Here is a 53918-nt window from a genome sequence, read left to right on the forward strand (position 1 = left end):
TCAAGGAGCTGCAGGCCCTGCTGGCAGCCTGGACAGGCCGATGCCCGACCTGCCGCAGACGGCCGCCCTAACCACCTAACAAAGCACTACTAGCCCGGTTGGCGCCGTATCTGACGACGAATCCGCGTGATCATGAGCTTTGGCGACGCTCCGCGATGCCAGACTTACTGGACCGGTACCGGCGGAGCGCCTCCTGCCCGTCCGGAATGAACCGATGCCACCTCACGGCTTCGCTCAACTCGGCGGTCGTCAGTCAGCCTGCCCAACTCACCGCATGGGGATCGGGAGAGACGTCGCCGGTGATGACCGCTTCGTGCACCCCGAGCCAGTACGAGGCGATCTCGCCATGGCACAGGAACCTGACCACTTCACGCACCGGTACGTCGACGCCTAATTCCTCCGCGATCTCGCGCGCGGCCGCCGCCTGATAAGACTCCCCCACCCCGACGGCTCCGCCGAAGGTTACTTCGTAGTAGCCGGGATATCTGGACAATCCCTCAGCCCGCCGGCACACCAGGAACCTTCCCGGCTCATCACGGCAGACAGTGGTGGCGATGCGGTGCAGCCAGCCATGACGGACCGCATCATCCCGGCTGACGACGCCCAGCACACGGTCCTGATCGTCGACATGTTCCACCGGTTCGGTCACAGCGGCATGATCTCAGCTCCGGACCGAAGCCCGGAGCCCCCGGGCAGCCTGTAGCCGCGCCGGGATGAGGCCCATCGCCATGTCGGCTGAAGGGCCGGCCGACCTGTCGCCGCCGGGCGGGCCGGTCCTCGTCGTCGGTTCGACCGTTGAGGTCGAGGCGGAGCGGTACCCGCTCGGAAGAAGAAGTGGCGAGTTCGCGGCAATGGTCGCAGGGCAGAAAGCCCGCAGTCCGGTAGCGGCGACCGATCTCGGCCAGCCGCTCTTCAACGGCCGGCCGAGATCGACGGCCTACCCTCGACCGCGCCGATGCACGACCTGGATCGGTATCGTCGCCATGTGCCCGAGCTGATCGCGCCCACCACCCGGCTCCACGCCGCCTGGCTTGAGGCGCATACCGAATGGGGCCCCGGCGTCCACGAGGACGGTTTCGGACTTCTGCCGGCCGACGAGGTCGGTTCCCCGGCCGGGTTCGCGGCCTGGGTGGCGCGGCTGACCGGTGAGTCGGACCAGGCGGATGCCGGCGGGGTGGCCTGCGCGTACCGGTGGATCATCGAAGGCGACCGGGTGCTCGGCGGGATCGCGTTGCGGCACGGGGACGGCGAGGTGGTGCGACGGCTCGGCCACATCGGCTACGGCATCCGCCCGTCGGCGCGCCGGCGCGGGCTGGCCACCTGGGCGCTGGGCAGGATGCTCGATGAGGCGCGAACGCTCGGCATAGGCGAGGTGCTCATCGTCTGCGCGGCCGGCAACGCCGCCTCGGCGAGGACGATCGAGCGCTGCGGCGGCGTCCTCGAAGGCGTCCGGGACACCGAACTCGGCGCCGTGCGGCGTTACCGGATCGACCTCCAGCGGTCCCCCGGGGCGCCTTCCCCCACGGAGGCCTGAGTCGTCCCGAGCAAAGACGCCCCGAGAGCGGTCTTCACGTACAGGCGCGGGCGACCAGTCCGCGACCAGTGCGGAGCAATGAGCCGATCGTGTGCCGTACGTAGTTCTGCCGAGTGAACCGGGCCGCCCGCCGGCACGTCTACTGATCATGAGGGTGCTTGCGGCCGCGGTGCTTGTCCTGCTCGCGACGGCCTGTGGGGCCGCGCGGGCACCGGTCACCGCCGAGGAGTTCACCGACCGCGCCCGTGAGGTCGCCGACCACTGGCGGCGTTCGGCGGAGCGCGGGCCCTGGACCGCGGGGTTCGTCCCGCTGCGGAACCTGACCCTGGAGCCCGACTGGGAGCACACGCCCCGCTGGGTCGGGCGGAGCGCTATCAACAGCGCCTGGAGGCTGGAGACCGTGCTCCCGGTCGAGGCGCCCGCCCCGGCCGAGCTGCGCTGGGCCGACGGGGGCACGCTGAGCGTGCCGGTCCTGACGGCCGCGGTCGCCTACGCCGGGCTCAGCAAGCCCAAGTCCTTCGCCGACGAGAAGTGCCCGGCCGAAGGCTGCCGGCCATTGCGCGTGGTCGCGGTGGCGCGGGGTGAGGCCACCATGCCCAGCAGCCGGGGAGACGTACGGGTGCCGACGTGGGACTTCACCGTGCGGGGTGTGCCGGAGCCGTTCCGGCGGGTGGCGGTGGACCCGGCCGCGATGGGCGGACCGCCCCGGCCGCTGGACGGCGGAGTCCAGGAGGTGAGCGCCTACGAGGTCCGCACACCGACCGAGCTCCGGCTGAGCTACCTGCACGGCGTCTGCGACACGACGTACGGTGCGCGCGTCCACGAGACGCCCGAGGTGGTGGTCGTGGACGTCGACGTCCGGCCCGACGACGTGGAGATCTGTCCCGCGGTGGGGAAGACCGACCTGATCGGCGTGACGCTGCGCGAGCCCCTGGGCCACCGGGTGGTGCTGGACTCCGGCAGCGGGATTCCCCTGCTGCCGCGCAGCGGCGTCCGCCTGGCCGAGTTCCGGAACCACGACCCGCGCCGCTCCTGACCTTCGGCACTCCCGGCTGCGGTGTGGGACCGCTGTCAGCAGCTGAGGGTGACAGCGGCCTGTGCGCCACGAACCCGTCGGCCGAAGACTCTACGATCTTGAGTGTGGCACCTTCGGTTTCGCGGCCCCCGGAAGCGGTCCTCGCGGCATTCGGCATCCGCGCTGATCCAGCGGTGTTGCCAGGCGGCAAGGGGAACAGCTGGCGAGCCGATCAGGTGGTCCTCAAGCCCGTGGAGTTCCTGGCGGAGACCCTCTGGCGATCGGAGGTGCTCACCGCCCTGCCCGGCTCGGCCGACTTCAGAGTCGCCCGCCCCGTTCGAGCCCTGGACGGGGCATGGGTGGTCGACGGCTGGGAGGCGTCCCGGCTCATCGAGGGCGTCCCGGATGTCGGGCGTCAGGATGATGTGCTGCGCGCCGGCATCGCCTTTCACACGGCCATCGCGAGCCTGCCCCGTCCTGGATTCCTGGACCTCCGCGACGATCCCTGGTCCATCGGTGACCGTGTCGCATGGGAGGAACTGCCCATCCGGGCATGCCCGCCGGCCCTGAGCCTGCTGGAGCCGCTGGTGGGCGCTCGCCGCCCGGTCGATCTCGTCTCGCAAGCGGTTCACGGGGATCTGCCCGGCAACGTGCTGTTCGCGGACGGCCGACCACCGGCGATCATCGACTGGTCCGTCTACTGGCGTCCCGCATCCTGGGCGGCAGCGGTCGCGGTGGCCGATGCATTGTGCTGGTACGGCGCTTCACCCGCATTGGCCGCCCGTTGGTCGCATCTGCCGGCCTGGGGCCAGATGCTGATCCGTGCTCTGATCTACCGGATCGTCACCCACGAGACGGCATTCGGCTCCCGCGGGTGGACACCCGACCAGGTCGCGGCACACCTGCCCACCATCGATCTCGCTGTCACCTATGCCGGCCACGGTGCCGGCCAGGCGCATCCCCGCAGTCCGTGACCGATACCCGGCACGCCCGAAACGATGAGACCACCGTCTCCTTCCGGCGCGCCGCGTGACGATGTCACGGGGACAGGGGGCGGGTCTCAGTGCTCGCAGGGGCCGGAGCGCTTCAGCGAGGAGTCGAGCAGGCCGGTGGGGGCGGGGCCGGGGAGCGGGTCGGCCGAGGGCAGCGTGCCGGCCAGCAGCAGGGCGAGGTAGCGGCGGGGGTCGGCGTGGCCGGCGTCGTCGGCGTGCACGGTGGCCAGCACCATCACCACCATCGCCGCGAGGTCGCGGACCATCAGGTCGGAGCGGACCAGGTCGCGCCGCTGGGCGTCGGCCAGCACGTCGCCGAGGGGGCCCATGAACCGCTCGGCGATGCCGACGGAGAACGCGCCGGTCTCGTGGGCCGCGGCGAGCAGGGGCCGGTGGGCGGCCAGGGTGTCCACCGTGGCGGCCAGGGCGTCGGCCAGCCCCCGCCGGGGGTCGGCGGCCCGGCGGGCGGCCAGCGCGAGCGGTTCGACCTCTTCGGCGAAGTAGGTGTGGAACGCGGCCCGTATCACGCCCTCGCGGTCGCCGAAGCGGCGGTAGACGGTCGCGATCCCGACCCCGGCCCGCCGGGCGATCTCCTCCAGCGGCGCCGCGGAGCCGGTCTCGCACAGCGCCGCGATCGCGGCGCGGACGATCCTGTCGGAGTTGCGGAGCGCATCGGCCCGGCGTCCCTGCCCTCGCACATCCTGAACGCTAGCAGTGTTCATGTTGTCGCCGGCAGTACGGCCGGGCGGTGGCCGGAGCGCGGGCCCCGGCCACCGCCTGGAAAAGCGGTCAGTCCTCCACCAGGGACAACGCGCCGGAGGGGCAGGCGCGCACCGCCCGGCGGGCGAGGTCGGCGTACTGCGCCGGTGGCTCCGGCTCCAGCAGCACCACCACGCCGTCGTCGTCCTGGTCGAAGAGCTTCTCGGCGGTCATGACGCACATGCCGGCTCCGATGCACACCTCGCGGTCGGCCCGGATGCGGACGGGCTTGTTTTCTTCGCTCACCAGGCCACCTTAAAAGAGCTGAGGCCGTAGACGACGTTGAAGGACCGGAAGGCGGGCTCGGGGTCGGCCTCCCGCAGGCCGGGGAAGCGTTCCAGCAGGGCGGGGAAGGCGATGCGCATCTCCATCCGCGCCAGCGGCGCCCCCAGGCAGTGGTGCACGCCGTGGCCGAAGGCGACGTGCCCCAGGCTGTCGCGGCCGATGTCGAGCCGGTCGGGGTCGGCGGCCAGGGCGGGGTCGCGGTTGGCGGCGGGCAGGGCGCAGATCACGATCTCACCCGCGGGGATGCGCTGCCCGGCCACCTCGACGTCGGTGGTGGTCACCTTGGTCATGCCGGAGTGCACGATGCTGAGCCAGCGCAGCAGTTCCTCCACCGCGGCGTCGATCCGCTCGGGCTCCTTGCGCAGCAGCTCCAGCTGGGCGGGGTGGCGCAGCAGGGCCAGCGTGCCGAGGGAGAGCATGTTGGAGGTGGTCTCATGGCCGGCGAGCAGCAGCAGGCTGCCGATGCCGGCGAGCTCGGAGTCCGTCAGGTCGTCGCCGTGCTCGCGTATCAGCATGCCGATCAGGTCGTCGCCGGGGTCGGCCTTGGCCCGGGAGACGAGCTCGCCGATGTAGGCCCGTGACTCCAGCGACGCCGCCGCCCGCTCCTGCGGGGACAGCGACAGGTCCAGCATCCGGCCGCTGCGCCGCTGGAAGTCGGACCGGTCGCCGTACGGCACGCCCAGCAGCTCGCAGATGACCAGCGACGGGATCGGCAGCGCGAAGTCGGTGACCAGGTCCGCGGGCGGGCCGGTGCGCTCCATGGCGTCCAGGTGCTCGGTGACGATCTCGTGGATGCGCGGCTCCAGCCTGCGCATCCGGCGGACGGTGAACTCCGGCGTCAGCATGCGCCGCAGCCGGGTGTGCTCGGGCGGGTCGAAGGCCAGCAGGTTGCCCGCCCGCAGCTCGGCGATCTCCTCGTCGGTGCGCTGCGGCATGCCGGGCATGCGGAAGACCACCTGCTGGGCGTTGCTGAACCGCTCGGCGTCACCCAGCACCGCGCGCACGTCGGCGAAGCGGGTGATGAGCCAGCCGTCGACGCCGAAGATCGTCTTGATCTTCCGCACGCCCTCCTCGTCGCGGATCGCCGCCAGCTCGGGGGCGGGGTCGAACTCCGCCCGCCGCATGTGCAGCGGCAACGTCATGGACTCGCTCATGCCATCTCCCGGGACTCGTCGCGAGTGATCATCCGCCGAAAACGATAGCAACCTATCGTTTACTACTCCAGGATACGGCCCTCGGGAAGGATCGGAACGGGAATCGGCGGCAGGAGACCGATCTTCGTTCCGGTTCGGGGACGGGTCTCGTTTTTCCTGTTCAGCGAGCCGCACGGCCCTCGGCATGCCTGTCGGGCATCCGCCTGCTGAGCCCTGTCCCCGACCCCCGGCCACTATCGGAACAGGCGGAAGAAGGCGCGGACGTCGTCGACGAACAGGTCTGGTTCCTCCATCGCGGCGAAATGTCCGCCTCGATCGAACTCCGACCAGTGGACGATGTTGTCGTTCCGTTCGGCGAGTCGCCGGACAGGACGGGCCAGGTCGGCGGCGAAGACCGCCACGCCGGTGGGTGTCGTCAGGGGCCCGGTGCGGGGCGGACGGGTGGAGTGGGCGTGCTCCCAGTAGTGGCGGGCGGATGACCCGGCCGTCGCGGTGAGCCAGTAGAGCATCACGTTGGTCAGGAGCCGGTCGCGAGAGATCGCCTCTTCGGGCGCCTCGGAGCAGTCCGTCCACTCTTTGAACTTCTCCACGATCCAGGCGAGTTGCCCGGCCGGGGAGTCGGTGAGCCCGTAGGCCAGTGTCTGCGGACGGGTGCCCTGGATCTTCGCGTAGCCCGACATCTCCGGTTCGGCTCGTATCAGCCGGTCAAGCCGTTCTCTGTCGTCGTCGGTGAGCTCCGCGGCTTCGGCCGGGTCGCTGGGAGGGAGCGTCACAAGGGTGTTGAGGTGGATCGCGGCGACGTGGCCGGCGTCGATGACGGCCAGTTCCCGTGTGATCGCGTGCCCCCAATCGCCGCCCTGGGCGCCGTAGCGATGGTAACCCAGGCGCCTCATCAGCTCTGCCCAGGCGCCGGCCACGCGCGGTATGTCCCAGCCGCCTTCCCGGGTGGGGCCGGACAGCCCGTATCCCGGGATGGACGGGATGACCAGGTGGAAGGCGTCGGCCGGGTCGCCGCGGTGGGCCCCGGGATCGGTCAGGGGCTCGATGACGTCGAGGAACTCGACGATGGATCCGGGCCAGCCGTGGGTGATCAGCAGGGGAAGGGCATCGGCCTGCGAGGAGCGGATGTGCAGGAAATGCACGTTGGCGTCGTCGATCGTGGTGGTGAACTGCGGGAAGCGGTTGAGATGTGCCTCCTGCGCCCGCCAGTCGTAGGTGGTTCGCCAGTACTCGGTCAGCTCCCTGAGGTAGGCCGCCGGCACTCCCTGGGACCAGTCGCCGACGGGATCGTCGGGCCACCTGGTCGCGGCGAGGCGAGCGGCCAGGTCCTCCAACTCCTCCTGGGGGACGTCCAGGACGAAGGGCCGGATTCCTCCCTCGTCGTGTCCGCTCATTCGGCGGTCTCCTGCGATTCGGTCCCGCCGACGAGCGCGCGTGCAGCCGCCGCCTCGGCGCCGTCCCGTTCCCGGTGACCTCCGCCCCGGTGCCGGACCTGTTCGTTTGCCGGCGGGGCGAGGATCTCACGAGTTCGTAGCGCGTCATGGCGCGCAGCCGCGGTCGGCAACGTGAGCCGACATTCAAGATCGTCAGGAGTGAACATGATCCGAGTATTGCGTCAAGACAGCTTGACGTCAAGCCAGCTTGACAAATGAATGGCGCGCCTGCCACTCCCGCGGACGAGAAGCGTCCGGCATCGAGAAAAGACGGCTCCTGAACAAGATCGATGAGCGGCGGCTCGCGGCCGGAACGGCGCCGGATCATGCGCGTCTTCGCCGCACTCGCGGGGTTCATCCGCGAGCTCATCGTTCAGGGCGCTGCGGGACCCGCGCGCCGGAGCGGAATCCGGCGCGCGGGTCCATCCCGGATCCGCGCGGATCCGCGCGGATCCGGGCTCAGGCGGGGAGGGCGCCGATGACGGCGGTGGCGTCGAGGTCGTCGCAGTGGGCCACCCGGGCGGCCAGCCCGGCGGCGGTGACGGCCTCGGCGGCGGACGCGGCCTGCCGCTCACCGGTCTCGATCAGCAGGCATCCGCCCGGGGCCAGCCACCCCGGCGCGGCGGCGGCCACCCGCCGCGCGACGTCGAGCCCGTCGGCGCCGCCGTCCAGCGCCACCGCCGGCTCGTGCAGCCGGGCCTCCGGCGGCAGCAGCCCGATCGAGGCGGTGGGCACGTACGGCGGGCTGGCGATCACCACGTCGACGCGGCCGCGCAGATCGTCCGGCAGCGGCCCGTACAGGTCGCCCTCGTGGACCCGGCCGCCGAGCGGGGCGAGGTTACGGCGGGCGCAGCGCACCGCGGCGGGCTCGACGTCGACGGCGTGCAGCTCGGCCCGGCCCAGCGCCGCGGCCAGCGCGGCCCCCAGCGCACCGGAGCCGCAGCACAGGTCCACCACGACCGCCCCGGGACGGGTCAGGGCGGCGGCCTGGCGGATGAGGAACTCCGAGCGCGGACGCGGCACGAAGACCCCCGGCTCCACGGCGAGACGCAGGCCGCAGAACTCCGCCCAGCCCAGGACGTGTTCCAGCGGCAGTCCTGAGACGCGCCGCTCCACCATGGCGGCCAGATCGTCCGGGGTGCGGGCGGCGGAGATGAGCAGGTCCGCCTCGTCCTCGGCGAAGACGCAGCCGGCCGAGCGGAGCCTGCCGGCGACGGCGGAACGGGACGGCGAGGAAGAAGAGAAGGATGAAGGGGAAACCGACACGGGACAGCCTTTCGGAACGCCGATGGGCGCTCCCGCCGTCACCTCTGTTCGGAGGGGCCGTACGGCGTGCGGAGGGAGCACCCGGCCTGTAACAGCGGAATGGGGCTCACCTCCTTCGGTCGATCATCACCTGGGACGGTCACCGTACCAGACGCCGCCCGCGCGGAGGCCGGACGGCCCTTGACGACTCTGCGGCGCGGCTACAACTACAACCGGGGTGTGGACAAGGTCGGCAACCTCGACATGGGGCTGGTGTTCCGCTGCTACCAGCAGGACGTGGAGCGGCAGTTCGAGGCCACCCAGGAACGCCTCGTCGGCGAGCCGCTGGTCGACTACATCTCCCCCACCGGCGGCGGCTACTTCTTCGCCCTGCCCGGGGTCAAGGACCCCTCCGACTGGCTGGGCCGCTCCCTGTTGCAGGGCTGAGCCGTACGGCGGCACGCCCTCCGGACGATCGCGGAAGCTGTTCTTCCGCGATCGTCCCTAGCGTCGGCCGCATGACATCCACCGGCGGCCTCCGCCCGTTCCGCATGCACATCCCCCAGGCCGACCTGGACGACCTCCGCTCCCGGCTGACCCGTACCCGCTGGCCCGGCCGCCGCCCGGCCTCCGACGGCTGGAGCCGCGGCGTCCCGGCCGGCTACCTCGAAGAGCTCGCCGACTACTGGGCCACCGAGTTCGACTGGCGGGCGCAGGAGGCGGCGCTGAACGAGATCCCGCAGTTCACCACCGTGATCGGCGGGCAGACGATCCACCTCCTGCACGCCCGCTCCCCCGAGCCGGACGCGCTGCCACTCATCCTCACCCACGGCTGGCCCAGCTCGCCGGTGGAGTTCCTCCGGTTGATCGGCCCGCTCACCGACCCCCGCGCCCACGGCGGCGACCCCGCCGACGCCTTCCACGTCGTCGCGCCGTCGCTGCCCGGCTACGGCTTCTCCAACCCCGTCGGCGAGGACGGTTTCGACCTGTTCGGCGTCGCCCGCCGCTGGGCGGAGCTGATGAGCCTCCTGGGATACGAGCGCTACGGCGCGCAGGGCACCGACGTCGGCTCGGGGGTGGCGGGCATGCTGCCCATGGTCGCCCCCGGGCGGGTGACCGGCGTCCACCTCAGCGGCACCGGCGCCGCGCCGCCGTTCGGCCCGGCGCTGGACCCGGAGACGCTGCCGGAGGCCGACCGGGCCCGCGCGCAGCGGTTCAACCGGTACCGCGCCGAGGGCCTGGGCTACCTGACGTTGCAGTCGACCCGCCCGCAGACCCTGGCCTACGCGCTCAGCGACTCCCCCGCCGGCCAGCTCGCCTGGATCGTGGAGAAGTTCCACGAGTGGACCGACCCCGCCGCCGAGCTGCCCGACGAGGCCGTCGACCGCGACCAGCTGCTCACCAACGTCAGCCTGTTCTGGTTCACCGGCTCCGGCGCCTCCTCCGCCCACGCGGTGTACGAGGGGATGCGCGCCTGGCGGGCCTTCGACGCCGAGCAGGAGGCCCGGCGCGAGGCGGGCCAGGAGCCGCGGCAGGAGGGGCCGGCGGGACCGCCGACCGGGGTCGCGGTGTTCGCCGCCGACAGCACCATCCGGAGCCTGATGGACCCGCACGGGCGGATCCGGCACTGGTCGGAGTACGGCCGGGGCGGCCACTTCGCCGCGATGGAGGTCCCCGGCCTGCTCACCGACGACATCCGGGACTTCTTCCGGCCGCTGCGCTGACCCGCGGCCCGCGTCGTCCCCGGGCGGAAGCCGTCCCTCGGCGGGCCATCCGCCCGCGGGGCGGTTCCCGCCCGCTCCGGGATCGAGTCCGGCACGCCCGGTCCGGGGCGGGCGGGTCCGGGGTGATGTCGTGGCCGTGGCGGCGGAGTTGTTAGGGTGTGCGGCGGAGTGCCGGGAAGTCTGGTCGGCGTGCCTGCACCCTGTCCGCCACCCCTGGAAGACACCTCATGGTCCTGCTTCTCGCGTTCGCCGCGCTCCTGCTTCTCGCGGTCCTGATCTCCAGCCTGGCCAACCGGACGATCCTGTCGACGGCCGCGCTGTTCCTGGTCGCCGGGTTCGTCCTCGGCGACGGAGTGCTGGGCGTGGTGCCCCTGGCCGCCGGCGACGAGGTGGTGTCCACCCTCGCGGAGCTGGCGCTGTTCGCGGTGCTCTTCACCGACGGCATGCGCGTGGGCTGGCAGGATCTGCGCGGCGCCTGGCGGCTGCCCGGCCGGGCGCTGGGCTGGGGCCTGCCGCTCACCCTGATCGTCACCGCGCTGGCCGCCCACTACGTGGTGGGCCTGGGCTGGATCGAGTCACTGCTCCTCGGCGCGATCCTGGCGCCCACCGACCCGGTGTTCGCCGCCGCCCTCGTCGGCAACGAGAAGGTGCCGCCCCGGCTGCGCCAGCTGCTCAACGTCGAGTCCGGCGTCAACGACGGTCTGGCGCTGCCGTTCGTCATGGTGTTCCTGGCCGTGGCGGTGGGCTCCGGCGACCTGCACCTGGGCCCTCTGGCCCTGGAGCTGGGCGTCGGCGTGCTGATCGGCGTCGCCGTGCCGTGGCTGGCGATCAAGCTGGAAAGCAGCCGCTGGTTCGCCGCCTCCCACCACTACGAGCCGCTCAACGCCGTGGCGATCGGGCTGCTGGTGCTGGCGCTGGGCAAGGTCACGCACGGCAACCTGTTCCTGGCGGCGTTCTGCGCCGGCATCACCGTGGCCACCTTCGGCGAGCGTCAGCGCGAGTCCTTCGAGCAGTTCGGCGAGCTGATCGCCGAGCTGCTCAAGCTGGCGGCGCTGCTGGTCTTCGGCGCGCTCATCTCCCCCGCCCTGCTGGGATCGGTCGGCTGGCAGGGCTGGCTGTTCGCCGTCCTGGCCCTGGTGCTGGCCCGCCCCCTGGCCATCTGGGTCTCCTTCATCGGCTCCCGGCTCACCACCCGGGAGGTCGCGGCGGTGATGTGGTTCGGGCCCAAGGGCTTCGCCTCGGTCGTCTACGGCCTGATCGTGCTGGCCTCCGGCATCGCCGCCGCCCAGGAGGTCTTCCAGCTGGTGGCGGTGACGATCGTGCTGTCGATCCTGCTGCACTCCTCCACCGACGTCGTCGTGGCCCGCTCGTTCGACGACGAGCACGACGCACCCGCCTGGTACGGCACGGCCCGCCGGATCCGCTCCCGTTTCTCCGGAGCGAAGAGCCCATGACGCGCTCCAGCCTCACCCGGGCCGTCCTGGCCGGCTTCCGGCATCCGGCGCAGGTCGTCGCCGCCGCCTTCGCCGCCGCCGTCGCGACCGGCACCGCGCTGCTGTCGGCGCCGTTCGCCACCACCGACGGCAGACCCGCCGATCTTCTGGACGCGTTCTTCACCGCGACCTCCGCCGTCTGCGTCACCGGGCTCGCCACCGTCGACACCGCTCAACACTGGTCGCCCATGGGCGAGGTCGTCATCCTGGTGCTCGTGCAGGCCGGCGGGCTGGGCATCATGACCCTGGCGACCCTGCTGGCCGTTCTGGTCACCGGGCGGCTGGGCCTGCGCGCCCGGATGCTGGCCCAGGCCGAGACCAAGACCATGCAGCTGACCGGGCTGCGCCGCCTGATCGGCCAGGTGGTGGCGTTCAGCCTGACGGCCGAGGTGATCACCGCCGTGGTGCTGGCGGCGCGTTTCTCCGCCGGTTACGGCGAGCCGTTCGGCCGCGCGGCGTACCTGGGCGTCTTCCACGCGGTGTCGGCTTTCAACAACGCCGGGTTCGCCCTGTGGCCCGACAGCCTCGTCCGTTTCGCCGCCGACCCGTGGATCTGCCTGCCGGTCGCGGCGGCCGTCATCGTCGGCGGGCTGGGTTTCCCGGTCGTGTTCGAACTGGTGCGCTCCTGGCGGCGGCCGCGGACCTGGTCGGTGCTGACCCGCCTGACCGTGACGATCACCGTGCTGCTGCTGGTCTTCGGCACGCTGACGATCACCGCCGCCGAGTGGTCCAACCCCGCCACCCTCGGCGCGCTGGACCGCGACGACCGGCTCCTGGCCGGCTTCTTCACCGGGACGATGCCGCGCAGCGCCGGGTTCAACAGCCTCGACATCACCCAGCTGCACCCCTCCAGCCTGCTGATCATCGACGTGCTGATGTTCATCGGCGGCGGCAGCGCCGGCACCGCCGGCGGCATCAAGGTGACCACCTTCGGGGTGCTGGCCTTCGTCGTGTGGACCGAGCTGCGCGGCGAGAGCCGGGTCAACGTCGGCCGCCGCCGGCTGGGCGAGGGCGTGCAGCGCCAGGCGCTGGCGGTGGCGCTGCTGGGGCTGGCGCTGGCGGCGGGAGCGACGTATCTTCTGATGCTGCTCACCCCCCACCGCCTGGAGCTCGTACTGTTCGAGGCGATCTCGGCGTTCGCCACGGCCGGCCTGTCCGCCGGCGTCACCGCGGAGCTGGCCTCGCCCGGCCAGGTGCTGATCGCGCTGCTGATGTTCATCGGCAGGGTGGGGCCGCTGACCTTGTTCTCCGCGCTCGCGCTGCGCGAGCGTACCCGCCGCTACGAGCTGCCCGAGGAGAGGACCATCGTTGGCTGACAGCAGGAACGACGCGGTGGTGGTGATCGGCCTGGGCCGCTTCGGCGGCTCGCTGGCCCTGGAGCTGGCCCGCGGAGGCACCGAGGTGCTGGCCATCGACAGCCGCGCCAAGATCGTGCAGTCCATGGCCGGCCGCCTCACCCACGTGGTGGCGGCCGACTCCACCGACCTGGAGGCATTGCGCCAGCTCGGCGTCGCCGACTTCCACCGGGCGGTGGTGGCCATCGGCACCCACCTGGAGTCGAGCATCCTGACCACCTCCCTGCTGGCCGAGCTGGAGGTCGACGACATCTGGGCCAAGGCCGTCAGCCGCGAGCACGGGCGCATCCTGCAGCGCGTCGGCGCCCACCACGTGATCCTGCCCGAGCACGACATGGGCGAGCGGGTGGCCCACCTGCTCAACGGGCGGATGCTCGACTTCATGGAGGTCGACGACGACTTCGCGCTGGCCAAGACCCGCCCGCCGCGCCAGTACGTCGGCGTCCCGCTGGGGCAGACCAACCTGCGCCGCAAGCACGGGGTGACGGTGGTGTGCGTCAAGAGCCCGGGTGAGGAGTTCACCTACGCCGGCGCCGACACGGTGCTGACCTACGGCGACGTCATCGTCATCGCGGGCCGGACCGGCCAGGTCGAGCGGTTCGCCGACCTGCCCTAGTTCGGGGCGGCACGGATTCCGGCGTCGAGGGCGTCGGCGCGGGTTCACCGGCGGAATCCCGCGAATCCTTGCCGACGAGAACCAGGAAGGTGTACACCCTGGACACCCCGTGCAGGATGTACATCTTGTATATGGTGGGGCCATGACGAACGACGCACTGGGCATCGTCGAGGCCCGCAACAACCTCGGTGTCCTGGTGGCCCGCGCCGCCCATCGCCGCGAGGCCACCCGCATCCGCCGCTCCGCCAGCGAACGCGCCGTCCTCATCTCCGAAGAGGACTACGAAGAACTGCTGCGCCTGCGCCGGGAGCAGGAAGTCGCCGGCGTCGCCGCGGCGATCGCCGCCCACGGCCGCGGCGAGACGGACATGGCGGCCTACGACAGCGCGGCCGACCTGTACGCCGACCTCGGTCTGCCCGCCCCGGGCGAGCACGCTTGAAGCGCCGTCTCCTGCTCGCCCCCGCCGTGCGGGAGCTGCTGCGCGATGCCTCGCCGGGCCTGCGCGCCACGATCGCCGACACCCTCCTCGACCTCACCGCCGACCCCGAGCCCATCGGGGCCCGGCAGTACGGCGGCATCCCGGACGCCTTCGAGCTCCGCGCCGAGACGTTCCGCCTGATCTACACCCGGGGCGGCGACCACGTGTCGGTGTGGGTCCTGCAGATCAACACCTGACTCGCGCGAATCCGCCGCTCCCGGCGCCTGGGCCCGCCCACGCCGATGCGAGCCGGGGCGCGGTAGCATCCGCCGTGGTCACCTCCGGCCCGCCGGGCCGGGTGGGCCGCGGGGGCTGTCGGGGTTTCGTTGGGATTCGCATTCACGGGGCGGGACGGCTGCATGGCTCGGGAGCATCGAGGCGACGATGACGGCGCGGACACGACCGGCGCGGCGGACGGGCCGGTCCTGGACGGCGTCGCCCTGCCGGCGAGCCCTGCGCCCGGCGGGCCCACCCCGGGCGGGCTCGTCCCGCAGGGGCCCGCCCCGCGGGGGTCCGTCCCGGCGGAGCGTGGGCCGTTCACACCGGAGGGTCTCGGGAACCCCGCCGACGACGTCCTGACCGAGGAGGCGGCGCGGCTCGTGGCGGCCGCCCCGGCGGCCAACACCAGGCGCGCCTACGACCGCGCCTGGAAGACCTACCTCACCTGGTGCGCCGGCGGCGGCCGTACCCCGCTGCCGGCCAGCGCCGCCACCCTGGCCAGCTTCGTGGCGCACCTGGCCGGGCGCGGCATGGCCCCGGCCAGCGTGGAGCAGGCGCTGGCGTGCGTGCTGTCGGCGCACGGCCGGGCCGGGCTGGCCAGGCCGCACACCACCGCCGCCCGCGACGTGCTGCGCGCCCACCGCCGCGCCTGGGCGGGGGCGGGCAACACGGTCCGCCAGGCCCCGCCGATCACCGTGGAGATCCTGCGCGACCTCGTCCACCACACTCCCGCCGACACGGCGGTGGGGCTGCGGGACCGGGCGGCGCTGGTCCTGGGTTTCGCGCTGATGGGCCGCCGCTCGGAGCTGTCGGCACTGGACCAGGAGCACCTGACGTTCGGCGCTCGCGGCGTGGAGGTGTTCATCCCCATGTCCAAGACCGACCAGGACGCCGCCGGCGCGACCGTCTCGGTCCCCTACGGCTCGCACCCGCAGACCTGCCCGGTGCGGGCCGTGCAGGCGTGGCTGGGCGAGCTGCACGCGCGCGGCCTCACCGGAGGACCGCTGCTGCGGCCGGTCGACCGGTTCGGCCGGATCGCCGGCACGCCGGGCTGGGCCGGCCGCGGCGGGCCGAGGCTGTCGGGCACCACGCTCAACCAGATCGTCAAGGACGCCGCCCGCCGCGCCGGCCTGGCCGACGCCGAACGCTACAGCGCCCACAGCCTGCGCGCGGGCGGGGCGACCACACTGGCCGAGGCGGGCGTGCCGGCCGCGCGCATCGCCCTGCAGGGGCGCTGGCGGCCGACCTCGCCGACCGTGCACGGCTACATCCGCGCCGTCGACCGCTGGCGTGACAACCCGATGGGCCGCGCCGGGCTGTGACGGCCCGGTGCAGGGTCTCAACGATCTCGGTACCGATCCGGCACATATGTCAGATCGGTGAGACAGCCTTTCTGCGAGAGGGTGTCTCTGATCCCTCTGACGTCAATCCTTTCGCGCATGAGCCGGGATGCCACGATCCAGTCCTCGGTCTTGCCGAGATGGCCTGGCTTCCAGCGCCGCCCCCGCGGGAGCGGCCGAACCTCGCCGGCGACCATCCGGCCGGCCGGTCGCCGGACGACGTGCCGGCCATGTCAATCGGCCGTGCCGGCGTGCACGGCGATGATTCGCCAGCCGTGCGTCTCGCCGTACAGCCAAGTACGGGTGTAGCGCATCCTGGCCGCGAACGGCGCTCCCGAGACGGTTCCTTCGACGGTGCCGAGAAACCACGTCACCCCGGTGCGCCCATCGGCGAGCACGGTCAGCTCCTCCTCGTCCACCCTCGTCATCACCTGCGTCCGGGTGCGGTGCAGCTCCAGGTCGTCCGCCTTGGTCGCAATGTTCGCACCGAAGGTGAAGATCAGCCGATCATCCAGCAGCCGATCCAGCGCCTCGACGTCTCCAGCGAGCTGCGCGGCCTGGAGTCGGCGCTCGGCATCCCGCAAGTCCTCCATCATGAGGGTCACCCTCCCAGCCGGCGCCGTATCCGCGCCAGGACGTTCACGCTCGGCTGATCTTTGCGGTCCGATCCAGGGACTCCGATCGCCGGTGAGTGGGTGTCGGGTTCAGAAGGCTTCTCGTCGCGGAGCCGTACGAACTCCGCCGCGCCGGGCGGGACAGGATGGTTCCGGCGCGGACGAAGGACCCGGCCTTTAGGGACCTCCGGCCTTTGCGCGCACCGGACGCGGCGGCGTGCAATTGGGATGAGAGAAATCCCGATCAGTCACGGAGGACCAGATGAGCATGCTGATGCGTCAGGAGCGGGGTCTCTTCCCCGAGCTGCTCGACTGGCTGGACGCCCCGTTCGCCACCATGCGCACGCAGGGACAGGGCATACGTTTCGAGGACTACCTGCACGGCGACCGCTACGTGCTGCGGGCCGAGCTGCCGGGCATCGAGCCGGACGACATCGAGATAGACGTGAACAACGGGGTGCTGACGATCCACGCCGAACGCCGGGTCGAGGAGAAGGAGCGGCACCGGACGGAGTTCCGCTACGGCTCCTTCACCCGGTCCATCGTCCTGCCGCCCACGGCCGACGAGAAGGACGTCGAGGCGACCTACGACAAGGGCGTCCTCGAGGTCAGCCTGAAGCTCGGCGCGCCGGAGGAGAAGAGCAGGCGCATCCCGGTCCACGCCAAGAAGGCGGTCCAGGCCAAGGCCCAGACCGGCAGGCAGTCCGGCAAGCAGTAACGACCCGGGGAAGGCGGCTCCCGGAGCCGGGACGTCCCGTGCGGCCGCCCACCCCGCGGGCGCATCCGGTGCGTGCGGCCGCTTCGGGGTGGGATATCCACCTCCAGCGGGGTATGCCGCCTGCGGCAGGCAGACCGGCGGGAGCGGGGCCGGCCGGAACCGGGCGCCGGTGCGGACGCCCGTCCGCACCGGCGCCGTCTGCTGCCGGATGCGGGAGGACCTCAGTTGGGAGGATGTACATGAGTGAACGCCAAGCCGCCCCCGGCGACCTGGGCCGGCGGGTGGCGCAGCGCCGCGGTGAGCTCGGTCTGGACCGCCGGCAGCTGGCCGACCGGGCGGGGATCGACCCCGGATACCTCGACTACCTGGAGGCGAGTGCGGCGTCGGCGTCCACCGAGACGGTGAACAAGCTGGCCGCGGCGCTGGAGACAAGCAGTGACGAGCTGCTCGGCGGGACGATGGACCTGCCGCCCGGCCGCGGCCGCCCCGCCCCCCGCCCGGTGCTGGAGAAGCTGGAGCCGGCCGAGTGCCTGCGGCTGATCGCGCCTGGCGGCGTGGGGCGGGTGGCCTTCGCCCAGCCCGACGGCCCGACGATCCTGCCGGTGAACTACGTGGTCCACGACGGCTCGGTGGTCTTCCGGACCGCCTCCGGCGGCCCGCTGGACGACGATCTGCGCACCGGAGTGCGGGGCGTGGAGTTCAAGGTCGCCTTCGAGATCGACCGGCTCGACGAGGCCGGCCGGGAGGGCTGGAGCGTGCTGGTGCGCGGCGGCGCCCACCACGTCTCCGACGAGGAGCGGGCGGCGGTCGCCGCGGTGGACGTCCGGCCGTGGGCGGGCGGCGAGCGCGAGCTGTTCGTCAGGATCTCCCCCACCGAGATCAGCGGGCGGCGCATCCGGCACGCCTCCTGAGGCGCCGCGCCGCGTGGACGACCCACGTGCCCGCGGACGCGGGCCGCGCCGGGGAGGCCGGGGCGCGTCCGCCCGCGCGCCCCGCCGGCGGCCCCGATCCCCGCACCGGTATTAGTATCCCGGCGTGGCCGGGATTAGTATCGCAGGCATGGTGAGAACCCCATTGACCCCGTGGGAGCGGCAGCGCGGGGAACGCTTCGGCGCGATACTGCGCCGCGCCCGCGGCGGCCGCAGCATGGTGGAGGTCGCCGCGGCCGCCGGGGTGTCGGCGGAGACGCTGCGCAAGATCGAGACCGGCCGGGCGCCGACCCCGGCCTTCTTCACCGTCGCGGCGCTGGCCGCGGCCCTGGGGATGTCCCTGGACGAGCTGGCCGCCGCCTGCGCGTCCGGCACCGGGGAGGAGGGACGGGCCCTGTCGGCCTGACCCCGCCACCGGGCGCACGCCTCGGACACGGGAGGACGGGCGCGCCCGGGGCCGGGCCGTCCCTACCGGGCCGCGCCTGCTGAGCGGCGGCGGAGAGCGGCGGCGGCTCAGCCGGCGCCGGGCAGCTGCCGGCCCCGCCGCAGGAACCGCACCTCGGCGGCGTTGCCGCACCGGGCGATCGCCGCCTCGTACGCCGTCGCGGCCTCCTCCCCCCGCTCCAGCCGCTCCAGCAGGGCGGCCCGTACGGCGTGCCACAGGTGGTAGCCGTCCAGGCCCAGGCCGTCCACCAGCGTCAGCGCCGCCCGCGGCCCTTCGACCTCGGCGACGGCGACCGCCCGGTTGAGCGCCACCACCGGCGTCGGCGCCACCGCCAGGAGCTGGTCGTACAGGGCGAGGATCTGGCGCCAGTCGGTGTCCTCCGCCTTCCGGGCGTCACCGTGGACCGCCTGGATGGCCGCCTGGATCTGGTACGGGCCGGGCCGGCCCAGCCGCAGGCACCGGCGGACGATGTCCTGTCCCTCGGCGATCAGGGTGCGGTCCCATCGGGTGCGGTCCTGTTCGGCCAGCACCACCAGGTCGCCGCCGGGCGTGGTGCGCGCCTCGCGCCGCGACTCGGCCAGCAGCATCAGCGCCAGCAGCCCCGCCGCCTCCGGCTCGTGCGGCATCAGGCCGGTCAGCAGCCGGCCCAGCCGTACCGCCTCGGCGCAGAGCCCGGAGCGGACGAGCAGATCGCCGCCGCTGGCGGCGTAGCCCTCGTTGAAGATCAGGTAGATCACCGCCAGCACCGCCCGCAGCCGGCCGGGCAGCTCGGCGGCGGGCGGGACGCGGTAGGCGATCCCGGCGTGGCGGATCTTGGCCTTGGCCCGTACCAGCCGCTGGGCCATGGTCTGCTCCGACACCAGGAAGGCGCGGGCGATCTCGGCGGTGGTCAGCCCGCCCAGCAGCCGCAGCGTCAGCGCCACCTGCGCGCCGGTGGCCAGCGCCGGATGGCAGCAGGTGAAGATCAGCCGCAGCCGGTCGTCGGGCACCCCGTCCTCGTCCCAGGGCGCCTCCTGCCGGGGCCCGCGGGCGTGCAGCAGGGCCGCCTGGGCGTGCCGATCGGCGCGCAGGGCCTCCCGGCGCAGCCGGTCGATCGCCCGGTTGCGGGCCGTGGTGATGATCCACCCGGCGGGGCTGGGCGGCACCCCGGCCGACGGCCAGCGCCGCGCCGCGGCGGTGAACGCCTCCTGCACGGCCTCCTCGGCGACGTCCAGGTCACCGAACAGGCCGGTCAGCACGGCCACCGCGCGGCCGTGCTCGGCGCGGAAGGTCCGCTCCAGCTCACTGAGGACGGGGCCGGTCACGGGCGGTCAGCCGGCGGGCTCGTCGAGCAGCGGCCGTACCTCCACCGGCAGGGTGGTGGCCCGGGCGTAGCGGCGGCCCCACTCCAGGGCGGTGTCCAGGTCGGGGGCCCGGATGACGGTGAACCCGCCGAAGTGCTCCTTGGCCTCGGCGAAGGGGCCGTCGCTGAGCAGGGTCTCACCGTCGGTGACGCGCACCACGGTGGCGGTGGCCGGGGGGTGCAGGCCGGCGGCGAACACCCAGGCCCCGGCGGCCCGCAGCTCCTCGCCCAGCGCGTCCACCTCCCGCATGACCGGCTCCAGCACCTCCGGCGGCGGGGTGCCCTCCGGCTGGTACATGCTGATCAGGTATCGCCTCATCCGGTCTTCCTCCTCGGGGGTCCGGGGCCGGCCCCTTTCCGGGCCGGCCCCTCATCCTCTACACGAACCGGCCGCGCCGGAATCGACAGATGCGGCCGCCGGAATCGGGATCAGGTTCCGCGCCGGTGGAGGCGCTCCAGTACGGCCAGCTCCTCCCGCGACAGGCGCAGCGCCCCGGCGGCCACGTTCTCGGCGAGATGGCCGGGATCACCGGTGCCGGGGATGGCCAGCACGTGTGGCCCGCGGTGCAGCGTCCAGGCCAGCCGGACCTGCGCCGGGCTCACCCCCCGTGCCCGTGCCACGGCCAGCAGCTCGGCGTCGTCGCCGCCGCGCGCACCCGCTTCGCGGCCGGTGCCGGCGATCGAGTAGAACGGCACGAACGCCACCTTCCGCTCGCCGCAGAGGCGCAGGAACTCGTCCTGCCAGGACGCGGCGCCGATGCCGTACAGGTTCTGCACGCACACCACCGGCGCGATGGCCTGGGCCTCGGCCAGGTGCTCGGGCCGGACGTTGGACAGGCCCAGGTGGCGGATGAGCCCGGCGTCGCGCAGTTCGGCCAGCGCGCCGAACCGCTCGGCGATCGAGTCGGTTCCCACGATGCGCAGGTTCACCACGTCCAGGTGGTCGCGGCCCAGCTGGCGCAGGTTCTCCTCCACCTGGCCGCGCAACAGCCCGGGCCCGGCGTGCGGCAGCCACTCCCCCGACGGGCCGCGGCCCGGCCCGACCTTGGTGGTGATGACCAGGTCGTCCGGGTACGGGGCCAGCGCCCGGTTGATCAGCTCGTTGGCCGAGCGCAGCGAGGAGAAGTAGAACGCGGCGGTGTCGATGTGGTTCACGCCCAGCTCGACCGCCCGGCGCAGCACCGCGACCGCCTCCTCGCGGTCGCGCGGCGGGGAGCCGGGCGCGAACGCCGCGCCGCGCTGGGGCAGGCGCATCGCGCCGAATCCGATCCGGTTGACCGTCAGGTCGCCGAGCGTCCAGGTGCCCGACGCCGCGGCGGTGATCGTCTGTGAGGTCGAAGTCATATCCGGATGATCCGCGCCCGGTAGGCTGGCCGCGATCGATTCACACATGCTGCAATCCTGGGGGTGGCCGCCCTGGCTGAGCTGGCGTTCTCGGCCGATGATCTGGCGCAGATGCGTTTCGCCGTCTCGCCGATGTGGGAGGTGGGGACCAGCTTCAAGCTGCTGGTCTCACACCTGGATCATCCGGTGCACCGCCGCTGGATGCACCAGGTACGGCCGCGCGTCGCGGCGGCCAGGCTGGAGCGGGGCTGGCTCGCCGAACTGATCGGGCCCGGTGGTTACGTCCCCGACTTCCTCAACCCGGCGCCGGCCGGACCGGCCCCCGATCTGGCCGGGGAGCTGACCGCGATCCTGGCCACCCCCGCGGGGCGGGTGCGTTGCGACCTCGATCGCCTCGCGCAGCGCCGGGGAGCCCTGGGTCCCCGGCTGCGGGCCCTGTACGCCGACCCGCGGGCCCACCTGCCCGCGCTCGCCGAGGAGGTCGAAACCTACTGGGAGACGGCACTGGCCCCCTACTGGGCGCGGATCCGGGCGGTGCTCGACGCCGACGTCTTCCACCGGGCCCGGCAGTTCGCCGAGCACGGCGCGGGCCGCCTCCTCAACGAGCTGCACCTCTCGATGAGCTGGGACGACAGCACACTGCGGCTGACGCGCAGGCGGGCCCTGCCCCGCGAGACGGCCGGAGCCGGGCTGCTGCTGGTCCCCTCGGCGTTCACCGGGCCGGGCCCGCTCACCCGGGTGACGCCGCCGGAGCCGCCGCAGCTGGCCTATCCGGCGCGGGGCGTCGGCACGCTGTGGCGGCCCCGCCCCGCCGCCAGGTCCGGCGCCGTCGCCGCCGTGCTCGGCCGCTCACGGACCCTGCTGCTGACCGAACTGGAGGCACCGGCCTCCACCACCGAGCTGGCCCGCCGTACCGGGCTGTCGCCCTCGGGGGTGTCGCGGTACCTGACCGCGTTGCGCGACGCGGGCCTGGTCAGCGCGCACCGGGCCGGCCGCTCGGTGCTCTACGCCCGCACCGCCGTCGCCGAGTCCCTCCTCGGCGCCCGTCCCTGACCCGTCCCCGACCCGCCGCGAGCCCGTCCGGAGAACGCCGGAGCCCCGGGGTCATCAGTGCTCACTGATGACCCCGGGGCTCCGGCGGCCCTTCCCCCGCCGCCCTCACCCGGCCGCGGGCTGGGGCACGGCCGTCCCCTCGGCCGTCGTGCCGGCGGGGTCCGGGTCCGGGGCTCCGCCGCGGCGGAAGGCCAGCGCGGAGACGACCGCCAGGACGGTGAAGACGGCGGCCCCGAGCCAGGCGACGGTGGTCAGCCCACCGGCGAAGGCGGTGCGGGCGCCCTCCAGCAGCTCGGCGCCCGCCGCGGCGGGCAGCCGGCCGGCCGCGGCCACCGCGCCGGCGACGCTCTCGCCCGCGGCGCCGGCGGGGACGCCGCCCGGCAGGGCCTCGGCCAGCCGGTCGCGGTAGACGAACGCCGCCAGGCTGCCCAGGGTGGCGACCCCCAGGGCCACGCCGAGCTCGCCGCTGGCCTCCGACAGCGCGGCCGCCGCACCGGCCTTCTGCGGCGGGGCCGAGCCCAGCATCAGGTTCATCGTCATCGGCATGGGCAGCGCGACGCCGCCGGAGGCCAGGATGAGGCCCGCCACCAGCAGGTACAGCCCGCCGGTGCCGGAGATCTGGGTGTGCAGCACCAGCCCGCACGCCGCCGTGGCCAGCCCGGCCGACATCACGTACGCCGGGCGGATCCTGCGGGCCAGCAGCGGCGCCAGCAGGGAGCCGGCGATCATCGCGATGTTCTGCGGCACCAGCCACAGCCCCGCTTCCAGCGGCGACAGCCCCTCGACGGCCTGCAGGTAGGTGGTGGACATCAGCGTCACCCCGGCCATGACGATCCCGGCCAGCAGCATGACGCCCAGCGCCGTGCTGAAGGAGCGGCTGGACAGCAGGCGCAGGTCCAGCAGCGGGTCGGCCAGGCGCCGCTGGCGGCGGACGAACAACACGGTGAAGACCGCCCCGGTGGCGACGGCCGCGGCGGGCAGCGGCTGCCAGCCGCCGCGGGCCGCCTCCTTGAGGCCGTAGATGACCGGCAGGATCGCCGCCAGTGACAGCGCGACGCTCGTCAGGTCCACCCGGCCGGCGCCGGGGGCGCGGTACTCGGGCAGCAGGCGGGGGCCCGCGGCCAGCAGCAGCGCCATCACCGGGACGGCCGGCAGGAACACCGAGCCCCACCAGAAGTGCTGCAGCATCAGCCCGCCGACCAGCGGGCCCAGGGCCATGCCGCCCATGAAGCAGCTGAACCACACGCTGACCGCCAGCTGCATCTGGCGCGGGTCGGTGAACATGTTCCGGATCAGGGCCATGGTGGAGGGCATCATCGTCGCCCCGGACACGCCCAGCAGGGCGCGGGCGGCGATCAGCATCGCCGGGGTGGTGGAGAAGGCGGCCAGCACCGCGGCGGCCGCGAAGACGACCGCGCCGATCAGGAGCAGCCTGCGGCGGCCGATCCGGTCGCCGAGCGTGCCCATCGTGACCAGGAACCCGGCGAGCATGAACGAGTAGATGTCCAGGATCCACAGCTGCTGGGTGGCGTCGGCCCCCAGCCCGGCGCTCAGGTGCGGCAGGGCCAGGTACAGGATGCTGACGTCCAGCGACAGCAGCAGCGTGGGCAGGGCCAGTACGGCCAGCGCGGTCCACTCCCGGCGCGTGGCCCGCGCTCCGGGCGCGGGGAGGGCGGTGGCGGTCATCGTCCGGTCTCCTGGCCGGCCGGGTGCCCGGCCAGGAGCTCGGCCAGCCGGTCGAAGAACAGCAGCCAGCCGTCGCGGGCGGCGCGGGCGTGCGCGGGGTCGGTGTTGACGCCGGCCTGGTGCATGCTCATCCGGGTGCCACCGGTGACATCGGCGACGCCGCCGAGTTCGACGGTCACCACCGAGGCCGGCGCGCCGTCGCGGTTTCCGGGGTCTCCGGTGGTGAACACCAGCCGGCCGGGGGCGCAGACCTCCAGGTAGCGGCCGCCCAGGGGGTGCTCGCCGCCCTCGGGGGAGAGCAGGCGCACCTGCCAGGCCCCGCCCGGCTCGGCGTGCATCGTGATCTGCTCGGGGACGACGGTGAACTCGCGCGGGCCGAACCATCGGGCGAAGCGCTCCGGCTCGGTCCAGGCGGCGAAGACCGCCTCACGCGGCGCGTCGAAGACACGGGTGATGGTGTACTCGCACCGGCCGTCGGCGCCGGCGTCCGGTGCGGTCGAAGTGGTGGTCATCGCCTCGTCCTTGGTCGGTGTGTCGTGGAGGGGAAGGCCCGCGCGGCCGGGGCGGGCCCGCGGATGTCCCCGGCCGCCCCGTTCTTCCGGGGTGCCTTCACCCTCTCACCGAAAATTTTTCTTGTCAAGAACGTCTCAGTTGTCGGATCTCCCTGTGTCTCCGGGAGCGGCAACGGGGCGCGCCGCACCCTTACGGAAGGACCACCCGCCCTGGTCATCGGCGCGGAGGGCGGATCCGCGGGGCGGCGCGGATGTCGGCCGAAAGCCGGTCGGGGTCGACGGGGGCGGGCTGCGGGGTGCCTGGCCGCCACGGCCGGCCAGGTCCGCAGGTTGCGTCCACGGAGGTGGTGTACGAGTTTCCCCTCGGCGGGAGAACCGTCCACCGGACGCCCCGCCGTTTATCGATCAATGACACTTTCTTTTGAGGACGGGCAGGTCACGACCGCGGGTGCCACCTCACACCGCTTCCGCGACGCGCGGGAGGCCGGGCACGAATCACCCCGATCGCCATGAACGGCGATCCTCGGCGGTCAAAGGGAGATCAGATGACATGCGGTGTTTCCGAACCAGATGACGTCTTCCCGCTTGGCCCCGTAGAGGTGGTTGCCGATGAACGGTTCCACGGCCCACGCCCCCCGCATCACGCTCGTGTTCCATGCATCGATGTAACCGTCGCCGTACGAGGTGCCGACGCCGAGCGAGTGGCCGATGTTCGACAGCCGATCCAGCAGGAGATAAGGCGTCTCGGCGAGCTCATGCCGGAACACCTCGAAGAGGTCGCAGGCGCGCATGCCCGGTGTGGCGGCGGCCAGCACCGTCCGGTGGATCTTCTCTACCGCTTGGAGCGCTGATCGCTGGGCGGGGTTCGCGCCGTGCTGGAATGTGCGGGTGCAGTCTCCCCACCCGCCGCTTGATGTGACCGGGTGGACGTCGACGATACCGATGTCGAGGTTCCAAAGAACCCGGTCGCCAGGAGTGTCGGTGGGAAAGCAGCTCAGTGTTCCGGCGCCGAAGCCGACGGTCGTGGGGCTCCAGACACCTGTGGCGCCCAGATCCCGGAGGATCTCCCCCGCGCGGGTGTGCACCACCGCTTCCGACTCGCCCGGCCGCGCGGACGCGGCGATGGCCTGGGCCGCGCGGATGGCCAGAAGCTGGGCTTCGACCAGCTCATCAGGAGGGAGGTCGGGGAGCCCTCGTCCTCCGGCGCCGCTGGAAGTCTTTGCTCGGCCGATGCGGTCAGGCATCGTTCGCCACCCGCGTCAGCGAACGCCGGGGGCGCACATCCCGGATCGCACGGACGAACTCGCGGACATGGCCGCGGTCGACGTGGCCTGTGTCGGTGTACGTGTCCTTGAGATAGCTCCCGACGATGACCGCGTCCGCGTGGACGAGCTGAGCCCTGCAGTTCATCGGTGTGACGCCGGCCCCGACGACGAGAGGGAAGCCGTGGCCGAGACGATGGCGGAACTCCTCGATCTTGTCCGGCGGGGTTTCCATCCCGGTGCCGTCGCCGGTCACGACGACTGCGTCACATCGCGACGCGGCCAGAGCGAGGTCCTCCTCGAGGGACCGGCCCGACAGGTACGGCTGGTACTTGAAACGGACGCCGCCGAGCACGTGACTTGTCGTCTTCGCCCGCTCGTCGTCGAGGCGCGACGCGAAGGCTGAGTCGTCGCCCGGGGCCAGGTGCCCGGCCACCGAGTCCATCTGGATGAAGAGCGCGTGGAAGTCACGCGCCATCTCGAACGCCGTCCAGTCCTGGCCCAGGATGTTGATGCCGAAGCGAATCTCGGGCGCGGTGTCGGTGAGGTAGCCGCACACGCCGGCCACGTCATCGACGCTGCCGAAGTAGTTCTCGACGATCACCGCGTCCACGCCTTCGGACCACAGGACGTCGATCTCTCGTTTGGCGATCTCGAGCTTCCGTGCCGGGGTGTCGCCCGTCAGGTGGAGCATGGCGAAGATAGGGGTCTGGGTGGTGAACTCGTCGAGGAAGGTGCGCTGTCGCATCCGGGAGATCTCCTAGGGGTGTGCCGTCTGGTGGTCATGGGTGGTCAGGGGATCAGGGGAAGCACGTCGGCGATCCGGGTGGCCCGGTCGGTCAGATTGAGGTTGCGGGCGAGTTGAGCCACTTCCAGGCGCTGAAGCCGCGCACGAGCCAGCACGTCGTCGTCGGCGAACACGTCGTCGGCGGACCCATCGGCGATGACGGTCCCGTTGGCCATGGCCACGACGCGGGGGAAGGCATCGGCGACGAAGCGCATGTCGTGTGTGATGGTCACGACTGCGATGCCCTCGCTCTGCAGCCGATCCATCATCGCCAGTAGCTGTCGTGTCCCCGGCCGGTCGAGTCCCGCCGTCGGTTCGTCGAGGATCACGTAGTCGCACGTCCCCACCAAGATGGCCGCGATGGCGACGAACTTCTTGATAGGGAAGGGCAGATCATTGGGATTGCTGCCGAAATAGCGATCGATCCCCGCGATCTCGGACGCTCGCGTCACCCGCTCCGCGGTGAAGGCGGCGTCCCAGCGCAGGTAGCGCGGCATCAACGTGAGTTCGGCCTCGACATCGCTGGCGAAGACCTGGTCGTTGGGGTTCTGGAAGACATAGCCGACATGCCTGGCGATCTGAGCCGTCGTCCTCGTCGCGGTCGGCAGCCCGTCCACGGTGATGGTCCCGCGGGTCGGTTTGAGCAAGCCGTTCATGAGTTTGACCGTGGTGGTCTTTCCGGCGCCGTTCTGGCCGACGATCGCCAGACGTTCACCTCGGTCGACGGTGAGGTTGACGCTCTTCACCGCCGGGGTGCCGTCGGGGTAGGCGTAGTGGACGTCATGCAGTGTGATGGGCATGGATCTGGGCGTCTCTCATCCTCGCGGCGACTGCGGCCTCCGCTTCCCGGCGTGTGATCGGTGTACTCCCAAGGCCTCTGCCTGCCGCCTCCAAGGCGAAGGCGAGGTCGGTCACCTCGGGGCGCGGGACATCCGCGGCATCCATCGCGGACGAGGCGAGCACCTGTGGTGTGGGGCCTTCGGCGAGAACCCTCCCGGAGCGCATGACGACGAGCCTGTCGGCGAACTGAGCCATCAGGTCCATCTTGTGCTCGACGAGCACGACCGACTTCCCGCGGGCTTTGAGGTCGGCGATGATCTCGAAGACCGCATGCGATGACTGCGGGTCCAGCTGGGACGTCGGCTCGTCGATGACGAGCACGTCGGGGTCCATGGCGATGATCGATGCGAAGGCGACCTTTTGACGCTGCCCGCCCGACAGCTCATTAGGGTTCTTCCGGAAGAGGGCGGTGATGCCCATCTGCTCACCGACGGATGTGACGCGGTCGAGCATGTCGCTGCGGCTGATGCCCAGGTTCTCGAGTCCGAAGGCGATCTCCTCGAAGACCGTGTCCTTGATGCCGCTGATCTGTGTGAAGGGGTTGTCGAAGACGCACCCGATGGCGGTGGCGAGTTCGGTGGAGTTCCAGTCGCTCAGGTCCTTGCCGAGGATCTCCACCTTTCCCTCAAGCCTGCCCTGGTGGAAGTACGGGATGATGCCGCGCAACAGGCCGCACAGGGTGCTCTTCCCGCTGCCGTTGACTCCGACGACTCCGTAGAGCTGACCGCGCTCGAGTTTCAGTGTGATGCCCTCAAGAGCCGGCTTGTCGGCGTACGCGTATGTGAACGTGACGTCTTGGAGGTTGGCTAGGTCCACAGGAGTCGCGCTCCGATCACTGCTAGACACGTGGCGGCCATGAGCGCCGTCGCGGCCCGCTCCCAAGCAGAGACCGGCCTCAGCTGAAGGACACGGGTGTGCGGAATGCCTGAGTTGAAGGCGCGTGCGTCGAGCGCGATGGCCCGTTCCTCCGTCTGGCTGAGGGCGGTGATGAACACCGGTGCCAGGACGGGAACGAATGCCTTGGCGCGCACCCAGAGGTTGCCTTCCGTCTCGATGCCCCGGGATTTCTGCGCGTCCATCACCACGCGAGCGCTGCGACCTAGATCGGTGATGGCCTGGAAGGATGCGAGCAGGATGTAGGTCGCCTGTGGCGGCATTCCTCTCGACTCCAGGGCCAGCATGAACGTCTTCATCGAGACGAGGACGAAGTACAGGGTCAACGCCCCGCACACCGTCATCACGGCCAGGGCGAAGTTCGTGCCCTCGCGGACTCCCTCCCAGGTCGGGGCCAGCGGTCCCAGCTCGAAGAGCACCCGGTCGCCGTCAGCGAATGCCGCACGGAGCACGAAGAGCACCAGGCCCACCCCCACCATGAGTTTCGCGTAGAGCTTGGTGAAGGGGCCGCCCATCCCTGCGACCACGGCGATACCGAGAAACGCCGCGCACCCGGACACCAGGCCGAAGGGACGGGGTGTCGCCAGGGCCAGAAGGCCGATGGACGCGAGCACCACGGCCAGGTTCAACGGGTGCATGTCCCGTACCCGGTTTCCGTGTGAGACCACGAAGTCGAAGGTCTCGACCGAAGTGGTGTTGGTGCCTGCCGGCGATGGGGTGCTCACATCCGTCCGCCGCCAGTCGGCCGCGAGGCGGCGAAGACCGGTGCCGATGTGACGCCCTTGGCTCGCAGGTACACCCCGCCAAGGGGCAGCTTCGCGAAGATGCGCTGGGGGATGCCCCTGATGATCATGTAGACCACCAGCATCGTGGGCACCTTGTCGAGGAAGTCCATGGGCACTTGGGCCACGAAGTTCGCCGTCGTGACGTCCAGCCCGGCGGTCATGAGCACCCCGACCACGAGGGCTCCGCCGCCCACGGCAAGGCCGCCGAAGGCCCACAGGGTGAGCAGTGCCCCGAGGAAGCCTCCGATGAGCGCGAAGGGGATCGCGCTCGCCAGAGCCTTCCACAGCACGGTGAAGACGCCTCGTCGCCCAAGCCATCCGGCCAGCAGACCGAACATGACGCTGAGGACGCCGAAGGCCAGTGTGGGTGGCGAGGTGATGGAGTTGATTCCGTTGGAGACGAGACCGACGAAGGCTCCGGGGATGCCTCCGCACAGCGCCCCTACCAGGACCGTACCGATGCTGTCGAGGTACACGGGCAGCTTCAACAGGAGCGCGAGCTGGCCGCCCACGAAGTTGATGGCGATCCCGATGGGAATCATGAAGATGGTCAGCCGCCCGTAACGGGAGAAGAAGGAAGTTCTCGACATTAAATTCCTCTGTCATGTGTTCGAGGGTTGGTGGACCGTTGAGAGGCGGCCGCTGCGTGCCATGAAGTCGCGGACCGTCGCTTCGTCGAGCATTCCTCCGCGAGCCCCGACCTTTCCGACGGACAGGGCTGCAGCGGCGTTGGCGAACTCCGCTGCGTACCGGAGGTCGTCCGAAACGAGGTAGGAGTAAAGGAAGGAACTGGTGAAGGTGTCTCCGGCACCGGTCACATCGACGACATCGACCTTGTGGCCGGCGACGTTGAACTGTCCGTGCCCGCCGAAGACCCTGCACCCCTCGCTGTCGTCGGTGACGACGACGGCGAGGGCGCCACGGTCGAGCAGGGCATGAATGCTTTGACCGCACTCCGCGAATCGCCGGTAGCCGATCGCGTTCATGAATACGATGTCGCAGTGGTCGATCAGGGGCGACGGATGGTTCTCGAGGTTGTAGACGTCGAGGTCCATGACGATCTTCGTTCCGCCCGCCCGGACGGCGGCGAGGACTTCGCTTGCCCCTCGCTCCCCCATCCGGAAAGGCGTCGCATCGGTCACCGTCGTGACCAAGTAGGCGGCCCCGGCCATGTGTTCGAACGCTGCCGGCGTGATCTCGGTGCGCGTAATGCCGAGGGTGGGGATCAGAACTATGTGCTGGTCGTCCGCCAGCAGAATGATGCACCGCGAGTCGGGCACCTCATCGTCGAGGATGACATGGCGGGTGTCCAGCCCCACCGCCTCCAGCTGAGCGAGCAACCGCCGGGTCAGTTCGCCTGGGTTCAGCTGGGACATGAAGGAGGTGCGCACGCCATAGTTGGCGAAGATCGCCGCGGAGTTGGCGACCATGCCGCCGAACTGTGGTTCCAGAGGGCGGACTATGACCTTGTCGCCAGCGACCGGGAAATGTGGTGTCCGATAGTACTCGTCCATGGCGACGTCACCGAAGAACACCGCATAGCGCGCATCCTCATAAGAATGTCCGGGCCGTTCATCCGTTCCGATCTGCGGTGCGCGGCGGCCTCGCCCGTCCTGGTCGGGCGTACTCATCGCCGACCCGCTTTCACCGGGCCGGTCGAGTCCCGCACCACGAGTTCGACGGGCAGCTTGAGCTGTTGGCCGTCGAGTTCCTCCAGGCCTTCCAGGGCGTCGATCAAAGCATCTGTGGAGACCTGCCCGAGGGCCGGGACGTCCTGGCGCACCGTCGTCAAAGACGGGAAGCAGTACTCCGCCGCCATGACGTCGTCGAAGCCGACGACTGAAACGTCCTCCGGCACCCGTATGCCGGCCCGCCTCAGCTCGTGCAACGCGCCTATCGCCATCAAGTCGTTGACCGCGAACAGTGCAGTGATGTCACCGCTTCGCAGCGAGCGGGCGTAGGGTGCCACGGCAAGCGCGCCGCTGGCCTCCGTGAACTGCCCCCATGCCGTGGCGGCAACCGTGCCCCCGCCCTCCTCCCAGCACCGTTGATACGCGGCGACACGGCGCGTGCTCGAAAACGGCTCTCCCTCGGCGCCCAAGATCAGGACCCTGCGGTGTCCCAGCTCCAGAAGGTGCTCGGCCACCAGACGGCCGCCTGCCTCGTTGTCCGAGATCACGGACTTGAGCCTGGTTCCCTCGATCTCCTCGTCAACGAAGACCAGCGGCATCGCTCCGAGTAGATCCGACAGTTCCTGGTCCGTCGGAGGGGCGCCCGCCGCGTACACGATCCCGTCGACGGCGCGCGAGTGGACCATCTGGAGGTAGGTCAGCTCGCGCTTCGAGTCGAACCCTGTGGTGCACAGGATGACGTTGTAACCGCGCCGCACCGCCGCCGCCTCGACACCATGGGCCAACTCGGCGAAGTAGCCGATAGAGATGTCCGGAACCACCAGGGCGATCACTCGTGTCACACCCATGGCAAGGCTCTGCGCCGAGCGACTCGGCACATAGCCGAGTTCGGCCATGGCTGCGGCGACGCGTTCCTTGACGGCGAGACTGACCTTCCGCTTGCCGCTCAGCGCATGCGACACCGTCGTGGGGCTGACCCCTGCGCGTGCCGCAACCTCTGCGATCGAAGCCAACTCACGGTCCTTTCAGTCAGGCACAAGGTTTGCAAAGCGCTTTGGCAAAGCGTTTTGGCAGACGGTAGTCGTCTCGGGCGACTCTTGGCAAGAGCCCTCGGCCGGAAGATGCCGGGGGGTGCCAGCGCCCTGTTCAGGCAGTTCATCGGCGGAGAGGGCGGTCTGCGGGTTTCCGGCGGCTTGCCGTCGCCAAGACCGTCCGGACCCGTGTTGCGCCTCGCACGCCGGGTGGATCATCCGCACCGGGCCGCTGAACGACGAGGCTCGTCCGCGCGAGGCCGTCCGGGACGCCCAGCTTCCGGTCTCGCAGGTGTCGCCGGCGCTCGGCGCCTACGGGGCCGGATCGGTCCCGGTCGCGGTCGTGCTGCCGCGTGTGCTGTCCCGCGTCCCGCACCGGGCGGCGATGGTCGCCGGCGCGTTCGCACTCGTGCCGGTCTTCGTCCCGCTGGCCGCGGGGGCGGGGATGACGGTGACCGCGACGGTGACGGGCGGGCCGGCGCCGGCGGCCGCGATCACCGCGCTGCGGGGTGCGGGTCCCGGTCCGGCGGCCCGCCGGACCGGGAGACGCCGCGCACCGAACCCGGCTCGCCGGGTGTCAAGGCCCAGGACGGATCAGGACGCCTGACCGGCGGCCGTCGCGCCGACGGCTTCGGGGGCGGCAGGCCGCCCGGCGGCGGACGGCGTGCGGTAGGCCCGCAGGGGGGCGTTGGCCGCGGCCACGGCGGCGACCGCCAGGAAGGCGGACAGTCCGCCGAAGACCAGGGAGAAGGGGGCGGAGGTGACCGACGCCAGCAGGCCGCCGCGGAAGTTGCCGAGCTCGGGGCCCGCGACACCGATGACGTGTTCCACCGAGGAGACCCGCCCCCGGTACGCGTCCGGGGTCTCCATCTGGACCAGGGCGCCACGGGTGACGACGGACACGGTGTCGGCGGCGCCCGCCACGGCCAGGCAGCCGAGCGCCAGCCACAACGGCCCCGCCAGGCCGAAGCAGGCCAGCGCCAGGCCCCAGACGCCGGCCGCGGACAGCTGCACCAGGCCGCCACGGCGCCAGCGCGTCACCGTGCCGGAGAGCAGACCGGCCGTGATCCCCCCGACCGCGACGGCCGAGAGGAACAGGCCGAGGGTCCGCGGGTTGCCCCCGAAGCGGATCTCGTTGACCAGCGGGAAGAGCGCGACGGGCATGGCGAGCAGTGTCGCGGCCAGGTCGGTGGCCATCGAGCCCCACAGCGTCGGGCGGCGCAGGACGATCCGCCGGCCGCCGCGCTCGGGCCGGCGCCTGCCGCCTGCCGCGCCGGCGCCTTCGGGCCGCATGGCGGGCAGGCGGATCACCGCGAGCATCGAGACCGCCGTGGCCACGGCCTGGGCGGCGTACGCGGCGGGGAGGTCCCAGCGGGCGATGATCAGCCCGGCCGTCGCGGGCCCGGCCAGCATCGCCGCCTGGAAGGAGACGTTGGTCAGCGCGAGACCGCCCGCCACCTGGTCGTCCGGCAGCAGCCGGACCGGGAGGGCGCGCCGGGCGGGAGCGCCGAGGGCGCTGCAGCCCGTCCCCACGGCGACCAGGGCGAGCAGCAGCACCACGTTCCGGTTGCCCGCCAGGGCCTGGGCGCACAGCCCGGCGGCGGCCAGCAGCTGGCCCGCGGTGGTGGCCCGCACCACCGCACGGCGGTCGACGGCGTCGGCCAGCGTGCCGCCGAGCAGCCCGAACAGCACCATCGGCAGGCCGGTGGCCAGCCCGATGGCGCCGGTGCCCACCGGGCTGCCGGTCAGGTCCCAGACCTGCGCCAGCACCGCCACGGTGGCCATCTGCCCGCCGAGCTGGGATGCCGCGGTGCCGATCCACAGGTCGCGGAACGGCCGGCTGCCGCGCAGGGGGCGGGTGTCGAGGAACCGGAGACGGATCCGCCCCCTCATCGCGGCGGCTCGACGAGATGGTGGAGGATCCGCCGCCGCATCGGCCGTCGCTCCAGCGCCCGCCGTACCTCCTCGACGACGGCGGTCATCGGGTACGGGATCTCGCGGTCCAGTTCGGCGACCGTCGCGTGGGTGGCGCGCCACTCCGCCTCCAGGAACGGCACCAGCGATCGGCCTCGCTCGGTCAGGTCGATCCGCCGGGTGCGGGCGTCGGGGCCCGGCTCGGAGGTGACCAGCCCCTCCTTGCGCATGGCGGCGACGGTCTGGCTGATCGCGGAGTGCGAGCGGTTCAGGGACTGCGCGAGCTCGCGGATGGTCAGGGGCCCGGTGTGGGCGAGCCTGATCAGCGGATAGGCGAACCGGGGCCGTACCCCCTCGATGCCACGCTCGACGTAGACCTGCTCGATCTCGGCGTCCATGGCCGCCAGAAGCTCGTGCAGTGCGTGCCAGGGATCGGGGAGCGCCGTGGGGTCCAAAGATGTCACAGCGCTAATATAACAGCGCTGCGATAAATTGGGCCCGCGATCGGCCGCGAGCCGGCCGGGCCCTACTCCGCGACGAGCCTCCGCAGGAGGTCGCGCAGGGATTCCTGCGAGGGCTCGCAGGCCATCCTGCCGGCCAGCTCGCGCGGTGATCGGGTCGGACGGCTCCCGGAGCGCGACGACCTGGGTGGCGGTGAGGCCCAGCTCCTCGGCGACACGGCGCGCGTGACCGTCGAACCTCCGCGCGAACCGGCGGGCCGGAGGTCGCACTCATCGGGGGACGACCTCGCCCCGCCCTCCCCGATGGCCTGGGCGCCTGGGACGCGGCGGGGACTTTGGCCCCTGCCGCCGCACCCGTAAGGCCCCTACCGCCGCCGTCCCGCCGGTCGGCACAATCGGCGCAGACCACCGAATCCGGGGGGATGGCCACATGCTCGTGCAGGCGACCGGGTCCGCGGAGCAGGCCGCGGCGGACGGGCTGGACGTCGCCGACGCCGCGGCCCTGCCGGTGCGGCGGGTGCGCGACCTGCTGCGCACCGGCGACGACGGCCTCGGCGCCGCCGAGGCCCGCGACCGCCTGGCCCGGGCCGGGCCGAACGCGGTGCGCACCCACCGGGCCCGCCGCACGGCCGTCCTGCTGCGTCAGCTGCGCTCACCGCTGCTGATCCTGCTCGCCCTGACCGCGGCCGCGTCGTTCTTCCTCGGCGAACCCGCCGACGCCCTCATCATCGGGGTGATCCTGACCGCGTCGGTGGGGCTGGGCTTCGCCAACGAGTACCGCGCCGAGAAGGCCGCCGAGACGCTGCACGCGCAGATCCGCCACCGCTGCACCGTCTGGCGCGACGGCCACCCCCGCCTCGCCGAGGTGACCGAACTGGTCCCGGGCGACCTGGTGGAGATCCGGCTGGGCGAGGTGGTCCCGGCCGACCTGCGGCTGGTCACCGTCACCGGCCTGGAGTGCGAGGAGTCGGCCCTGACCGGCGAGTCGCTGCCGGTGGCCAAGTCCACCGGCCCCCTCCCGCCCGGAACGGCGCCGGCCGAGCTGACCTGCTGCGCGCTGATGGGCACCGTGGTGCACGCCGGCTCGGGCACCGGCCTGGTCGTGGCCACCGGCGGCCGGACCCGCTTCGGCCGCATCGCCCTGGAACTGGGCCACGCCCACCCCGAGACCGCCTTCCAGGCGGGGCTGCGCCGGTTCTCCATGCTGCTGGTCCGCGTCGCCGCCGCGCTCACCGCGGTGATCTTCATCGTGAACGTGGCGCTGCACCGGCCCGTCATCGACGCCCTGCTGTTCTCCCTGGCGATCGCGGTCGGCATCTCCCCGCAGCTGCTGCCGGCCGTCGTCACCACCGGCCTGGCCGCCGGCGCCTCCCGGCTGGCCCGCTGCAAGGTCCTGGTCAAACGCCTGGTGTGCATCGAGGACCTGGGTGACATCGAGGTGCTGTTCACCGACAAGACCGGCACCCTCACCGAGGGCCGTCTCAGCTTCATGCGCGCCCTGGGCCCCGACGGCCGCCCCGCCACCGGTCCGCTGGAGCTGGGCCTGCTGTGCAACGAGGCCGTCGTCGACTCGCCGGACTCCCCCGCCTCCCCCGGCTCCTCCTCGGCCCCTCCGGCCCCCGCCGGGCTCGCCGGCTCCGGCGGTACGGCAGGCCCCGCCGGGCCCGGCGCGGACGTCGCGGGCGGCAACCCCCTGGACGCCGCGCTGTGGCGCTCCCCGGCCGCCGCGCCCGCCCGCGCCCGCCTGGCCGGCCACCGCCGCCTGGCCACCCTGCCGTTCGACCACCGGCGCCGCACCGCCTCGGTCCTGATCGAACACGACGGCCACCGTACGGTCATCACCAAGGGGGCGCCGGAGGCGGTGCTGCGCCGCTGCGCCCCCATCGGCGAGCAGGCCCGCGCCGCACTGGAGGCGGAGTTCACCGCCGGCAACCGCGTCGTCGCGGTCGCCGTCCGCGACGCGCCCGCCGCCACCGCCCTGACCCCCGCCGACGAACGCGACCTGACCTTCGCCGGGCTGCTGGTGTTCCTCGACCCGCCCAAGGCCGACGCCGGCCAGGCCCTGCGGCGCCTGGCCGGCCTCGGCGTCACCGTCAAGGTCCTCACCGGCGACAACCCCGTCGTGGCCGCCAAGGTCTGCGCCGACCTGGGCCTCGCGGCCGGGCCGGTGCTGACCGGCGCCGACGTCGACGCCGCCGGCGACGCCCGCCTGGCCGCCCTGATCACGCAGACGACCGTCTTCGCCCGCGTCAGCCCCGAGCACAAGTCCCGCATCGTGCGCCTGGCCCGCGGCGGCGGCCTGGACGTGGCCTTCCTCGGCGACGGCGTCAACGACGCCGCCGCCCTGCACGCCGCCGACGTCGGCATCTCCGTCGACTCCGCCACCGACGTCGCCAAAGACGCCGCCGACGTGCTGCTCCTGGAAAAAGACCTGGGAATCCTGGCCGACGGCGTGCTGCAGGGCCGCCGCATCTTCGCCAACACCATGAAGTACGTCCTGATGGGCACCTCCAGCAACTTCGGCAACATGTTCAGCGCCGCCGCCGCCTCGCTGCTGCTGGGCTTCCTGCCGATGCTGCCCTCGCAGATCCTGCTCAACAACCTGCTGTACGACACCAGCCAGCTGGCCATCCCCACCGACGACGTCGACGCCGAGCAGCTGGAGCGGCCCGCCCGCTGGGACGTGCCGCTGATCCGGCGTTTCATGCTGTTCTTCGGCCCGATCAGCTCGATCTTCGACGCCGTCACCTTCACCGTGATGCTGGGCCTCTTCCACGCCGGCCCCCCGCTGTTCCGCACCGGCTGGTTCGTGGAGTCCCTCGCCACCCAGACTTTGGTGATCTTCGCCGTCCGGACCCGCCGCGTCCCGTTCTTCCGCAGCCACCCCAGCGTGCCGCTGCTGCTGGCCGCCCTGGGCGTGGTGACCGCCGGGGCGCTGCTGCCGGCGACCCCGCTGGCCGCCTTCCTGGGATTCCAGCCGTTGCCGGGGCCGTTCTTCCTGGCCCTGGCCCTAATGACGGCCGCCTACCTGACGCTCATCGAGCTGGCCAAACGCCGCTTCTACCGCACGGCGCCGGCGGCGCCCGCCGGGCGCCGCCGCGTCCCCGGCCACCGCGTCCACCGCCGTGCCAGCCGCTTCAGCACCGCCGCCCTCCCGCCCCGCCGCGTCCCTCCACGGGCCACCCCGGCCGCTTCGGCCCCGCCGGATCCCTCACCGAGGCCGGCGGCCTGAGGCGTCACGGCCGACCGGCCCGGACCGGCCGATCACTCACCGTCCGCCCGGCGTGCGGCCTGCGCGGTGACGCGTTCGACGGCCTGGACGGCGACATCGGGCCGGTCGAGGTAGATGTGGTGGCCGCTGCCGGTGGCCGTGCTCAGCGTGGCGGCGCCCGACAGCGCGAGCCACCCGCGCTGGCCCGCGGCCCACGCCTTCTCCAGGCGCGGCCCGTATCCGGGAACGGCCGCGAGGTACCGCTTCCCGTGCTGGATCACCTCCACCGGGATGTTCCCGGCGGAACGGACCTTCCCATCGCTGATGACGAGCCTCTCCGGGTTCTCTCCCTTGAACACCGCGAGGGTCTGCGCGCGCAGCTCGGCCGCCGGACCGGTGGCGGAAGCGGGGATCGCCTTCGTGATGTCCTCCACCATGGTGGAAGGGGTGGCGTCCATCAGGACCAGCCCCTTGACCCTGTCGCCGTGGCCGGGGGCGTACCGGGCGGCGATCAGCCCGCCCAGCGAGTGGCCCGCCAGGACGACCGGCCGGTCACCGGCGACACGGCCGATCACCCCGGTCAGGGTCTCACCGACGCCGGAGAGGTCCTGCGGGCCCTGCGGCCGGTCGCTCGCGCCCGAGCCCAGCCGGTCGTAGGAACAGACCCGGTTGTGCTCGCTCAGCGTCTTCTGGAGCGCGGCCATCTTGCCCAGGCCGTCGCCCGCCCCGAGCAGCAGGATGACGACCGGGCCGTCTTCCTCCGGGTCACCCGAACAGGACACGTTCACCGACCGGCCCCCGACAGTGATCCTCTCGGGCCCGGAGACCGGGGCGGGACCGGCCGTCCGCGTGGCGGAGGCGAGGGGATCCCAGTTCTCCAGCTCCTCACCGTCGCAGCCGGCGGCCCCCACGCCGAGCACGACGCAGCCCAGCACGGCCGCAACGGATGACTTGGTCCTGCACAGCATGAGGTCCTCCAGTGAAGGGGGTCGACGCCGGGACGGCGCACACGCACGGCGGTACGGCGGCGAAAGCGGACGCGACGCCGTGGCCGTGCCGCAACGCTAGGGATCCGGCGGCCCGGAGTCGTCCCCGCGCGGTGGACATCCGCCGGTAGCTCGCACGGGGGATGGGCGCGGGCCACCGGATCCCCTACGCTCCCCCAATGATCGATCTGTGGCGGCGGCGCGACGTCGTGGTCCGGGACCTGCCGTTCGGGGTGCTGGTGGCCGTCGCGTCGCTCCTGCCGGCGCTCCACGGCAAGGGGACGCAGGTCGGCGATCTGCCGGCCCGCCCCTTCGACGCGGCGGCGTTCGCCGTGATCGCCCTGGAGTGCCTTCCGCTCGCCGTACGCCGACGGTGGCCGGCCGTGTGCCTGGCCCTGGTGTCACTCGGCTTCGCCCTCGACCAGCTGCGCGCCTACCACGTGCTCGCGAGCAACGTGATGCCCATCGCGCTCATCAGCGCGGGCGCCCATCTGGAGCGCCACCGGCGCCTCACCACGGTCCTGCTCTCGGCGGCGTACGCGGCACTGGCCTTCGCCCTCGACCGGCTCGGCGCGGCCGAACGGATGGAAGGATACGTGGTCTTCTACCTGGCCCTGGCCCTGGCATGGGGCGTCGGGGCCCGGCTGCGCTCCGCCCGCGCCGCCGAGGCGGAACACCGCCGCCACGTCGCCGAGGCCACCCGCGCCGCCGAACGCACCCGCATCGCCCGCGAGCTCCACGACGTCGTGACGCACCACGTGACGGCGATGGTCGTACAGGCCGAGGCCGCACGCTACCTGACCGCCTCCCCCGACCGCCTCGACGCGACACTGAGCGCCGTCACCGGCACCGGCCGGCGAGCCATCGCCGACCTGCGGCACATGCTCGACCTGCTCAAAGCCGACCACGACCCCGATACGGGCGTCTCCTCCGCCGGCGGACTCCACACCCTCGTGGAACAGACCCGCCAGGCCGGGCAACCGGTGGAGTTCACCGAGGAGGGCGGCCCGGCGGAATCAGCGGGCAGCGCCGAACTCGTGACCTACAGGGTCGTGCAGGAGGCCCTGACGAACGCGCTCAAACACGCCTACGGCAGCCGCACCGTGGTCCGGGTGCGCTACGGGGACAAGGAGATCAGCGTGGCGGTGAGCACCGACGGCTCCGGCTCGCAGACCGGCTCTCCCGGCGGAAGCGGGCGAGGCCTGGCCGGGCTCCGCGAGCGGGTGGACGCCCTGGGCGGCGAGTTCGGCACGACCCGGCGGGCGGACGGCGGCTTCGCCGTACGGGCCCGCATCCCCGCGGGAGACCCGTCGTGACCACACCGATCCGGGTCCTGGTCTGCGATGACCAGGCGCTGATCCGCACCGGCTTCGCAACGATCATCGGCGCGCAGCCCGACATGGAGGTGGTGGGCGAGTGCGGCGACGGCCGCGCCGCGGTCGACCTGGCCCGCCGGCTGAACCCCGACATGGTCGTGATGGACGTGCGGATGCCGGTGCTCGACGGCATCGAGGCCACCCGCCTGCTGGCCGGCGCCGGAGTGGCCGACCCCGTCAAGGTGCTCGTGGTGACGACGTTCAACCTGGACGAATACGTCTACGAGGCGCTGCGCGCCGGAGCGAGCGGCTTCCTGCTCAAAGACGCCCCGCCCGCGCAACTCCTGCACGGCATCCGCACCGTCGCCGCCGGCGCCGCGCTGCTGGCCCCGGAGGTGACCCGCCGGCTCGTCGGCCGGTACGCGGCCCGCATCCGCCCCGCCGAGGGCGCGGCGGACGACCTCCCGCTGACCCCGCGCGAGCTGGAGGTGCTGCGCCTCATCGCCGAAGGCCTGTCCAACGGCGAGATCGCCGCCACCCTGGTGATCAGCCAGGAGACCGTCAAGACGTACGTGTCGCGCATCCTCACCAAACTCGACCTGCGCGACCGCGTGCAGGCGGTGGTCTACGCCCACCGCAGAGGCCTGGTGACCTGAGCCGCCCCGCCCGGCCGGTGGCGGACCGGCGGGACGCGCCTAACCGGGACGGCCCGGCACCTTCGTCCCGGCACGCAGCGACGCCTGAAGCATGATCCTCGCCACGTCCGCCGCGGTGACCATGCCGACCACCCGCCCACCCTCGCACACCACCGCGGCCACCTCCCCACCGCCGGCCGACAGCACCCCCACCGCCGGATCCTGCGCCTGCAGCACCCGCCCCGCCGGCAACGGCCGCATGACCTGCGAGACACGCACCTCACCGCGCCGCTCCACCGGCACCGCGCACAACGCCGCCAGCGACACCGTGCCGACCGGCGCGCCGGAGAAGTCCACCACCGGAAAAACGCTCTGCGCCGACCGCAGCGCCACCGACTCGGCGAAGACGCCCACCTCCAGCCACGCCGGAGCCTGATCCACCCCGGCGGTCATCACCTCCCGCACGCTCAGCCCCTCAAGACCCGCCTGCGCCGCCCGGGCCATCCCCTCACCGCGGGCGCTGCCCGACAGGAACCAGCCGACCAGCGCCGTCCACAACCCGCCGATCGGCGACCACACCAGCGTCTGCACCACCCCCGCGGCGATCAGCGCCATGCCCAGCGACTGCCCGGCCCGCGCCGCCACCCGGTCGGCCCGCCCCCGGTCCCCGAAACGCCGCCACAGCACCGCGTGCAGCACCCTGCCACCGTCCAGCGGCGCACCCGGCAGCATGTTGAAGACCGCCAGCACCCCGTTGACCGTCGCCAGCCACACCAGCGCCGACCACACCAGCGGCACCCCCCGCGCCGCCGCCGACACCGCCAGCGCCACCAGCGCCACCACCGCGCTCGTCACCGGCCCCGCCAGGCTGATGCGCAGCTCCGCCCGCGGCGAGCCCACCTCGCCCTCGAACTCCGTCACCCCGCCCAGCAGCCACAGCGTGATCGACTTCACGCTCACCCCCGCCCGGCGGGCCACCAGGGCGTGCGCCAGCTCATGCGCCAGCAACGAGGCGAAGAACACCGGCGACGTCACCGCGGCGGCCACCCAGTACAGCTGCGGCGCCAGCCCCGGCGCCGAGACGGGCAGCACCGCCGTACCCAGGATCATCGCGATCAGCGCGACGATCAGCAGCGCGGACCAGTGGACCCCCACCGGCACCCCCGCCACGCGTCCCAGACGCAGCGTCGGATTCACCCCTCAAGCCTGAACCGTCGCCGCGCCCCGGTCCAGAGACCTTCGCCCCCCGCCCACCGGGACCTTCGGGCCGCACCCACCCGCCACCGCGCGGACGGACCACCCCGCCCCGGGAAAAACCCACCGGCCGACGCCACCCCCACCCACGAAGCGAAGGAGGCGGCGCCGACCGGCGCGCCGATCACGGCGCCGGAAGTACGGCCTCACGCCCCCGCCCGGCCTCCACATGCGCGTCCGGACCGGGGAACACCAGACTCTCGTGCTCGGCGCCCTCCCAGCGCACCACATACGGCGGCTCCCCACCGGGATGACGCAACTCCACGATCACCCCGATCCGCCGCCCCTCACCCGTATGGGCCCCCTCAACGATGAGCCGGTCCCCCACCTGAGCCTTCATCGCACACCCTTTCCACTCGCGCCCCCACACGAAAAGGGCGATCCCCCTCCTCGCGAACCCGGCCGGCGGCCGGGAAGAACCACACCGCCCCCGCGCACCTCACGCCTGCCGCCTGCGACGCCAGCGCTGGTCGGCCAGCGCCCACGCCCGCTCCCACTCGGCCGCCCGGTGCCGGTTCAACAGCCCCCGCGCCCCCGCGAGCCCCAGGAGCAGAAGCGCCGCGGCCCACCCCACCAAGGTCACCACCGCGAACACCGTGTCCAGGACCGTCTTGACGTGACTCTGCGGCGCCGACGTCGGCCGCCCCGAGGCATCCAGCCACACCCGGGTGCCCGCCCCGGCCCGCACATCCGGCGGCAACGTCACCCGCGCCGTGCGCACCACCCCCTCGGCCGTGCTCCAGCGCACCGTCCGCAACCGCCACTGCGGCCCCGTCTCCGGCGCCTTAGGCCCATCCACCACCTGCGCGCTCACCGGCACCCGATGCCCCGGACCGCTCAGCTCCGCCCGCATCCCCCCGGCGTACACCTGCCGGCCCAGCGCCATCGCCGGCCACAGGCACGCCACGAACAACGCGACGGCCACCAGCAACGCCACCGTCTCCAGCCGGTCCGAACCCCTGCGCAGCGGATTGCCGTCGAACCGGTGCAGGTTCAGGTGACACCTCACCCACCGAGTAACGCAGCGCATCGGGCCACCTCCCGCGGCCGACATTCACAATCCCCAGCATTCGCCCCATTTCCAGCGTTCGGTGCGCCACACCCCACCTGCCAGGGTCTTTTGACGCCCCCGCCCGGGACCTTAGACCCCCCAGACCAACCCTCGCCCCACCCACGCCCAACCCGGGACCTTCGTCCCTACCACCCCCGCCGCCCGGCCGCTACCGTGCACCTATGATCCGCGTGTTCCTCGTAGACGACCACGAAGTCGTACGCCGGGGCGTCGCCGCCCTGCTCGAATCCGAAGGCGACATCGACGTGATCGGCGAAGCCGGAACCGCCGAATCCGCCATCGCCCGCATCCCCGCCCTCAAACCCGACGTCGCCGTCCTCGACGTCCGCCTGCCCGACGGCAGCGGCATCGACGTCTGCCGCGAAGTCCGCTCCAAGATGCCCGACCTCGCCTGCCTCATGCTCACCTCCTTCGCCGACGACGAAGCCCTCTTCACCGCCGTCATGGCCGGCGCCGCCGGATACGTCCTCAAACAGATCCACGGCTCCGACCTCGTCGGCGCCGTCCGCACCGTCGCCGCCGGCCAATCCCTCCTCGACCCCCAGACCACCGCCTCCATGCTCGCCCGCCTGCGCGACCAGGCCGCCCGCAAAGACCCCCTCGCCGCCCTGTCCGACCAGGAACGCCACATCCTCGAACTCATCGGCGAAGGAATGACCAACCGCCAGATCGGAGAACGCCTCTACCTCGCCGAGAAGACCGTCAAGAACTACGTCTCCAACCTCCTGGCCAAACTCAACATGCAACGCCGCACCCAAGCCGCCGCCCTCGCCGCCCGCCTCAAGGCCGACCACCACGAATGACAGGACCTTCGCCCCTTACCCCACACCCCACACGATCGGCACCCTGGACCCCATGACAGTCGACTCCGCCGGCCTGCACGTACTCTCCCGCCAGGAGTGCATGCGACTGCTGTCAACCACCCCCATCGGCCGGATCGTCTTCACCGACCGCGCCCTGCCCGCCGTCCAGCCCGTCAACTTCTGCCTCCACCACGGCGACATCGTCATCCGCACCAACGCCGGCTCCAAACTCGCCGCCGCCACCCGCCACACCGTCGTCGCCTTCGAAGCCGACGACTTCGACCCCCGCACCCGCACCGGCTGGTCCGTCACCGCCGTCGGCCGCGCCCGCGCCGCCCGCGACCCCGACGAGATCACCCACCTGGCCGCCCTGCCCCTCACCCCCTGGGCACCCGGACAACGCGACCACTACATCGTCGTCACCGCCGAACACCTCTCCGGCCGCCGCATCTGGCGCTGACCACCCCCGGGGGACTTTCGCCCCTACCCCCACCCACCCCCGGCCACCACCCTGAAAGAACCACCCCCACGGCCGGGAGGGACCATGACACAACCCGTCATCGCCGGCGCCGACGGCTCAGCCCCCTCACTACGAGCCGTCATGTGGGCCGCCCAGGAAGCCGCCCTCAGAAAAGCACCCCTGCTCATCGCCCACACCGCCCTGCGCTGGACCAACGACGTCCCCCTCGCCCCCCAGCCCCACCACTGGGGAGCAGCCGCCGAAGCCACCGCCTGGGAACTCCTGAGCCAAGCCGCCGAACGCGCCCAGACCGGCACCGACGTCCACACCGTCACCACCGACATCCTCGACGGCCCCGCCGCCGAAGCCCTCGCCGACGCCGCCCGCCACGCCCAACTCCTCACCGTCGGCACCCGCGGCCGCGGCGGCTTCGCCGGACTCCTCCTCGGCTCCGTCAGCCGCGACCTCGCCACCCGCTGCCCCTGCCCCCTCATCGTCGTCGGCCCCCCACCCCCCTGCCAGAGCACCCACATCGTCGTCGGCGCCACCGGAGAACCCGGCCAGGAACCCGTCCTGAGATTCGCCTTCGAAGAAGCCCGGCTACGCGGCCGCCCCCTGCACGCCGTACACGCCTGGACCCACCCCCACGCCACCCCCGGCCGCCCCCAGCCCCTCGTCTACGACATCGACGCCGTCGGCCAGGAGGAAACCCTCCTCCTCGCAGAAGCCCTCGCCGGCTGGCGCGAGGAATTCCCCGACGTCACCCTCACCGAAGAAACCCTGCACACCCACCCCGCCAAAGCCCTCATCGACGCCTCCCACAACGCCGAACTCGTCGTCGCCGGCGCCACCGCCCGCCGCACCGCCACCCTCGGCCCCACCACCTCCATCCTCCTCCACCACTCCCACGCCCCCATCGCCGTCATCCGCCACCCCCCGGCCTGAAAACCCCCCACACCCCGCCCATCCACCGGCGTACCGCCGACTACCACCCACGTCGTAGCCCGCCAGGCCACCGAACCCGGCCCGAGCAGCGCAGAGGAGTAGAGCAGAGGACTCCACGGGCAGGACGCCACCGAACCCGGACCGGACAACGATTACCGGTCATGAGAACCCCAGCCGGATACATCCACGCGGCGGCGCTACTGGCCACCGGCCTGCTCGCGGGCGCCTTCGGATACGGTGCGGCCAACGTGATCCCCACATTCCACGCCGTCCCACTCGACGTACGCCTGACCTTCCACACCACGATGATGAACGTCAACGAGCCGGTCATGCAGAGCGCGATGGCACTGGCCATCCTCACCACCTTCGGCCTGGCGATCACCCGCCGCGGCCTGACCCGCCGCATGGCACTCGGCGCCGGAGCACTGACGCTGACCTCACTCCTGATCACCGTCTTCGGCAACGTCCCCCTGCACGCCCACTTCCGGAAATGGGTCCTCAACCCGATCCCGGAGAACCACGCCCAGATCTTCCAACGATGGGAACTGTTCCACACCCTGCGCACCCTGACCGCACTGGCCGCCTTCATCCTGACCATTCTGATCGTCACCGTCACCACCAGGCCTACAGCGACCGGGAACCCATGAACGACGGCACCACCTCCCCGTGTCACCCAGCACCCCACGATCGACGACGCATCAGCCGACACCACCAACCCCTCCACCGGCACCGACGGCCCTTTTTGGTTGAGGCTGTCTTTAGTCGCTATTTACTGATTTTTTGCATTAAGTGATGACCTTTACAAAGTAGATCATGAAATCGGCGAACGATCCCCGCAGCGGCCCGGTCCCGCCCTCAGCGGCTCTCCGTCACCAGCCGCAGACCGAAACCGATCAGCACCACCCCCGACAGCGCCTCCAGGCGGCGCCGTACGGCGGGCCGCCCGAAGACCAGCCGGGCCCGCCCCACCATCCAGATGAACAACCCGTACCAGACCGTGTCGACCAGCACCCACACCACCGCGAGCATCGTCAGCGTGAGCGGCACGTCGGCGCCGTACGGCACGAACTGCGGCAGGAACGACATCGCGAACACCGCCGCCTTCGGGTTGGCCAGGCAGGTGCTCAGCCCCAGCAGGTAGGAGCGCCGCAGCCCCCCGCCGCTCTCGCCCACGGGCCCCTCCCCTCCCCCACCGCCGTCCCGCCCCTCCCGCCGACGCCGGGCGTTCCACAGCGACTGGGCGCCCATGAGCAGCAGCACCGCGGCCCCTGCCGCCCGCATGACGTCATAGGCCACCTCCGAGGCGACGACCAGCGCCGACAGGCCGAACGCGGCGGCCAGCGCCCACAGCAGGATGCCCGTCTCGTTGCCGACGGCCGCGGCCAGCCCCCGGGCCCGCCCGGCGCGCAACGTCTGCCGCAGGATGATCGCGGTGCTGGCGCCGGGGACCATCGCGACCACGAAACACGAACCGATGAAAGCCAGGAGGAACATGCCCTCATCGTCGCGACCGTGATCGGCGCGGGCAACCGCTTAACCGCCCGTCACGCCCCCTCACCCCGCATTCCCCTGGCCGGTCAGCATCAGCCACAGTCCCACCGCCACCCCGGCCACCGCCGTCAGGAAACACACCGACGCACAGACCCACCCCGCCGACCGGCACCCCCGCTCCCGCCGCGTCGCCGAGACACCCGCCAAACCCAGCGCGTACACCGCCACCCATCCCACCCCGCCGGCGAACGCGACCACCACCACCCGCAGGAACTCCCCCAGCTCCCCGGCGAACACCGTCACACCCCCTCCTCCTCCCACTTCATCCGGTGCCCCGCCCGCTCGGCGTTGACATTGGAGGCGTTCACCGGACGCCGATCAGCCGCCACGTAGAGCCAGAACCCCGCCATCAGCACCAGAAGGAACATCAGCCCCACCCCCTGCGTCCCACCGACCCACTGCGATCCCCACCACATCAGCGCCCCCAGCACCGCCGCCCCCGGCAACGTCATCAGCCACACCCCCGCCACTCCCGTGACCACCCGCCACCGCACCTTCGACGCCCCCCGGCGCATCCCCGCGCCCACCACCGAACCGCAGCACACCTGCGTCGTCGACAACGGAAACCCCGAATCCGACGCCACCAGGATCAACGCCGCCGACCCGCTCTGGGCCGCGAACCCCTCCATGCTCCCGATCCGCACCAACCTCCGGCCCACCGTACGGACGATCCGCCACCCCCCGACGAACGTCCCCGCCGCCATCGCCGCGGCGCTGCTCACCACCACCCACCCCGCAGGATCCTCACCCGCACCCGCCGCACCCCCGGTGACCAGCGCCAGCATGATCACACCCATCGTCTTCTGCGCGTCGTTCGTCCCGTGCGCCAGCGACACCAGTGACGCCGAACCGATCTGCCCCACCCGGAAACCCCGCTCCCGCACCCTCGCCGGCACTCCTCGCGTCACCCGCCGCACCACCCGCGACCCGGCGCCCGCCACCAGCATCGCCGCCACCGGGGACAGCAACGCCGGCAACAGCACCAGCGACGCCACCCCCACCCCCTTGACGGCCGACGCCCCCACCGCCACGAACGCCGCCCCCACCAGCCCGCCGACCAGCGCGTGCGACGAACTCGACGGCATCCCCAGGTACCACGTCACCAGATTCCACAGCATGCCGCCCATCAGCCCCGCGAAGACCACAGGCAACGTGATCACACCGCTGTCCACGATCCCCCCGGCCACCGTCGCCGCGACCTTCAACGACAGAAAGGCCCCGGCGAAGTTCAACGCGGCCGACAGTCCCACCGCCGCGTACGGCCGCAACGCCCCCGTCACCACCGACGTCGCCACCGCGTTCGCCGTGTCATGGAATCCATTGGTGAAGGCGAAGACCAATGCCGCGGCCACCACCATCAGCAGCAAGGGTCCCGTGTCCATGCCAACCTCATGGACACTTAAAAGCCCCAATAACCTGGGAAAATAGTAAGAAGCCCTAAAAAACCCATATGAGGTGAAAAACCTCCGACCTCCACCTCACCCCCGCCCGGCCTCCAGTACAGCCCCCACGATCGACGACGCATCAGCCGACACCACCAACCCCTCCACCAGCACCGACGGCGTCGCCTCCACCCCCGCCCGGCCCGCCATCGCCGTCACGAACCCCACCCACTCCGAATAGACCCCCGAGCGCACACACCCGCCGAACGACCCGCTCTCCACACCGGCCGCCTCCCCCGCCTCCACCAGCTCCTCATCCGACAGCCCCGGCCCGCCCTCGGCCGGCTGCGACCCGAAGAGCACCCGCGCATACTCGACGAACCTCCCCGCGTCCGCCGCGCACCCCGAAGCCGCCGCCGCCCGCGACGAATACCGGTCCGGCGACAGCGAGTCCAGAAACCCCATCGGGTGATACACCACGCTCGCCACCCCGTCCACCGCCAGCCGCTCCACCACCGGCCCCGCCGACTCCTCGAACCTCCGGCAGAACGGGCACAGGAAATCGAGGTAGACGTCCACCGTCACCGGCCCCGCCCCCACCACGATCCCCGTCCCGTCGGCCGACGCCCCAGCCGGCACCCGCTCCGGCCGCGCCACTCCCCCCGGCCACACCGCCATCACGCCCCCCGCACCCGGTACGGTCACCGGCCCCGCGCCCGTGACCCTTCGTGTTCCTACCCGCGATCCGCGGTTCGCCGTCCCAGCGCGCCCCCTCTTGCTTTTTCGAGCTCTTCAAGAACAAGCAGGACGACTGTGAAAAGGTCGTTCTCAAACCCTGACGGCCACCCGCATCGGGCCGTCGCGGCGAGCGCGGTGGCCCGATGCGGGTCTGCCCGGCGGCACTGGTCCGCGATGCCCGCCCGGAGGTGCGGACGGGCCCTGCCCCGGGGCGGGGACTACGTGTCCTTGTCCTCCTGCCAGCCGCCGGGTTCGGGGTGGTAGCCGTAGGCGGCGGCCCGCACCGTGTCCTCGTCCTCCAGCCCGGAGCCGATCGCACCGCCGACGGTGGCCAGCGAGCTGATGATCCAGGCCAGTGTCAGGTAGTCGGTGAAAGCGACCGGCCGCTGCAGGGTCTGTTCCAGCACGGATGTGTCGATCAGCAGTGCCGCGGCGAGTATCGTCCCGATGAACAGCACCAGATAGGACACCGAGGCGGCCAGGGTGAGGGTGAGGACCGTGCCCAGGTTGAACAGCCGGGCCAGCTCAGCCGGTGTCTCCCGGTCCGGTTTCTCCCACAGGTCGTGGGCGACGATCAGCCAGGCCACCAGCGCGGTCAGCCCGAAAAGCATGATCACGGTGAGGCGGAGTCCGCCGAGCGCGTCGCCCATCTGCCAGATGGTGTCGGTCGTGAGCGCGAACGCGGCCGCGCCGAAGGCGCCGACCAGCAGTTTGGACAGACCCAGCAGGGCGCGCCCCGGGCGGTTGGCCCGGACCATTCCGATCACCAGCCGCAGCCGCCCGATCAGCCGCGAGGCGACATAGCCCAGCTCCCCGGCATCGGCCCCGCCGACCACCCGGTGAACGGCGGCGACCCGGCCAGCCGGCCCGGCCGGCACCCGCTCGTCGGAAGCGTCGGAGAGGAGCCGGCCCACGAGCCCCGGAACGGCCGCGCGGAGCGCTCGCAACTGGCCCAGCCCCAGTGCGGGCAAGGACACCATCGCGACCCGGCGCCGGGTGGACGCCTGCGCGATCAGCGGCACCCGCTCGGTGTGCAGCGGCAGATCGGTCAGGCAGATCGCGACGTCCCACCGGGCTTCGGCGCGGCGGCGGGCGAGATCGTCGAGTAGCGCCTCGACGCCGCCGTCGCGGCGGGGAGCCACGTCGCCCCAACTTTCCCGGACGGTCCATCGCACGTCCGGGTCCACCCGCTCGGCGAGCCGGTCGGCCAGCTCGGCGGTGAGCCGCGCGACCACCTGGGCCGGATAGTCGGGCGGGGTCGCCACGAGTCCGACGACGATCTCCGGCCGACGCTGATCACTGGTGGCCATTGACGCCCCTCACCGGTAGCCGGGAGAAATCCCAGGACTGACTACCCGTTGTCGCGCGACAACATGCGCCATATATCGGGTTATGCGACAAATGGGAGCTATATCCCGTTCAGTGCCGGGTCGGCCATCGAACCCTCCTTCACGTTCAGAACACACGAACACGGCAGAAAGGGATCACACGCGGAGATGGTCACCGGTCGGCGTCGGGGGCGCCGTGAAGCGCCTCCGGCGGCGGAGATAGCTTCGGGATGTGAAGAAAGCTGAGCAGCGGCTCCTCACCGAGCGGCCGCCGAGACCGGTGAACCGGTCGTCGGCGACGCCTTCGACGGGGCGGTCGTCCATGTCGCGCTGACCGGCGGCACACCCTCGGTGACGTACGAGAATCCGGAGGTCTGACCATGCGGGCACAGGTCAGGGACGCGAGCGTCGTCCCATGTGCGAAATGCGGACGGAAGAACCGGCTGCCCCGTGCCGCTCCGGGGATCCCGCGGTGCGGCAACTGCCACCAGCCGCTTCCCTGGATCACCGATGCGGGGGACGACGACTTCGGCGAGGTCGTCGAGGCGGCCCGGATCCCGGTGGTCGTCGACTTCTGGGCGCCCTGGTGCGGGCCGTGCCGCCTGGTCAGCCCGGCGCTGGAGCAGGTCGCGGCCGATCTGGCCGGCCGCCTGAAGCTGGTGAAGGTGAACGTGGACGAGGCGCCCCGGCTCTCCGAACGCTTCACCGTACAGGCCGTCCCGACGCTTGTCATGATCGATCAGGGCCGGGTGGTCACCCGGCGGGCGGGCGCGGCGCCCGCTCCCGTCCTCCGCGAATGGGTGGACGATGCGCTGGCCGCCTGAGCTCCGCGAGACGCCGGACCCGCAGGGGGCCTACCCGCGGCTGAGTGACGCGCAGCTCCAGGCGCTGGCCCCGCACGGCGAGCGGCGCCGGGTCCGCCAGGACGAGGTCCTGTACGCGGAAGGCCTCCCGTGCACCGAATTCTTCGCGGTCCTGGCCGGCAAAGTGGCGACGGTCGAAGGATTCGGAGTCGACGATCAGGTGATCGGCGTCCACGGGGCGGGCCGGTTCCTGGGAGAGCTCAACGTGCTCACCGGCCAGGTCGGCTTCGTCACCGGCGTGGTCGCCGAGGACGGTGAGGTCCTCGCCGTGCCGGCGGACGCGCTCCGCCGCCTGGTCGCCGAGGACCCGGCACTCGGCGACCTCATCCTGCGGGCCTATCTCATCCGCCGCACGATGCTCATCGGACTGGGGGCGGGTTTCCGCATCATCGGCTCCCGCTTCTCGGCCGACTCCCGGCGGCTGCGGGAGTTCGCGGCACGCAACCGGCTGCCTCACCGGTGGATCGACCTCGAGCAGGACGAGGAGGCGGAGCGGTTCCTGCGAAGCATGGGCGTCACCCCGCAGGAGACCCCGGTCGTGATCTGGGGTGGCGAGAGGATGCTTCGCAACCCGAGCAACGCGGAGCTGGCCCGCGCGATCGGGCTCCCCGCACCACAGGTGCAGCAGACCCGATGCGACCTGCTCGTCGTCGGGGCCGGTCCGGCGGGGCTGGCGGCGGCGGTCTACGGGGCGTCGGAGGGCCTGGTGACGGTGGTCCTGGACGATGTCGCGACAGGTGGCCAGGCGGGCACCTCCTCGCGGATCGAGAACTACCTCGGCTTCCCGTCCGGGATCTCCGGCGGCGAACTGGCGGAGCGGGCGGTGATCCAAGCCGCCAAGTTCGGCGCGCGTTTCCGCGTCCCCGCACAGGCCTGCGGACTGCGCCTGGACGCGGGCGACCACATCGTCACCCTGCGGGAGGGCGGCACGATCCACGCGCGCGCCCTGCTCATCGCATCCGGTGTCCGCTACCGGAGGCTCGACGTGCGGAACCTGGAGCGGTTCGAGCCCACGAGCGTCTACTACGCGGCGACCATGTTCGAAGCCCAGATGTGCGAGCGCGACCCGATCGTCGTCGTAGGAGGAGGCAACTCGGCCGGCCAGGCGGCCCTCTTCCTGGCCGGGCACGCCGCTCACGTCCGGCTGCTCGTGCGGGAGGACACGCTGTCCAGGAACATGTCCCGCTATCTGGCCGCCGAGATCGAACGGCATTCCCGGATCGAGATCATGCTGAACACCGAGGTCCGGGAGCTGACGGGGGAAGGGAAGCTCGCCGCGGTCGTCGCCGAGAACAACGTCACCGGCGAGCGTTCCACGGTCGAGGCACGCGCGATGTTCGTCTTCATCGGCGCGGAGCCGTACACCGCCTGGCTGGCCGACGAGATCGCACTCGACCCGCGAGGCTACATACTGACGGGCGCGGACGCCGCCCGGTCAGGTAAGGAAGGCACGCCCGACTCCGCCGGCCGGCCGTTCCCGCTGGAGACGAGCAGGGCGGGCGTGTTCGCGGCCGGGGACGTGCGGAGCGGGTCGATCAAGCGGGTGGCCGCGGCGGTCGGCGAAGGCGCCATGGCCGTACGGCTGATCCACGACCACCTCCAGACCGGAGAGTGACTCCGGGCCGGAAAGAGACCTCCGTGGCCGCCATGGCGGTGTCGCGATTCGCACGCGGCGGGTATCACCGTCCAGCGGCCCCGGCCCCGGCGGCGGCGGCGGATCGCCGCGTAGTTCTCCGGCACCGCTCGGTGGCGCCGTCCCGTATGGCCCTCGCGGGATCAGACCACCGCTCCGGACCCCCCACATCATGACGATGAGCAACCGTATGGACACCGAACGCATCCAACTGTGGGTTCAGGGGGTTTTCGGGGGGTATTCGACCCTGAAGGGACCGCCCGGGGGGAAGGGAGGCGCCTGCGACGGGGAGGTGGGCATGAAGGCAGTGGTGTACGAGGGACCACGACAGGTCAGTGTCAAGGATGTGCCGGACGCGCGGATCGAGCGGCCGACCGACGTCCTGGTACGGATCACATCGGCGAACATCTGCGGCTCGGACCTGCACATGTACGAGGGCCGGACCGACTTCGAGCCCGGCCGCTCGTTCGGACACGAGAACCTCGGTCAGGTGATCGAGGTCGGCAACGGGGTCGACAAGGTCCGGGTGGGCGACTGGGTCGTCCTGCCGTTCAACATCGCGTGCGGGCATTGCAAGAACTGCGAGCGTCAGCTGACGAACTACTGCCTGACCGCCCAACCCGAGCCGAAAATGGCCGGCGCCGCGTACGGCTTCGCCGAGATGGGCCCGTACGGCGGCGGACAGGCTGAGCTGTTGCGTGTGCCCTGGGGGGACTTCAACTGCCTACGGCTGGGTGAGGACGCCGAGGAGCGCCAGACCGACTACGTGATGCTCTCCGACATCTTCCCGACCGGCTACCACGCCACCGAGATGGCCGGCGTGAAGCCCGGCGACCAGACGGTCGTCTACGGCGCGGGCCCGGTCGGGCTGATGGCCGCCCTCTCAGCGACCATCAGAGGGGCGAGCAAGGTGATGATCGTCGACCGCCACCCCGACCGGCTGCGACTGGCCGAATCGATCGGCGCGATCGCCATCGACGACTCGAAGGTCGACCCGGTGCAGGCCGTTCTTGACGAGACGATGGGGCTGGGCGCGGACAACGGCTGCGAATGCGTCGGCTATCAGGCGCACGAGCCCGACGGCCGGGAGAAGCCCGATCTGACAATGAACCGGCTGGTCGCCTCGGTACGCTTCACCGGGAAGATCGGCGCCGTCGGCGTCTTCGTGCCCCAGGACCCCGGAGCCGGTGACGAGCTGGCCAAGCAAGGCAAACTCGCCTTCGACTACGGCATGTTCTGGTTCAAGGGCCAGCACATCGGCACCGGCCAGGCCCCGGTCAAGAAGTACAACCGGCAGCTGCGCGACCTGATCGCCGCAGGCAAGGCCGAACCGTCCTTCATCGTCAGCCACGAGCTGCCCCTCGACCGTGCGCCGGAGGCCTACGAGCACTTCGACAAGCGAGACGAGGGCTGGACGAAGGTCGTCCTGCACCCGGCGACGGCGGGGGCGGGTGCTTGACATGGCCGGAGAGCTGAACGGACGCCGGATCGCCATCCTCGCGGCCGACGGGGTGGAGCGAGTGGAGCTGGAGCGGCCGCGGCGAGCGCTGGACGACGCCGGCGCCCGCACCGTCGTGGTGTCCATCACCAGCGGCGAGATCCAGGCGCGCGACCACGACCTCGAGGACGCCGGCACCTTCCCGGTGGACCGGCTGGTCGGCGAGGTGTCGGTCGACGACTACGATGCGCTGCTCCTGCCGGGCGGGACGGTGAACCCGGACAAACTGCGGATGGACCCCGCTGCGGTGCGGTTCGTCCGGGACTTCGTCCAGTCGGGCAAGCCGGTCGCCTCGATCTGCCACGGCCCGTGGAACTTCGTCGAGGCCGACGTCGCGCGGGGCCGCCGGCTGA

Annotated in this window: 60 protein-coding genes (1 of these 60 running past the window's edge); 28 read left to right on the plus strand and 32 right to left on the minus strand. The window is 71.9% G+C overall.

Annotated features, from left to right (window positions below; all coding sequences use genetic code 11):
* Window positions 1-253 precede the first annotated feature (253 nt).
* Window positions 254-649, minus strand: a complete 396-nt coding sequence (locus ACZ6W9_RS33100; protein ID WP_389968431.1) for an NUDIX domain-containing protein — start codon at window positions 647-649, stop codon at window positions 254-256.
* A 64-nt stretch (window positions 650-713) separates the two neighbouring features.
* On the opposite strand from ACZ6W9_RS33100, the gene ACZ6W9_RS33105 reads away from it, so the two are divergent.
* The 4 genes from ACZ6W9_RS33105 (at window position 714) to ACZ6W9_RS33120 (ending at window position 3523) form a co-directional block, all read left to right on the plus strand.
* The gene (locus ACZ6W9_RS33105) at window positions 714-998 is read left to right on the plus strand and encodes a hypothetical protein (protein WP_389968433.1); all 285 of its coding nucleotides are present in this window, start codon (window positions 714-716) and stop codon (window positions 996-998) included.
* The gene (locus ACZ6W9_RS33110; protein WP_389968435.1) at window positions 986-1534 is read left to right on the plus strand and encodes a GNAT family N-acetyltransferase; all 549 of its coding nucleotides are present in this window, start codon (window positions 986-988) and stop codon (window positions 1532-1534) included. Before ACZ6W9_RS33105 ends, ACZ6W9_RS33110 begins: the two co-directional genes overlap by 13 nt.
* Before the next feature lie 148 nt (window positions 1535-1682).
* Complete coding sequence (locus tag ACZ6W9_RS33115) at window positions 1683-2570, plus strand: hypothetical protein (RefSeq protein ID WP_389968437.1); 888 nt, start codon at window positions 1683-1685, stop codon at window positions 2568-2570.
* 104 nt (window positions 2571-2674) lie between these two features.
* Complete coding sequence (locus tag ACZ6W9_RS33120; protein ID WP_470121285.1) at window positions 2675-3523, plus strand: TIGR02569 family protein; 849 nt, start codon at window positions 2675-2677, stop codon at window positions 3521-3523.
* An 86-nt stretch (window positions 3524-3609) separates the two neighbouring features.
* On the opposite strand, the gene ACZ6W9_RS33125 is transcribed toward ACZ6W9_RS33120, so the two are convergent.
* The 6 genes from ACZ6W9_RS33125 to ACZ6W9_RS33150 all read right to left on the minus strand — a co-directional run bounded on the left by ACZ6W9_RS33125 (window position 3610) and on the right by ACZ6W9_RS33150 (window position 8438).
* Window positions 3610-4239, minus strand: coding sequence for a TetR/AcrR family transcriptional regulator (locus ACZ6W9_RS33125; protein WP_389968441.1), 630 nt, complete (start codon window positions 4237-4239; stop codon window positions 3610-3612).
* Between the two features lie 91 nt (window positions 4240-4330).
* Window positions 4331-4546 (minus strand): ferredoxin, encoded by a 216-nt coding sequence (locus ACZ6W9_RS33130; protein WP_362944429.1) that lies wholly within the window; start codon window positions 4544-4546, stop codon window positions 4331-4333.
* Entirely contained in the window at window positions 4543-5739 is a 1197-nt protein-coding gene (locus ACZ6W9_RS33135; protein WP_389968443.1) for a cytochrome P450, read from the minus strand. The genes ACZ6W9_RS33130 and ACZ6W9_RS33135 overlap by 4 nt, the downstream gene beginning before the upstream one ends.
* 233 nt (window positions 5740-5972) lie before the next feature.
* Entirely contained in the window at window positions 5973-7133 is a 1161-nt protein-coding gene (locus ACZ6W9_RS33140) for an epoxide hydrolase family protein (protein WP_389968445.1), read from the minus strand.
* Complete coding sequence (locus ACZ6W9_RS33145; protein ID WP_470121289.1) at window positions 7130-7339, minus strand: hypothetical protein; 210 nt, start codon at window positions 7337-7339, stop codon at window positions 7130-7132. The genes ACZ6W9_RS33140 and ACZ6W9_RS33145 overlap by 4 nt, the downstream gene beginning before the upstream one ends.
* A 292-nt stretch (window positions 7340-7631) precedes the next feature.
* Window positions 7632-8438 carry a putative protein N(5)-glutamine methyltransferase gene (locus ACZ6W9_RS33150; protein WP_389968449.1) on the minus strand — a complete coding sequence of 269 codons (807 nt, stop codon included), beginning with the start codon at window positions 8436-8438 and terminating at the stop codon, window positions 7632-7634.
* 99 nt (window positions 8439-8537) lie between these two features.
* Here ACZ6W9_RS33150 and ACZ6W9_RS33155 point away from each other — a divergent pair, with 99 nt between their 5' ends.
* The 8 genes from ACZ6W9_RS33155 (at window position 8538) to ACZ6W9_RS33190 (ending at window position 15624) form a co-directional block, all read left to right on the plus strand.
* A complete protein-coding gene (locus ACZ6W9_RS33155) occupies window positions 8538-8864 on the plus strand; it encodes a hypothetical protein (RefSeq protein ID WP_470121291.1) in 327 nt (108 codons plus the stop codon).
* 71 nt (window positions 8865-8935) lie between these two features.
* Entirely contained in the window at window positions 8936-10141 is a 1206-nt protein-coding gene (locus ACZ6W9_RS33160) for an epoxide hydrolase family protein (protein ID WP_470121293.1), read from the plus strand.
* 227 nt (window positions 10142-10368) lie between these two features.
* Window positions 10369-11595 carry a cation:proton antiporter gene (locus ACZ6W9_RS33165; protein WP_389968455.1) on the plus strand — a complete coding sequence of 409 codons (1227 nt, stop codon included), beginning with the start codon at window positions 10369-10371 and terminating at the stop codon, window positions 11593-11595.
* Entirely contained in the window at window positions 11592-12950 is a 1359-nt protein-coding gene (locus tag ACZ6W9_RS33170; protein WP_389968457.1) for a TrkH family potassium uptake protein, read from the plus strand. Before ACZ6W9_RS33165 ends, ACZ6W9_RS33170 begins: the two co-directional genes overlap by 4 nt.
* Window positions 12943-13605 (plus strand): potassium channel family protein, encoded by a 663-nt coding sequence (locus ACZ6W9_RS33175; RefSeq protein WP_362944454.1) that lies wholly within the window; start codon window positions 12943-12945, stop codon window positions 13603-13605. The genes ACZ6W9_RS33170 and ACZ6W9_RS33175 overlap by 8 nt, the downstream gene beginning before the upstream one ends.
* A gap of 142 nt (window positions 13606-13747) precedes the next feature.
* Window positions 13748-14044, plus strand: a complete 297-nt coding sequence (locus ACZ6W9_RS33180) for a type II toxin-antitoxin system Phd/YefM family antitoxin (RefSeq protein ID WP_389968458.1) — start codon at window positions 13748-13750, stop codon at window positions 14042-14044.
* A complete protein-coding gene (locus ACZ6W9_RS33185; protein ID WP_470121296.1) occupies window positions 14041-14280 on the plus strand; it encodes a type II toxin-antitoxin system RelE family toxin in 240 nt (79 codons plus the stop codon). Before ACZ6W9_RS33180 ends, ACZ6W9_RS33185 begins: the two co-directional genes overlap by 4 nt.
* A gap of 162 nt (window positions 14281-14442) precedes the next feature.
* On the plus strand, window positions 14443-15624 hold the full coding sequence (locus tag ACZ6W9_RS33190) for a site-specific integrase (protein WP_389968462.1): 1182 nt from the start codon (window positions 14443-14445) through the stop codon (window positions 15622-15624).
* Between the two features lie 251 nt (window positions 15625-15875).
* Here the strand turns inward: ACZ6W9_RS33190 and ACZ6W9_RS33195 are convergent, their stop codons facing one another.
* A complete protein-coding gene (locus ACZ6W9_RS33195; protein ID WP_389968464.1) occupies window positions 15876-16238 on the minus strand; it encodes a nuclear transport factor 2 family protein in 363 nt (120 codons plus the stop codon).
* Between the two features lie 280 nt (window positions 16239-16518).
* Between ACZ6W9_RS33195 and ACZ6W9_RS33200 the strand changes: the two genes are divergently transcribed.
* From ACZ6W9_RS33200 to ACZ6W9_RS33210, 3 genes are all read left to right on the plus strand, one after another.
* Window positions 16519-16974: an Hsp20/alpha crystallin family protein gene (locus ACZ6W9_RS33200; RefSeq protein WP_389968466.1), complete on the plus strand. Its 456-nt coding sequence runs from the start codon at window positions 16519-16521 to the stop codon at window positions 16972-16974.
* 239 nt (window positions 16975-17213) lie between these two features.
* Window positions 17214-17885, plus strand: coding sequence for a helix-turn-helix domain-containing protein (locus ACZ6W9_RS33205; protein ID WP_389968468.1), 672 nt, complete (start codon window positions 17214-17216; stop codon window positions 17883-17885).
* A 148-nt stretch (window positions 17886-18033) separates the two neighbouring features.
* A complete protein-coding gene (locus ACZ6W9_RS33210; RefSeq protein WP_362944467.1) occupies window positions 18034-18309 on the plus strand; it encodes a helix-turn-helix domain-containing protein in 276 nt (91 codons plus the stop codon).
* Between the two features lie 107 nt (window positions 18310-18416).
* On the opposite strand, the gene ACZ6W9_RS33215 is transcribed toward ACZ6W9_RS33210, so the two are convergent.
* The 3 genes from ACZ6W9_RS33215 to ACZ6W9_RS33225 form a co-directional block, all read right to left on the minus strand.
* Window positions 18417-19652 carry an RNA polymerase sigma factor gene (locus ACZ6W9_RS33215; protein ID WP_470121299.1) on the minus strand — a complete coding sequence of 412 codons (1236 nt, stop codon included), beginning with the start codon at window positions 19650-19652 and terminating at the stop codon, window positions 18417-18419.
* A gap of 6 nt (window positions 19653-19658) precedes the next feature.
* Window positions 19659-20009 (minus strand): YciI family protein, encoded by a 351-nt coding sequence (locus ACZ6W9_RS33220; RefSeq protein ID WP_362944471.1) that lies wholly within the window; start codon window positions 20007-20009, stop codon window positions 19659-19661.
* Window positions 20010-20119: 110 nt separating this feature from the next.
* Complete coding sequence (locus ACZ6W9_RS33225) at window positions 20120-21034, minus strand: aldo/keto reductase (RefSeq protein WP_389968472.1); 915 nt, start codon at window positions 21032-21034, stop codon at window positions 20120-20122.
* Between the two features lie 63 nt (window positions 21035-21097).
* On the opposite strand from ACZ6W9_RS33225, the gene ACZ6W9_RS33230 reads away from it, so the two are divergent.
* Window positions 21098-22087 (plus strand): winged helix-turn-helix transcriptional regulator, encoded by a 990-nt coding sequence (locus ACZ6W9_RS33230; protein WP_389968474.1) that lies wholly within the window; start codon window positions 21098-21100, stop codon window positions 22085-22087.
* Between the two features lie 105 nt (window positions 22088-22192).
* Here ACZ6W9_RS33230 and ACZ6W9_RS33235 read toward each other — a convergent pair whose 3' ends face one another.
* The 10 genes from ACZ6W9_RS33235 to ACZ6W9_RS33280 form a co-directional block, all read right to left on the minus strand.
* Window positions 22193-23773: an MFS transporter gene (locus ACZ6W9_RS33235; protein WP_470121301.1), complete on the minus strand. Its 1581-nt coding sequence runs from the start codon at window positions 23771-23773 to the stop codon at window positions 22193-22195.
* On the minus strand, window positions 23770-24285 hold the full coding sequence (locus ACZ6W9_RS33240) for an SRPBCC family protein (RefSeq protein ID WP_470121303.1): 516 nt from the start codon (window positions 24283-24285) through the stop codon (window positions 23770-23772). The genes ACZ6W9_RS33235 and ACZ6W9_RS33240 overlap by 4 nt, the downstream gene beginning before the upstream one ends.
* 530 nt (window positions 24286-24815) lie before the next feature.
* Window positions 24816-25529, minus strand: a complete 714-nt coding sequence (locus ACZ6W9_RS33245; RefSeq protein ID WP_389968480.1) for a M24 family metallopeptidase — start codon at window positions 25527-25529, stop codon at window positions 24816-24818.
* Window positions 25522-26295: a BtpA/SgcQ family protein gene (locus ACZ6W9_RS33250; protein WP_389968482.1), complete on the minus strand. Its 774-nt coding sequence runs from the start codon at window positions 26293-26295 to the stop codon at window positions 25522-25524. The genes ACZ6W9_RS33245 and ACZ6W9_RS33250 overlap by 8 nt, the downstream gene beginning before the upstream one ends.
* A 44-nt stretch (window positions 26296-26339) precedes the next feature.
* On the minus strand, window positions 26340-27134 hold the full coding sequence (locus tag ACZ6W9_RS33255) for an energy-coupling factor ABC transporter ATP-binding protein (protein WP_389968484.1): 795 nt from the start codon (window positions 27132-27134) through the stop codon (window positions 26340-26342).
* Window positions 27115-27990, minus strand: coding sequence for an energy-coupling factor ABC transporter ATP-binding protein (locus tag ACZ6W9_RS33260; RefSeq protein ID WP_389968486.1), 876 nt, complete (start codon window positions 27988-27990; stop codon window positions 27115-27117). The genes ACZ6W9_RS33255 and ACZ6W9_RS33260 overlap by 20 nt, the downstream gene beginning before the upstream one ends.
* Window positions 27981-28793, minus strand: coding sequence for an energy-coupling factor transporter transmembrane component T (locus ACZ6W9_RS33265; RefSeq protein ID WP_389968488.1), 813 nt, complete (start codon window positions 28791-28793; stop codon window positions 27981-27983). Before ACZ6W9_RS33265 ends, ACZ6W9_RS33260 begins: the two co-directional genes overlap by 10 nt.
* Complete coding sequence (locus tag ACZ6W9_RS33270; protein WP_470121306.1) at window positions 28790-29443, minus strand: hypothetical protein; 654 nt, start codon at window positions 29441-29443, stop codon at window positions 28790-28792. Before ACZ6W9_RS33270 ends, ACZ6W9_RS33265 begins: the two co-directional genes overlap by 4 nt.
* A gap of 12 nt (window positions 29444-29455) precedes the next feature.
* Window positions 29456-30484 carry a carbohydrate kinase family protein gene (locus ACZ6W9_RS33275; protein WP_470121308.1) on the minus strand — a complete coding sequence of 343 codons (1029 nt, stop codon included), beginning with the start codon at window positions 30482-30484 and terminating at the stop codon, window positions 29456-29458.
* The gene (locus ACZ6W9_RS33280; RefSeq protein WP_389968494.1) at window positions 30481-31497 is read right to left on the minus strand and encodes a LacI family DNA-binding transcriptional regulator; all 1017 of its coding nucleotides are present in this window, start codon (window positions 31495-31497) and stop codon (window positions 30481-30483) included. The genes ACZ6W9_RS33275 and ACZ6W9_RS33280 overlap by 4 nt, the downstream gene beginning before the upstream one ends.
* 310 nt (window positions 31498-31807) lie before the next feature.
* Here ACZ6W9_RS33280 and ACZ6W9_RS33285 point away from each other — a divergent pair, with 310 nt between their 5' ends.
* On the plus strand, window positions 31808-32122 hold the full coding sequence (locus ACZ6W9_RS33285) for a hypothetical protein (protein ID WP_470121310.1): 315 nt from the start codon (window positions 31808-31810) through the stop codon (window positions 32120-32122).
* Here ACZ6W9_RS33285 and ACZ6W9_RS33290 read toward each other — a convergent pair.
* Together ACZ6W9_RS33290 and ACZ6W9_RS33295 are read right to left on the minus strand one after the other, a co-directional pair.
* Window positions 32110-33408, minus strand: a complete 1299-nt coding sequence (locus ACZ6W9_RS33290; protein WP_470121312.1) for an MFS transporter — start codon at window positions 33406-33408, stop codon at window positions 32110-32112. The genes ACZ6W9_RS33285 and ACZ6W9_RS33290 overlap by 13 nt on opposite strands.
* Entirely contained in the window at window positions 33405-33893 is a 489-nt protein-coding gene (locus ACZ6W9_RS33295) for a MarR family winged helix-turn-helix transcriptional regulator (RefSeq protein ID WP_389968500.1), read from the minus strand. Before ACZ6W9_RS33295 ends, ACZ6W9_RS33290 begins: the two co-directional genes overlap by 4 nt.
* 427 nt (window positions 33894-34320) lie before the next feature.
* On the opposite strand from ACZ6W9_RS33295, the gene ACZ6W9_RS33300 reads away from it, so the two are divergent.
* A complete protein-coding gene (locus ACZ6W9_RS33300) occupies window positions 34321-37122 on the plus strand; it encodes a cation-translocating P-type ATPase (protein WP_470121314.1) in 2802 nt (933 codons plus the stop codon).
* Between the two features lie 32 nt (window positions 37123-37154).
* Here the strand turns inward: ACZ6W9_RS33300 and ACZ6W9_RS33305 are convergent, their stop codons facing one another.
* On the minus strand, window positions 37155-38069 hold the full coding sequence (locus ACZ6W9_RS33305) for an alpha/beta fold hydrolase (RefSeq protein WP_389968504.1): 915 nt from the start codon (window positions 38067-38069) through the stop codon (window positions 37155-37157).
* A 197-nt stretch (window positions 38070-38266) separates the two neighbouring features.
* On the opposite strand from ACZ6W9_RS33305, the gene ACZ6W9_RS33310 reads away from it, so the two are divergent.
* Entirely contained in the window at window positions 38267-39403 is a 1137-nt protein-coding gene (locus ACZ6W9_RS33310; protein ID WP_470121317.1) for a sensor histidine kinase, read from the plus strand.
* Window positions 39400-40059: a response regulator gene (locus tag ACZ6W9_RS33315; protein ID WP_389968506.1), complete on the plus strand. Its 660-nt coding sequence runs from the start codon at window positions 39400-39402 to the stop codon at window positions 40057-40059. Before ACZ6W9_RS33310 ends, ACZ6W9_RS33315 begins: the two co-directional genes overlap by 4 nt.
* Window positions 40060-40098: 39 nt before the next feature.
* Here the strand turns inward: ACZ6W9_RS33315 and ACZ6W9_RS33320 are convergent, their stop codons facing one another.
* From ACZ6W9_RS33320 to ACZ6W9_RS33330, 3 genes are all read right to left on the minus strand, one after another.
* On the minus strand, window positions 40099-41235 hold the full coding sequence (locus ACZ6W9_RS33320; protein ID WP_470121319.1) for a M50 family metallopeptidase: 1137 nt from the start codon (window positions 41233-41235) through the stop codon (window positions 40099-40101).
* Between the two features lie 181 nt (window positions 41236-41416).
* A complete protein-coding gene (locus ACZ6W9_RS33325) occupies window positions 41417-41632 on the minus strand; it encodes a DUF1918 domain-containing protein (protein WP_362944498.1) in 216 nt (71 codons plus the stop codon).
* Between the two features lie 99 nt (window positions 41633-41731).
* The gene (locus ACZ6W9_RS33330) at window positions 41732-42301 is read right to left on the minus strand and encodes an Rv1733c family protein (protein ID WP_470121321.1); all 570 of its coding nucleotides are present in this window, start codon (window positions 42299-42301) and stop codon (window positions 41732-41734) included.
* A gap of 224 nt (window positions 42302-42525) precedes the next feature.
* Between ACZ6W9_RS33330 and ACZ6W9_RS33335 the strand changes: the two genes are divergently transcribed.
* From ACZ6W9_RS33335 to ACZ6W9_RS33350, 4 genes are all read left to right on the plus strand, one after another.
* Window positions 42526-43167 (plus strand): response regulator transcription factor, encoded by a 642-nt coding sequence (locus ACZ6W9_RS33335; RefSeq protein ID WP_179828590.1) that lies wholly within the window; start codon window positions 42526-42528, stop codon window positions 43165-43167.
* Window positions 43168-43219: 52 nt separating this feature from the next.
* Entirely contained in the window at window positions 43220-43627 is a 408-nt protein-coding gene (locus tag ACZ6W9_RS33340) for a pyridoxamine 5'-phosphate oxidase family protein (protein ID WP_389968512.1), read from the plus strand.
* An 84-nt stretch (window positions 43628-43711) separates the two neighbouring features.
* Entirely contained in the window at window positions 43712-44572 is an 861-nt protein-coding gene (locus ACZ6W9_RS33345; RefSeq protein WP_389968514.1) for a universal stress protein, read from the plus strand.
* Window positions 44573-44733: 161 nt separating this feature from the next.
* The gene (locus ACZ6W9_RS33350) at window positions 44734-45219 is read left to right on the plus strand and encodes an anthrone oxygenase family protein (protein ID WP_389968516.1); all 486 of its coding nucleotides are present in this window, start codon (window positions 44734-44736) and stop codon (window positions 45217-45219) included.
* A gap of 208 nt (window positions 45220-45427) precedes the next feature.
* On the opposite strand, the gene ACZ6W9_RS33355 is transcribed toward ACZ6W9_RS33350, so the two are convergent.
* The 5 genes from ACZ6W9_RS33355 to ACZ6W9_RS33375 form a co-directional block, all read right to left on the minus strand.
* On the minus strand, window positions 45428-46066 hold the full coding sequence (locus tag ACZ6W9_RS33355) for a LysE family translocator (protein WP_389968517.1): 639 nt from the start codon (window positions 46064-46066) through the stop codon (window positions 45428-45430).
* A gap of 60 nt (window positions 46067-46126) precedes the next feature.
* Window positions 46127-46366, minus strand: coding sequence for a hypothetical protein (locus ACZ6W9_RS33360; protein WP_389968518.1), 240 nt, complete (start codon window positions 46364-46366; stop codon window positions 46127-46129).
* A complete protein-coding gene (locus tag ACZ6W9_RS33365; protein WP_389968519.1) occupies window positions 46363-47505 on the minus strand; it encodes an inorganic phosphate transporter in 1143 nt (380 codons plus the stop codon). The genes ACZ6W9_RS33360 and ACZ6W9_RS33365 overlap by 4 nt, the downstream gene beginning before the upstream one ends.
* Before the next feature lie 96 nt (window positions 47506-47601).
* Window positions 47602-48183 (minus strand): DsbA family protein, encoded by a 582-nt coding sequence (locus tag ACZ6W9_RS33370; RefSeq protein ID WP_470121324.1) that lies wholly within the window; start codon window positions 48181-48183, stop codon window positions 47602-47604.
* Between the two features lie 278 nt (window positions 48184-48461).
* Complete coding sequence (locus ACZ6W9_RS33375; RefSeq protein WP_389968522.1) at window positions 48462-49553, minus strand: DUF2267 domain-containing protein; 1092 nt, start codon at window positions 49551-49553, stop codon at window positions 48462-48464.
* Window positions 49554-49951: 398 nt separating this feature from the next.
* Between ACZ6W9_RS33375 and trxA the strand changes: the two genes are divergently transcribed.
* The 4 genes from trxA to ACZ6W9_RS33395 form a co-directional block, all read left to right on the plus strand.
* The gene (gene trxA / locus ACZ6W9_RS33380) at window positions 49952-50395 is read left to right on the plus strand and encodes a thioredoxin (protein ID WP_389968524.1); all 444 of its coding nucleotides are present in this window, start codon (window positions 49952-49954) and stop codon (window positions 50393-50395) included.
* Window positions 50379-52049, plus strand: coding sequence for an FAD-dependent oxidoreductase (locus ACZ6W9_RS33385; protein WP_389968526.1), 1671 nt, complete (start codon window positions 50379-50381; stop codon window positions 52047-52049). The genes trxA and ACZ6W9_RS33385 overlap by 17 nt, the downstream gene beginning before the upstream one ends.
* A gap of 316 nt (window positions 52050-52365) precedes the next feature.
* Window positions 52366-53526, plus strand: coding sequence for a glutathione-independent formaldehyde dehydrogenase (locus ACZ6W9_RS33390; protein WP_470121327.1), 1161 nt, complete (start codon window positions 52366-52368; stop codon window positions 53524-53526).
* Between the two features lies 1 nt (window position 53527).
* Window positions 53528-53918, plus strand: the 5' portion of a protein-coding gene (locus tag ACZ6W9_RS33395; RefSeq protein WP_389968530.1) for a type 1 glutamine amidotransferase domain-containing protein. The gene runs 182 nt beyond the window's last position; 391 of the gene's 573 nt are visible here — the first part of the coding sequence; the start codon lies at window positions 53528-53530; the stop codon falls past the right edge of the window.

The organism is Streptosporangium sp. NPDC053982 (assembly GCF_055585205.1).

What these genes read in the sequence shown, in the direction of transcription:
- ACZ6W9_RS33220 (WP_362944471.1), bottom strand. Translation starts at nt 20,009, where the DNA reads ATGAGGCGATACCTGATCAGCATGTACCAGCCGGAGGGCACCCCGCCG.
- ACZ6W9_RS33345 (WP_389968514.1), top strand. Translation starts at nt 43,712, where the DNA reads ATGACACAACCCGTCATCGCCGGCGCCGACGGCTCAGCCCCCTCACTA.
- ACZ6W9_RS33140 (WP_389968445.1), bottom strand. Translation starts at nt 7,133, where the DNA reads ATGAGCGGACACGACGAGGGAGGAATCCGGCCCTTCGTCCTGGACGTC.
- ACZ6W9_RS33245 (WP_389968480.1), bottom strand. Translation starts at nt 25,529, where the DNA reads ATGCCTGACCGCATCGGCCGAGCAAAGACTTCCAGCGGCGCCGGAGGA.
- ACZ6W9_RS33385 (WP_389968526.1), top strand. Translation starts at nt 50,379, where the DNA reads ATGCGCTGGCCGCCTGAGCTCCGCGAGACGCCGGACCCGCAGGGGGCC.
- ACZ6W9_RS33355 (WP_389968517.1), bottom strand. Translation starts at nt 46,066, where the DNA reads ATGTTCCTCCTGGCTTTCATCGGTTCGTGTTTCGTGGTCGCGATGGTC.
- ACZ6W9_RS33375 (WP_389968522.1), bottom strand. Translation starts at nt 49,553, where the DNA reads ATGGCCACCAGTGATCAGCGTCGGCCGGAGATCGTCGTCGGACTCGTG.
- ACZ6W9_RS33290 (WP_470121312.1), bottom strand. Translation starts at nt 33,408, where the DNA reads ATGAGGGGGCGGATCCGTCTCCGGTTCCTCGACACCCGCCCCCTGCGC.
- ACZ6W9_RS33195 (WP_389968464.1), bottom strand. Translation starts at nt 16,238, where the DNA reads ATGATGGAGGACTTGCGGGATGCCGAGCGCCGACTCCAGGCCGCGCAG.
- ACZ6W9_RS33105 (WP_389968433.1), top strand. Translation starts at nt 714, where the DNA reads ATGAGGCCCATCGCCATGTCGGCTGAAGGGCCGGCCGACCTGTCGCCG.
- ACZ6W9_RS33135 (WP_389968443.1), bottom strand. Translation starts at nt 5,739, where the DNA reads ATGAGCGAGTCCATGACGTTGCCGCTGCACATGCGGCGGGCGGAGTTC.
- ACZ6W9_RS33335 (WP_179828590.1), top strand. Translation starts at nt 42,526, where the DNA reads ATGATCCGCGTGTTCCTCGTAGACGACCACGAAGTCGTACGCCGGGGC.
- ACZ6W9_RS33180 (WP_389968458.1), top strand. Translation starts at nt 13,748, where the DNA reads ATGACGAACGACGCACTGGGCATCGTCGAGGCCCGCAACAACCTCGGT.
- ACZ6W9_RS33170 (WP_389968457.1), top strand. Translation starts at nt 11,592, where the DNA reads ATGACGCGCTCCAGCCTCACCCGGGCCGTCCTGGCCGGCTTCCGGCAT.
- ACZ6W9_RS33350 (WP_389968516.1), top strand. Translation starts at nt 44,734, where the DNA reads ATGAGAACCCCAGCCGGATACATCCACGCGGCGGCGCTACTGGCCACC.
- ACZ6W9_RS33305 (WP_389968504.1), bottom strand. Translation starts at nt 38,069, where the DNA reads ATGCTGTGCAGGACCAAGTCATCCGTTGCGGCCGTGCTGGGCTGCGTC.
- ACZ6W9_RS33340 (WP_389968512.1), top strand. Translation starts at nt 43,220, where the DNA reads ATGACAGTCGACTCCGCCGGCCTGCACGTACTCTCCCGCCAGGAGTGC.
- ACZ6W9_RS33250 (WP_389968482.1), bottom strand. Translation starts at nt 26,295, where the DNA reads ATGCGACAGCGCACCTTCCTCGACGAGTTCACCACCCAGACCCCTATC.
- ACZ6W9_RS33200 (WP_389968466.1), top strand. Translation starts at nt 16,519, where the DNA reads ATGAGCATGCTGATGCGTCAGGAGCGGGGTCTCTTCCCCGAGCTGCTC.
- ACZ6W9_RS33365 (WP_389968519.1), bottom strand. Translation starts at nt 47,505, where the DNA reads ATGGACACGGGACCCTTGCTGCTGATGGTGGTGGCCGCGGCATTGGTC.
- ACZ6W9_RS33225 (WP_389968472.1), bottom strand. Translation starts at nt 21,034, where the DNA reads ATGACTTCGACCTCACAGACGATCACCGCCGCGGCGTCGGGCACCTGG.
- ACZ6W9_RS33390 (WP_470121327.1), top strand. Translation starts at nt 52,366, where the DNA reads ATGAAGGCAGTGGTGTACGAGGGACCACGACAGGTCAGTGTCAAGGAT.
- ACZ6W9_RS33275 (WP_470121308.1), bottom strand. Translation starts at nt 30,484, where the DNA reads ATGAGTACGCCCGACCAGGACGGGCGAGGCCGCCGCGCACCGCAGATC.
- ACZ6W9_RS33325 (WP_362944498.1), bottom strand. Translation starts at nt 41,632, where the DNA reads ATGAAGGCTCAGGTGGGGGACCGGCTCATCGTTGAGGGGGCCCATACG.
- ACZ6W9_RS33310 (WP_470121317.1), top strand. Translation starts at nt 38,267, where the DNA reads ATGATCGATCTGTGGCGGCGGCGCGACGTCGTGGTCCGGGACCTGCCG.
- ACZ6W9_RS33270 (WP_470121306.1), bottom strand. Translation starts at nt 29,443, where the DNA reads ATGTCGAGAACTTCCTTCTTCTCCCGTTACGGGCGGCTGACCATCTTC.
- trxA (WP_389968524.1), top strand. Translation starts at nt 49,952, where the DNA reads ATGCGGGCACAGGTCAGGGACGCGAGCGTCGTCCCATGTGCGAAATGC.
- ACZ6W9_RS33190 (WP_389968462.1), top strand. Translation starts at nt 14,443, where the DNA reads ATGGCTCGGGAGCATCGAGGCGACGATGACGGCGCGGACACGACCGGC.
- ACZ6W9_RS33160 (WP_470121293.1), top strand. Translation starts at nt 8,936, where the DNA reads ATGACATCCACCGGCGGCCTCCGCCCGTTCCGCATGCACATCCCCCAG.
- ACZ6W9_RS33115 (WP_389968437.1), top strand. Translation starts at nt 1,683, where the DNA reads ATGAGGGTGCTTGCGGCCGCGGTGCTTGTCCTGCTCGCGACGGCCTGT.
- ACZ6W9_RS33255 (WP_389968484.1), bottom strand. Translation starts at nt 27,134, where the DNA reads ATGCCCATCACACTGCATGACGTCCACTACGCCTACCCCGACGGCACC.
- ACZ6W9_RS33300 (WP_470121314.1), top strand. Translation starts at nt 34,321, where the DNA reads ATGCTCGTGCAGGCGACCGGGTCCGCGGAGCAGGCCGCGGCGGACGGG.
- ACZ6W9_RS33205 (WP_389968468.1), top strand. Translation starts at nt 17,214, where the DNA reads ATGAGTGAACGCCAAGCCGCCCCCGGCGACCTGGGCCGGCGGGTGGCG.
- ACZ6W9_RS33155 (WP_470121291.1), top strand. Translation starts at nt 8,538, where the DNA reads ATGGGGCTCACCTCCTTCGGTCGATCATCACCTGGGACGGTCACCGTA.
- ACZ6W9_RS33370 (WP_470121324.1), bottom strand. Translation starts at nt 48,183, where the DNA reads ATGGCGGTGTGGCCGGGGGGAGTGGCGCGGCCGGAGCGGGTGCCGGCT.
- ACZ6W9_RS33235 (WP_470121301.1), bottom strand. Translation starts at nt 23,773, where the DNA reads ATGACCGCCACCGCCCTCCCCGCGCCCGGAGCGCGGGCCACGCGCCGG.
- ACZ6W9_RS33240 (WP_470121303.1), bottom strand. Translation starts at nt 24,285, where the DNA reads ATGACCACCACTTCGACCGCACCGGACGCCGGCGCCGACGGCCGGTGC.
- ACZ6W9_RS33210 (WP_362944467.1), top strand. Translation starts at nt 18,034, where the DNA reads ATGGTGAGAACCCCATTGACCCCGTGGGAGCGGCAGCGCGGGGAACGC.
- ACZ6W9_RS33165 (WP_389968455.1), top strand. Translation starts at nt 10,369, where the DNA reads ATGGTCCTGCTTCTCGCGTTCGCCGCGCTCCTGCTTCTCGCGGTCCTG.
- ACZ6W9_RS33145 (WP_470121289.1), bottom strand. Translation starts at nt 7,339, where the DNA reads ATGTTCACTCCTGACGATCTTGAATGTCGGCTCACGTTGCCGACCGCG.